The organism is Bradyrhizobium sp. TM233 (assembly GCF_036247965.1).
GTDB classification, from domain to species: Bacteria; Pseudomonadota; Alphaproteobacteria; order Rhizobiales; family Xanthobacteraceae; genus Bradyrhizobium; species Bradyrhizobium ottawaense.
Map to the genome: position 1 here is coordinate 53,168 of NZ_BTIG01000003.1, position 57,671 is coordinate 110,838.

At 64.0% G+C, this 57,671-nt stretch carries 46 protein-coding genes and 1 tRNA gene (2 of these 47 running past the window's edge); 26 read left to right on the forward strand and 21 right to left on the reverse strand.

The features are described from left to right. Nucleotides 1–390, forward strand: the 3' portion of a protein-coding gene (locus AABA86_RS07330) for an FAD-dependent oxidoreductase (protein WP_338306310.1). 855 nt of this gene lie to the left of the window's left edge; the window shows 390 of its 1,245 coding nt (coding positions 856–1,245); the start codon falls outside the window, past its left edge; its stop codon occupies nt 388–390. Here AABA86_RS07330 and AABA86_RS07335 read toward each other — a convergent pair. The 14 genes from AABA86_RS07335 to AABA86_RS07400 form a co-directional block, all read right to left on the reverse strand. Next, entirely contained in the window at nt 312–2,360 is a 2,049-nt protein-coding gene (locus AABA86_RS07335; protein ID WP_338306311.1) for an ABC transporter ATP-binding protein, read from the reverse strand. The genes AABA86_RS07330 and AABA86_RS07335 overlap by 79 nt on opposite strands. 132 nt (nt 2,361–2,492) lie before the next feature. Further along, the gene (locus AABA86_RS07340; protein WP_212249004.1) at nt 2,493–4,553 is read right to left on the reverse strand and encodes an FAD-dependent oxidoreductase; all 2,061 of its coding nucleotides are present in this window, start codon (nt 4,551–4,553) and stop codon (nt 2,493–2,495) included. A gap of 191 nt (nt 4,554–4,744) precedes the next feature. After that, entirely contained in the window at nt 4,745–8,941 is a 4,197-nt protein-coding gene (gene rpoC / locus AABA86_RS07345; protein WP_212249005.1) for a DNA-directed RNA polymerase subunit beta', read from the reverse strand. 128 nt (nt 8,942–9,069) lie between these two features. Then, entirely contained in the window at nt 9,070–13,188 is a 4,119-nt protein-coding gene (rpoB, locus tag AABA86_RS07350) for a DNA-directed RNA polymerase subunit beta (protein ID WP_212249006.1), read from the reverse strand. Between the two features lie 485 nt (nt 13,189–13,673). Then, nucleotides 13,674–14,051: a 50S ribosomal protein L7/L12 gene (gene rplL, locus AABA86_RS07355; RefSeq protein ID WP_091957455.1), complete on the reverse strand. Its 378-nt coding sequence runs from the start codon at nt 14,049–14,051 to the stop codon at nt 13,674–13,676. A gap of 54 nt (nt 14,052–14,105) precedes the next feature. After that, nucleotides 14,106–14,624: a 50S ribosomal protein L10 gene (gene rplJ / locus AABA86_RS07360; RefSeq protein ID WP_212249007.1), complete on the reverse strand. Its 519-nt coding sequence runs from the start codon at nt 14,622–14,624 to the stop codon at nt 14,106–14,108. Between the two features lie 582 nt (nt 14,625–15,206). Next, nucleotides 15,207–16,160 carry a 2-hydroxyacid dehydrogenase gene (locus AABA86_RS07365; protein WP_338306312.1) on the reverse strand — a complete coding sequence of 318 codons (954 nt, stop codon included), beginning with the start codon at nt 16,158–16,160 and terminating at the stop codon, nt 15,207–15,209. Between the two features lie 90 nt (nt 16,161–16,250). Then, a complete protein-coding gene (gene rplA / locus AABA86_RS07370; RefSeq protein ID WP_014494487.1) occupies nt 16,251–16,943 on the reverse strand; it encodes a 50S ribosomal protein L1 in 693 nt (230 codons plus the stop codon). Nucleotides 16,944–16,949: 6 nt separating this feature from the next. Continuing rightward, nucleotides 16,950–17,378, reverse strand: a complete 429-nt coding sequence (gene rplK, locus AABA86_RS07375) for a 50S ribosomal protein L11 (protein ID WP_006611824.1) — start codon at nt 17,376–17,378, stop codon at nt 16,950–16,952. Nucleotides 17,379–17,511: 133 nt separating this feature from the next. Next, a complete protein-coding gene (nusG, locus tag AABA86_RS07380) occupies nt 17,512–18,066 on the reverse strand; it encodes a transcription termination/antitermination protein NusG (RefSeq protein WP_008136441.1) in 555 nt (184 codons plus the stop codon). After that, complete coding sequence (secE, locus tag AABA86_RS07385; RefSeq protein WP_026202711.1) at nt 18,066–18,257, reverse strand: preprotein translocase subunit SecE; 192 nt, start codon at nt 18,255–18,257, stop codon at nt 18,066–18,068. The genes nusG and secE overlap by 1 nt, the downstream gene beginning before the upstream one ends. Before the next feature lie 365 nt (nt 18,258–18,622). Beyond that, a complete protein-coding gene (locus AABA86_RS07390) occupies nt 18,623–19,891 on the reverse strand; it encodes a class I SAM-dependent methyltransferase (RefSeq protein ID WP_338306313.1) in 1,269 nt (422 codons plus the stop codon). 85 nt (nt 19,892–19,976) lie between these two features. Further along, nucleotides 19,977–20,996, reverse strand: coding sequence for a lysylphosphatidylglycerol synthase transmembrane domain-containing protein (locus AABA86_RS07395; protein ID WP_212249010.1), 1,020 nt, complete (start codon nt 20,994–20,996; stop codon nt 19,977–19,979). A 12-nt stretch (nt 20,997–21,008) separates the two neighbouring features. Next, nucleotides 21,009–21,596 (reverse strand): SIS domain-containing protein, encoded by a 588-nt coding sequence (locus AABA86_RS07400; RefSeq protein WP_338306314.1) that lies wholly within the window; start codon nt 21,594–21,596, stop codon nt 21,009–21,011. Between the two features lie 165 nt (nt 21,597–21,761). Between AABA86_RS07400 and AABA86_RS07405 the strand changes: the two genes are divergently transcribed. From AABA86_RS07405 to AABA86_RS07495, 19 genes are all read left to right on the forward strand, one after another. Beyond that, nucleotides 21,762–22,778 carry an SDR family oxidoreductase gene (locus tag AABA86_RS07405; protein ID WP_338306315.1) on the forward strand — a complete coding sequence of 339 codons (1,017 nt, stop codon included), beginning with the start codon at nt 21,762–21,764 and terminating at the stop codon, nt 22,776–22,778. Nucleotides 22,779–22,860: 82 nt separating this feature from the next. After that, nucleotides 22,861–24,426: a PfkB family carbohydrate kinase gene (locus AABA86_RS07410; protein WP_212249013.1), complete on the forward strand. Its 1,566-nt coding sequence runs from the start codon at nt 22,861–22,863 to the stop codon at nt 24,424–24,426. Between the two features lie 27 nt (nt 24,427–24,453). After that, nucleotides 24,454–25,455: an NAD-dependent epimerase/dehydratase family protein gene (locus AABA86_RS07415; protein ID WP_038973056.1), complete on the forward strand. Its 1,002-nt coding sequence runs from the start codon at nt 24,454–24,456 to the stop codon at nt 25,453–25,455. A 5-nt stretch (nt 25,456–25,460) separates the two neighbouring features. Beyond that, nucleotides 25,461–26,072: a hypothetical protein gene (locus AABA86_RS07420; RefSeq protein WP_338306316.1), complete on the forward strand. Its 612-nt coding sequence runs from the start codon at nt 25,461–25,463 to the stop codon at nt 26,070–26,072. Further along, the gene (locus AABA86_RS07425) at nt 26,069–27,106 is read left to right on the forward strand and encodes an aminoglycoside phosphotransferase family protein (protein ID WP_338306317.1); all 1,038 of its coding nucleotides are present in this window, start codon (nt 26,069–26,071) and stop codon (nt 27,104–27,106) included. Before AABA86_RS07420 ends, AABA86_RS07425 begins: the two co-directional genes overlap by 4 nt. Further along, complete coding sequence (locus AABA86_RS07430; protein WP_338306318.1) at nt 27,081–27,929, forward strand: transketolase; 849 nt, start codon at nt 27,081–27,083, stop codon at nt 27,927–27,929. The genes AABA86_RS07425 and AABA86_RS07430 overlap by 26 nt, the downstream gene beginning before the upstream one ends. A 10-nt stretch (nt 27,930–27,939) precedes the next feature. Next, the gene (locus tag AABA86_RS07435) at nt 27,940–28,899 is read left to right on the forward strand and encodes a transketolase family protein (RefSeq protein WP_338306319.1); all 960 of its coding nucleotides are present in this window, start codon (nt 27,940–27,942) and stop codon (nt 28,897–28,899) included. An 8-nt stretch (nt 28,900–28,907) separates the two neighbouring features. Then, nucleotides 28,908–30,014: a DegT/DnrJ/EryC1/StrS family aminotransferase gene (locus AABA86_RS07440; protein WP_338306320.1), complete on the forward strand. Its 1,107-nt coding sequence runs from the start codon at nt 28,908–28,910 to the stop codon at nt 30,012–30,014. Then, entirely contained in the window at nt 30,004–31,122 is a 1,119-nt protein-coding gene (locus AABA86_RS07445; protein WP_338306321.1) for a DegT/DnrJ/EryC1/StrS family aminotransferase, read from the forward strand. The genes AABA86_RS07440 and AABA86_RS07445 overlap by 11 nt, the downstream gene beginning before the upstream one ends. Then, nucleotides 31,119–31,925 (forward strand): sporadic carbohydrate cluster 2OG-Fe(II) oxygenase, encoded by an 807-nt coding sequence (locus AABA86_RS07450; RefSeq protein WP_212249020.1) that lies wholly within the window; start codon nt 31,119–31,121, stop codon nt 31,923–31,925. Before AABA86_RS07445 ends, AABA86_RS07450 begins: the two co-directional genes overlap by 4 nt. Then, nucleotides 31,918–32,310, forward strand: coding sequence for an LIC12192 family sporadic carbohydrate cluster protein (locus AABA86_RS07455; RefSeq protein WP_338306322.1), 393 nt, complete (start codon nt 31,918–31,920; stop codon nt 32,308–32,310). Before AABA86_RS07450 ends, AABA86_RS07455 begins: the two co-directional genes overlap by 8 nt. A gap of 28 nt (nt 32,311–32,338) precedes the next feature. After that, nucleotides 32,339–33,004, forward strand: coding sequence for a class I SAM-dependent methyltransferase (locus tag AABA86_RS07460; RefSeq protein ID WP_338306323.1), 666 nt, complete (start codon nt 32,339–32,341; stop codon nt 33,002–33,004). Further along, a complete protein-coding gene (locus AABA86_RS07465; RefSeq protein ID WP_338306324.1) occupies nt 32,982–33,557 on the forward strand; it encodes a WbuC family cupin fold metalloprotein in 576 nt (191 codons plus the stop codon). Before AABA86_RS07460 ends, AABA86_RS07465 begins: the two co-directional genes overlap by 23 nt. After that, nucleotides 33,520–34,596 (forward strand): lysylphosphatidylglycerol synthase transmembrane domain-containing protein, encoded by a 1,077-nt coding sequence (locus AABA86_RS07470; protein WP_338306325.1) that lies wholly within the window; start codon nt 33,520–33,522, stop codon nt 34,594–34,596. The genes AABA86_RS07465 and AABA86_RS07470 overlap by 38 nt, the downstream gene beginning before the upstream one ends. Nucleotides 34,597–34,624: 28 nt before the next feature. Beyond that, nucleotides 34,625–36,913, forward strand: coding sequence for a hypothetical protein (locus AABA86_RS07475; protein WP_338306326.1), 2,289 nt, complete (start codon nt 34,625–34,627; stop codon nt 36,911–36,913). A 48-nt stretch (nt 36,914–36,961) separates the two neighbouring features. Continuing rightward, nucleotides 36,962–39,187: a hypothetical protein gene (locus tag AABA86_RS07480; RefSeq protein WP_338306327.1), complete on the forward strand. Its 2,226-nt coding sequence runs from the start codon at nt 36,962–36,964 to the stop codon at nt 39,185–39,187. A gap of 281 nt (nt 39,188–39,468) precedes the next feature. Further along, a complete protein-coding gene (locus AABA86_RS07485) occupies nt 39,469–40,686 on the forward strand; it encodes a class I SAM-dependent methyltransferase (RefSeq protein ID WP_338306328.1) in 1,218 nt (405 codons plus the stop codon). Beyond that, on the forward strand, nt 40,679–41,872 hold the full coding sequence (locus AABA86_RS07490; protein WP_338306329.1) for a class I SAM-dependent methyltransferase: 1,194 nt from the start codon (nt 40,679–40,681) through the stop codon (nt 41,870–41,872). The genes AABA86_RS07485 and AABA86_RS07490 overlap by 8 nt, the downstream gene beginning before the upstream one ends. Nucleotides 41,873–41,885: 13 nt before the next feature. After that, the gene (locus AABA86_RS07495) at nt 41,886–42,920 is read left to right on the forward strand and encodes a Gfo/Idh/MocA family protein (RefSeq protein WP_338306330.1); all 1,035 of its coding nucleotides are present in this window, start codon (nt 41,886–41,888) and stop codon (nt 42,918–42,920) included. Here the strand turns inward: AABA86_RS07495 and AABA86_RS07500 are convergent. Further along, a complete protein-coding gene (locus tag AABA86_RS07500) occupies nt 42,910–44,580 on the reverse strand; it encodes a hypothetical protein (protein WP_445083458.1) in 1,671 nt (556 codons plus the stop codon). The genes AABA86_RS07495 and AABA86_RS07500 overlap by 11 nt on opposite strands. A 155-nt stretch (nt 44,581–44,735) precedes the next feature. Here AABA86_RS07500 and AABA86_RS07505 point away from each other — a divergent pair, with 155 nt between their 5' ends. From AABA86_RS07505 to AABA86_RS07515, 3 genes are all read left to right on the forward strand, one after another. Further along, on the forward strand, nt 44,736–45,242 hold the full coding sequence (locus tag AABA86_RS07505; RefSeq protein WP_212249029.1) for a hypothetical protein: 507 nt from the start codon (nt 44,736–44,738) through the stop codon (nt 45,240–45,242). A gap of 9 nt (nt 45,243–45,251) precedes the next feature. Beyond that, complete coding sequence (locus AABA86_RS07510) at nt 45,252–45,758, forward strand: hypothetical protein (RefSeq protein ID WP_212249030.1); 507 nt, start codon at nt 45,252–45,254, stop codon at nt 45,756–45,758. Between the two features lie 143 nt (nt 45,759–45,901). After that, on the forward strand, nt 45,902–46,663 hold the full coding sequence (locus AABA86_RS07515; RefSeq protein ID WP_212249031.1) for a glycosyltransferase family 2 protein: 762 nt from the start codon (nt 45,902–45,904) through the stop codon (nt 46,661–46,663). 120 nt (nt 46,664–46,783) lie between these two features. On the opposite strand, the gene AABA86_RS07520 is transcribed toward AABA86_RS07515, so the two are convergent. Together AABA86_RS07520 and AABA86_RS07525 are read right to left on the reverse strand one after the other, a co-directional pair. Then, nucleotides 46,784–46,859 (reverse strand) — tRNA-Trp (locus AABA86_RS07520). A 95-nt stretch (nt 46,860–46,954) separates the two neighbouring features. Then, a complete protein-coding gene (locus AABA86_RS07525; RefSeq protein WP_212249032.1) occupies nt 46,955–47,581 on the reverse strand; it encodes a hypothetical protein in 627 nt (208 codons plus the stop codon). Between the two features lie 210 nt (nt 47,582–47,791). Between AABA86_RS07525 and AABA86_RS07530 the strand changes: the two genes are divergently transcribed. Continuing rightward, a complete protein-coding gene (locus tag AABA86_RS07530) occupies nt 47,792–49,015 on the forward strand; it encodes a serine hydrolase domain-containing protein (protein WP_338306332.1) in 1,224 nt (407 codons plus the stop codon). A gap of 3 nt (nt 49,016–49,018) precedes the next feature. Here the strand turns inward: AABA86_RS07530 and AABA86_RS07535 are convergent, their stop codons facing one another. The 3 genes from AABA86_RS07535 to AABA86_RS07545 form a co-directional block, all read right to left on the reverse strand. Beyond that, on the reverse strand, nt 49,019–50,983 hold the full coding sequence (locus tag AABA86_RS07535; RefSeq protein WP_212249034.1) for an AI-2E family transporter: 1,965 nt from the start codon (nt 50,981–50,983) through the stop codon (nt 49,019–49,021). Between the two features lie 126 nt (nt 50,984–51,109). Continuing rightward, nucleotides 51,110–51,877: an SDR family NAD(P)-dependent oxidoreductase gene (locus AABA86_RS07540; protein ID WP_212249035.1), complete on the reverse strand. Its 768-nt coding sequence runs from the start codon at nt 51,875–51,877 to the stop codon at nt 51,110–51,112. A gap of 81 nt (nt 51,878–51,958) precedes the next feature. After that, on the reverse strand, nt 51,959–52,657 hold the full coding sequence (locus AABA86_RS07545; protein WP_212249036.1) for a histidine phosphatase family protein: 699 nt from the start codon (nt 52,655–52,657) through the stop codon (nt 51,959–51,961). A 134-nt stretch (nt 52,658–52,791) separates the two neighbouring features. Between AABA86_RS07545 and AABA86_RS07550 the strand changes: the two genes are divergently transcribed. Then, nucleotides 52,792–53,577, forward strand: a complete 786-nt coding sequence (locus tag AABA86_RS07550) for an SDR family NAD(P)-dependent oxidoreductase (RefSeq protein ID WP_212249037.1) — start codon at nt 52,792–52,794, stop codon at nt 53,575–53,577. Between the two features lie 1,158 nt (nt 53,578–54,735). Here AABA86_RS07550 and AABA86_RS07555 read toward each other — a convergent pair. Beyond that, nucleotides 54,736–55,734, reverse strand: a complete 999-nt coding sequence (locus AABA86_RS07555) for an AraC family transcriptional regulator (protein WP_338306333.1) — start codon at nt 55,732–55,734, stop codon at nt 54,736–54,738. Between the two features lie 478 nt (nt 55,735–56,212). Between AABA86_RS07555 and AABA86_RS07560 the strand changes: the two genes are divergently transcribed. Continuing rightward, nucleotides 56,213–57,671, forward strand: the 5' portion of a protein-coding gene (locus AABA86_RS07560; protein ID WP_338306334.1) for a YadA family autotransporter adhesin. The gene runs 152 nt beyond the window's last position; only the first 1,459 of its 1,611 coding nucleotides appear in the window; it begins with the start codon at nt 56,213–56,215; the stop codon falls past the right edge of the window.

Consider the following 57,671-nt stretch of genomic DNA (forward strand, 5'->3'; position numbering starts at 1 on the left):
TCCTGCCCTGTCGCCGGCACCGGCTGCGACAAGGTCTTCACCGACGTCGAGCGGCTCTGCAACGTCCACATCCCGGAGTGGCTCGCTTGCGACGGGATGGGTGCGGCCAAGATTGCTGCCTTCTACGCAGATCCGGTCAAGCGGGCCTGCGACGAATGGTCGGCGGCGAAGGCGTTCGACTTCCGCTCAGTCTCGATCGGCACGAGCTCCTACTGGACGGCGCAGCGCTGGGCCCGCTTCATCGCCTGGTCGGTTCAGGGCCTGCTGCGGCCGCTTGGAGGCGCCTTCGAGCTGGAGCCGAACTTGCTCGGTCATTCCTCCTCGTCGTCCTCATCCTCATCATCCTCGAGGTCGTCTTCGTCCTCATCGTCCCTGCCGTCGTCGGCGTGAGCAGCCGCGCCGTGCGGCTGGTGGATCTGGTCGTTCCACAGCTTGCGATAGGTACCGTTCTTGGCGAGCAGCTGGGCATGCGAGCCTCGCTCGATCGCCCGGCCCCCTGAGATCACGATGATCTCGTCCATCTCCACCACCGAGGTCAGGCGGTGGGTCGACCAGATCATGGTGCGGCCCTTGGCGACCTTGAGCAGCGTGCGGTTGATCGCGGCTTCCGTGGTCTGGTCCAGCGCCGAGGTGGCTTCGTCCAGCAGCAGCACGGAAGGGTTGCGGATGACCGCGCGCGCGATCGCGATGCGCTGGCGCTGACCGCCCGACAGGGTGTCGCCGCGCTCACCGACCGGCGTGTCGTATCGCTGCGGCAGGCCCATGATATAGCGGTGGATCTCGGCCTTCTTGGCGGCCTCCTCCACCTCCTCGTCGGTCGCGCCCTCCTTGCCGAGCCGGATGTTCTCGCGGATCGACATGTTGAACAGCATGTTCTCCTGGAACACCACCGCCATGCTCCGGCGCAGCGAATCCAGCGTCACCTTGCGGACGTCGACGCCGTCGATGGTGACGCGGCCTTCGTCGGGCACATAGAGCCGCAGGATCAGGTTGAGCAACGTGCTCTTGCCGGAGCCGCTCGGGCCCACGATCGCGATGCGCTTGCCCGCATTGAGCTTGAGGCTGAGATTGTCCAGCACCGGGGTCTGACTGCCCTCATACTGGAAGGTGACGTGATCGAACGTGATGTCGTTGGTGATGCGCGGCAAATCGGGCGCGCCGGGGCGGTCGGCTGCGCGCGTCGGCTCGTCCAGCAGCTCCTGCATGTGCCGGATCGCCGCCGCCGAGGAGATCGACACCGGGATGAAATGCATCACATGGGCGATGTTGTAGGAGACCTCCCAGAACGCACTCTCGAAGGTGACGAAGGTGCCGATGGTGATCTGGCCCTTGGTGGCAAGATAAGCGCCGATCGCGAGCACCACGAGGTGCAGCATCAGCACCGAGATGGTGACCGTCCGCTCCACCATGGTCGACAGGAACGCGGCTGAGGCGATCTTGTCGCGCGCTGCGTGGTTGCGGAAGGTGAAGAAGCCGAACATCTTGCGCTGCAGGCTGAACGCCTTGATCACGGCCTGCGCCGCCACGTTCTCCTGCACCATGCCGAGCAGCGCGCTCTCGTTGAGCTTCTGCTCGTAATTGGCCTGCACCGCCTTGGGCGTCAGGATCCGGGGACCGATCAGCGTGATCGGGAACACGAGCAGCGCGACCGCCGCGAGCTGCCAGTTCAGGAACACCATCAGGATGATGCCGGCGATCAATTCCAGAAACGGCAGCGCGGCGCTGTTGGCAAACGTCTTGACCGAGCCTTCGAAGGCCGAGAGGTCGACGGAGAAGCGCGACAGGATCTCGCCGCGCTTGGTGCGGCCGAAATAGGCCGCCGGCAGGTCCTGGACGTGCTCGAACAGGCGCTTGCGGACGTCGGAGATGATGCAGGCCGCCAATCGCGCGTCCCAGCGCTCGTACCAGACCGCGACGATCGAGGTGAAGATGCCGGCGACGGCAAGCACGCCGAGGATCTTGTACAGCGCCTGGAAGTCCTCCTCCCCGAGCGCGTCGTCGATCAGGAACTTGAGGCTGAGCGGCATGATGACGTTGAACAGCGTCTCTACGAAGACGCCGAACGCCACGAATGACAGCATCCGTTTGTAATTGGCCAGGAATGGCTTGACGAACCCGACGATGGTCGCGAGCGCGCCGGCGGCTTCGCGCGCGGTAAAGACGACGAGGTCCTCGTCCTCATCGTCGTCGTCGAGCTCCAGCTCGTCGTCCGCCTCGTCTTCGGCATCCTCGTCGTCTTCGAGGTCCGGCTTGGCAGCCGAGGCGAGCTTGTCGTCGAGCTCGGCCGCCTGTTCGGCGGCGAGCTTCTGTTTGTCGGGCGAAAGAGGCTTGTCGTCGGGCGAGAAAGGCTTGGATGCCATGAAACCAACCGATGCTGACGGCCGGCATGACCGCAGAGAAAGCAGGACATAGCGGAAAGCCGCTATCGCACCGATTCTATGCGATCAGGATGAATTCGGCAAAAACAATTGGCGAATTCAATGCGACCGCGGCTAGTCCTCGTCCTCCTCCTCAACCTTGTCGAAGAAGGAATAGCGCAAGCTGTCGGCGTCGGCGTACCACTGCCCCGGCCCCTTGTTGGCGGCGAGCGTCGCCTCCCACAGCGCGTCGGTGCAATCCTTGCGGTGCATCGAGAGGTCGAAACCATTGCCGAAGAACAGTTCGGACCATTCCCACCAGGTGCCGAGTTTCTTGACTCCGCGCAGGAGGTCGTAGCGGTCGATCAGCGCCGGCGCCATGTCCGAGGTGATCGAGCCGAACACGAGTCCGGTCTTGACCACGCGGTTCAGCTCCTTGATGGCGCGGACCACCTGCTTCGGGGAAACGTGGCAAAGGCTGGTCTCGAACACGAAGTCGAACGCGCCGTCCTTGAACGGCATGTCGGTGATCGAGCCGAGCTTGTTGTACTTCTTCAGCGCCTTCGGCGTCCTGGCGTGGATGGTGCGGTTGTTCTCGATGCCGAAGGCATCGATGCCGCGCTCGCGCAGCGCGCCGACCAGTTCGCCGCTGGCCGAACCCGCGACGAGCAGCCTGGCGCCCTTCGCCTTGCCCCAGACGATGCCGAGCAGCCGGGTGAGGTAATCGGGATCGGTGAACTGGCGCCATGCTTCGTGATACGGGCCGAGGCCGCGATAATTCTCGAAATAGTCGCGGTCGATCTTGTCGGAGAGCGGCTTGTCGTCCTGCGCGCGCTCGCGGCGCAGGCGCATCATCTCGGTCAGGATGATGTCGGTCGCCGCATCCGAGGAGTCGAGCAGGCCGTTCAGCGTCGAGTCGAACAGATAGTCGCCGACCACCACGATGCCGGGATGCTCCTTCGGCTCGGGCCGGTGATTGGTCATGACGTCGCGCACCGGCAGGCCGCCCGGTATCGCGTTCACCGACGACAGCCAGCGATGGATCTTGCCTTCCATGAAATGCAAGCGCGCATCGCCGAACGAGGCCGGCAGCGATTTCAGCGCGGCATCGATCAGCTCCTGGTCCGACAGATTGGCGAAGGCCAGCGCGTCGGAGCCGGGAATCAGCCAGTTCAGCACGCCGTGCTTGCCGACGTCGTGGCGCGCGCCCTCGTTGTAGACGCAGCAGCCGCCGAAGGCCTCCGACATGAACCAGGCGCCGGGAATCTTCTCGCCCCAGAACGGCGTGTCGAACAGGATCGAGACGCGCAAATAGTGCGCGGGACGGTCGAAATAGGAGACGTGCTTGACCATCGACTTGCGCAGCTGCTCGCCTTCCCAGCCGACGGTGGCGAGCCACGAATGCGGCAGGCAGACCAGCACGAGATCGAAGTCGCGCGTCTCCGGTCCCTTGCCGTTCATCATCTTGAGCTGGTAGCGGCCGGTCGCTGCCTTGCCGACGGCGAGCACGCGGTGATTGAGCTGGATGTCGGCGTTGACCTCCGACTGCAGGCACTCGATCAGCTGCTCGTTGCCGTTCTGGATGGAATAGAGGCCGATATAGCCGTCGACATCCATCAGATAGTTCTTGAGCGCGTTGAGGCCGTTGGTGTTGTGGCTCTCGGTCGCGATGTCGGAGCGCGCCATCACCTTGAAGAAGCGCTTTGCGGTTTCGTCCTCGACCTCCTCGTCGAGCACCTGCTCGGCGGTCTTGTAGGCCCACGGGTTCTCGTTGTCGTGCGCGCCGACGCCCTCGTAATATTCGATCGGCGACATCGCTTCGGTGCAGCGCTTGCGGAACGCCTCGATCGCCGCGGCGGTCTTGGCGCCGTATTTGCGGCGCATGCCCGGCACGTCGTTGAGGAGCTCGCCGCCGAACTGCACCTGCTCGGCATCCATCGGAATCGTCTGCAGCCCGAAATGCTGGATCAGCTCGCGCAGCGGATCCGGCCCGGTCATCGAGTAGTCGTAGATCTCGGCAACGCCGGCCTCGTACATCGCGGGCGCGGAATCGAACTTGCGCGTGACGATCTTGCCGCCGAGCCGATCGGAGGCCTCGTAGATGGTGACGCGACAGAGATCGCCGAGCTTGCGCTTCAGATACCAAGCGCTCATCAGCCCGCCGGGGCCGCCACCTACAATTGCGAGATCAAGCATGTGAGTTCCGTGGTCTCCGGCCCGCCCCCTTCACGGGACCACCGGTCTAAACTCTCCTAGCAGAAGCGCTTTTGCGCCTGAAGGAAAGATGAACAAAGGTTGATCCCGCATCGCAACAGACAAGCAAAGCAACAAAAAGGCCGGCTTTCGCCGGCCTTTTCATTATCCTCGGTAGTCCTACGGATGAACGATCATTCCGCGGGCGGCAGCGCAGGAAGCTCCGCTTCCGGCGCGGGCGACACGACCGCCGCCTGCTTCTCGCGCTCGTCCAGGATCAGCTTGTCGCGCTTCATGGCGACTTCGCGAATCTTGGCCATGGAGGCGCCTGTGCCTGCCGGAATCAGCCGGCCGACGATGACGTTCTCCTTGAGGCCTTCGAGCGGATCGACCTTGCCGTTGACCGCCGCTTCCGTGAGGACGCGGGTGGTCTCCTGGAACGAGGCCGCCGAGAAGAAGGAGCGGGTCTGGAGGCTCGCCTTGGTGATGCCGAGCAGTACCGGCGTCCCCGTGGCGACCTTCTTGCCCTCTTCCTTGGCCTTCTCGTTCAGCGCGTCGAACTCGATCTTGTCGACCTGCTCGCCCGAGATCATGTCCGTGTCGCCCTGGTCGGTGACTTCCACCTTCTGGAGCATCTGACGGACAATCACCTCGATGTGCTTGTCGTTGATGAGCACGCCCTGGAGCCGGTAGACCTCCTGGATCTCGTTGACCAGATAGGCCGCGAGTTCCTCGATGCCCTTGACCGCCAGGATGTCGTGCGGCGCCGGGTTGCCTTCCACGATGAAGTCGCCCTTTTCGACGACGTCGCCGTCCTGAAGGTGGATGTGCTTGCCCTTCGGGATCAGGTACTCGCGCGCCTCGTCGGTCTTGTCCATCGGCTCGATCGAGATGCGACGCTTGTTCTTGTAGTCGCGCCCGAACCGGATGGTGCCCGCGATTTCGGCGATGATCGCCGCATCCTTCGGACGCCGGGCCTCGAACAGTTCCGCCACCCGCGGCAGACCGCCGGTGATGTCACGCGTCTTGGCGCTTTCGGTCGAGACACGGGCGAGGATGTCGCCCGGATTGACCTTGGCGCCGACGTCGACCGAGAGAATGGCGTCGACCGACAGCATGTAGCGGGCATCGCCGCCACGGGCGAGCTTGAGCACCTTGCCGTCCTTGCCCTTGACCACGATGGCCGGACGCAGGTCCGCGCCGCCGCGGGTCGAGCGCCAGTCGATGACCACGCGCTTGGCGATGCCGGTGGCTTCGTCGAGCGTTTCCGAGATCGACTGCCCCTCGACCAGATCCTCGAAGCCGATGGTGCCTTCGACCTCGGTGAGGAGCGGACGGGTGTAGGGATCCCACTCGACGATGCGCTGGCCGCGCTTGACCATGTCACCTTCGTCGACATGCAGGCGCGAGCCGTACTGAACGCGGTGCGTCGCACGCTCGGTGCCGTCGGCATCGACGATCGCCACCACCATGTTGCGCACCATCGCGACCAGGTGACCTTCGCTGTTGCGGGCGATGGCCTTGTTCCTGATCACGATCTTGCCGTCGAAATTGGCTTCGACGAACGACTGCTCGTTGAGCTGCGCCGCACCACCGATGTGGAAGGTGCGCATCGTGAGCTGGGTGCCCGGCTCGCCGATCGACTGCGCCGCGATGACGCCGACCGCTTCGCCGTGGTTGACCGGCGTGCCGCGGGCGAGGTCGCGGCCGTAGCACTTGCCGCAGATGCCGTTGACGAGTTCGCAGGTCAGTGCCGAGCGGATCTTCACCTCCTGCACACCACCCTGCTGGATGGCGTCCAGATGGCTTTCTTCCATCAGCGTATCGCGCTTGATGATCACCTTGCCCGAGCTGTCACGGATGTCTTCGCAGGCCGTGCGTCCGAGGATGCGCGAACCGAGCGAAGCAACCACGGTGCCGGCATCGACGATGGCGCGCATCTTGATGCCGAGCTTGGTGCCGCAGTCGGACTGCGTGATGATGCAGTCCTGCGCGACGTCGACGAGACGACGGGTCAGGTAGCCCGAGTTCGCGGTCTTCAACGCGGTGTCCGCGAGACCCTTGCGGGCGCCGTGGGTCGAGTTGAAGTACTCGAGAACCGAGAGGCCTTCCTTGAAGTTCGAGATGATCGGCGTCTCGATGATCTCACCCGACGGCTTGGCCATCAGGCCGCGCATGCCGGCGAGCTGGCGCATCTGGGCCGGCGAACCGCGGGCACCGGAGTGAGCCATCATGTAGATCGAGTTGATGTCGGCATCCGCCCCGCTCGCCGTCTTCTTGGTCGAGGAGATCTCCTTCATCATCGCCTTGGCGATTTCTTCCGTGGCCTTCGACCAGGCGTCGACGACCTTGTTGTACTTCTCGCCGTGGGTGATCAGACCGTCATTGTACTGCTGCTCGAAATCCTTCGCCAGCGTACGGGTGGTGTCGACGATCTTCCACTTGGAGTGCGGCACGACCATGTCGTCCTTGCCGAACGAGATGCCGGCCTTGAACGCATTGTAGAAGCCGAGCGCCATGATGCGGTCGCAGAAGATCACCGTCTCCTTCTGGCCGCAGTGGCGGTAGACCTGGTCGATGACGCCCGAGATCTCGCGCTTGGTCATCAGCTTGTTGATGATCTCGTAGGTGATGCGCGGGTTCTTCGGCAGCAGATTGCCGAGCATGACGCGGCCGGCGGTGGTCTCGATCCAGCGCGTCGAAACCTTGCCGGTCTCATCCATGCCCTGCCACCGGTACTTGATCTTGGTGTGGAGGTGGATGACCTTCGCATGCAGCGCGTGCTCGAGCTCGGCCATCTCGCCGAAGATCTTGCCCTCGCCGGGCAGGCCTTCGCGCATGATCGAGACGTAGTAGAGACCGAGCACGATGTCCTGCGACGGCACGATGATCGGCTGTCCGTTCGCCGGATGCAGGATGTTGTTGGTCGACATCATGAGGACGCGCGCTTCCAGCTGCGCCTCGAGCGACAGCGGGACGTGCACGGCCATCTGGTCGCCGTCGAAGTCGGCGTTGAACGCGGAGCAGACCAGCGGGTGAAGCTGGATCGCCTTGCCCTCGATCAGCACGGGCTCGAACGCCTGGATGCCGAGACGATGCAGCGTCGGTGCGCGGTTGAGCAGCACCGGATGCTCGCGGATGACCTCATCCAGGATGTCCCAGACCTCGGGCCGCTCCTTCTCGACCAGCTTCTTAGCCTGCTTCACCGTGGTGGACAGGCCCTTGGCGTCGAGCCGCGAATAGATGAACGGCTTGAACAGCTCGAGCGCCATCTTCTTCGGCAGGCCGCACTGATGCAGGCGCAGCTCGGGACCGACCACGATCACCGAACGGCCCGAATAGTCGACGCGCTTGCCGAGCAGGTTCTGACGGAAGCGACCCTGCTTGCCCTTGAGCATGTCGGCGAGCGACTTCAGCGGGCGCTTGTTGGCGCCCGTGATGACGCGACCGCGGCGGCCGTTGTCGAACAGCGCATCGACCGCTTCCTGAAGCATGCGCTTCTCGTTGCGGATGATGATGTCGGGCGCGCGCAGCTCCATCAGCCGCTTCAAGCGGTTGTTGCGGTTGATGACGCGGCGGTAGAGGTCGTTGAGGTCCGAGGTCGCGAAGCGGCCGCCGTCCAGCGGCACCAGCGGACGCAGGTCCGGCGGAATCACCGGGACCACGGTCATGATCATCCATTCCGGCTTGTTGCCGGAGTGGCGGAACGCTTCCACGATCTTCAGGCGCTTGGCGAGCTTCTTGTGCTTGATGTCGGAGTCGGTCTCCTGCATCTCGAGGCGCAAGGTGGCTTCGAGCTTCTCGAGGTCCATGCCCTTGAGCAGTTCGCGGATCGCTTCCGCGCCGATCATGGCGGTGAAGCTGTCCTGGCCGTACTCGTCCTGCGCCTTCAGATACTCGTCTTCCGACAGCAGCTGGCGGTCCTTCAGCGCGGTGAGGCCCGGCTCGAGCACGACGTAATATTCGAAGTAGAGGATCCGCTCGAGATCCTTCAGCGTCATGTCCAGCAGGAGGCCGATGCGCGAGGGCAGCGACTTCAGGAACCAGATGTGGGCGACGGGGGCTGCGAGCTCGATATGGCCCATGCGCTCGCGCCGGACGCGCGACAGCGTGACCTCGACCGAGCACTTCTCGCAGATGATGCCCTTGTACTTCATGCGCTTGTACTTGCCGCACAAGCACTCGTAATCCTTGATCGGCCCGAAGATGCGGGCGCAGAACAGGCCGTCGCGCTCGGGCTTGAAGGTGCGGTAGTTGATGGTCTCCGGCTTCTTGATCTCGCCGTAGGACCAGGACAGAATCTTCTCTGGAGACGCGATCGAGATCCGGATCTGGTCGAAGACCTGAGCCGGCGTCGTCGGGTTGAAGAGATTCATAATTTCTTGGTTCATCGTCTTCTCCTCGCGTGCCGGTCGCCTCCGGCCGCAAATTCGAAAATCACTTAGCAGGGCGCCCTGCCCTCAAGGCATCGGGAGGGGCGCCAATGCCCGGCCGCGAAGGCCGGGCATGACAGGTCGTGTTACTCGGCCGCTTCCGACGTCGGCGCCGGTCCAACCTTGGAGTTGTGCAGGTCGACGTTGAGGCCGAGCGAGCGCATTTCCTTGACCAGCACGTTGAACGATTCCGGAATACCGGCCTCGAACGTGTCGTCGCCGCGCACGATCGCCTCGTACACCTTGGTACGGCCGGCGACGTCGTCCGACTTCACCGTCAGCATCTCCTGGAGCGTGTACGCCGCGCCGTAAGCCTCGAGCGCCCACACCTCCATTTCGCCGAAGCGCTGGCCGCCGAACTGCGCCTTGCCGCCCAGCGGCTGCTGGGTGACGAGCGAGTACGGACCGATCGAACGCGCGTGGATCTTGTCGTCCACGAGATGGTGCAGCTTGAGCATGTAGATGTAGCCCACCGTCACCTTGCGATCGAAGGCATCGCCGGTACGGCCGTCATAGACGGTCGACTGACCCGAAGCGTCCAGACCGGCAAGCTTCAGCATCTCCTCGATGTCGGCTTCCTTGGCGCCGTCGAAGACCGGCGTCGCGATCGGCACGCCGCGGCTGAGATTATGGCCAAGCTCGATCAACTCGTTGTCGTTGAGCGTCTTGATCGTCTCGTCCTCGCCGTAGACCTTCTTCAAGGTCTCCTTCAATGGCTTGATGTCCTGCTTCGACAGGTACGCATCGACGGTCTGGCCGATACGTTTGCCGAGGCCGGCGCAGGCCCAGCCGAGATGGGTCTCGAGGATCTGTCCGACGTTCATGCGCGAAGGCACGCCGAGCGGGTTGAGCACGATGTCGGCGTGCGTACCGTCTTCGAGGAACGGCATGTCCTCGATCGGCACGATCTTCGACACCACGCCCTTGTTGCCGTGGCGGCCGGCCATCTTGTCACCGGGCTGGATCTTGCGCTTCACCGCGACGAAGACCTTGACCATCTTCATCACGCCGGGCGGCAATTCGTCACCGCGCTGAAGCTTCTCGACCTTGTCGAGGAAGCGCTGTTCCAGCCCCTTCTTCGACTCGTCGTACTGCTTCCGCATGGCCTCGATCTCGGCCATCAGCTTGTCGTTCGGCGAGGCGAACAGCCACCACTGCGACTTCGGGTACTCCTCGAGCACCGCACGGGTGATCTTGGTGTCCTTCTTGAAGCCCTTCGGGCCGGCAATGCCCTGCCGCCCTTCGAGCAGCTCGGCAAGACGGTTGTAGACGTTGCGGTCCAGGATCGCCTGCTCGTCGTCGCGGTCCTTGGCCAGACGCTCGATCTCTTCCCGCTCGATCGCCAGCGCACGCTCGTCCTTGTCGACGCCGTGACGGTTGAACACGCGCACTTCCACGATCGTGCCCTGCACGCCCGGAGGAACGCGCAGCGAGGTATCGCGAACGTCGGAAGCCTTCTCGCCGAAGATGGCGCGCAGCAGCTTCTCTTCCGGCGTCATCGGGCTCTCGCCCTTCGGCGTGATCTTGCCGACCAGGATGTCGCCGGCGCGGACTTCCGCACCGATGTAGACGATACCGGCTTCGTCGAGGTTCTTCAGCGCTTCTTCCGAGACGTTCGGAATGTCGCGGGTGATTTCCTCAGGCCCGAGCTTGGTGTCGCGGGCCATCACCTCGAACTCCTCGATGTGGATCGAGGTGAAGACGTCTTCCTTCACGATCCGCTCGGAGAGCAGGATCGAGTCTTCGAAGTTGTAGCCGTTCCAAGGCATGAACGCGACGAGCACGTTCCGGCCGAGCGCGAGCTCGCCCAGATCGGTCGACGGACCGTCGGCGATGATGTCGCCCTTCTTGACGATGTCGCCGACCTTCACCAGCGGACGCTGGTTGATGCAGGTCGACTGGTTCGAGCGCTGGTACTTCATCAGACGGTAGATATCGACGCCCGACTTGGTCGGATCGAGATCTTCCGTGGCGCGGATGACGACGCGGGTAGCGTCGATCTGGTCGATCACGCCCGAACGGCGCGCCGCGATCGCGGCACCCGAGTCACGCGCAACCACGCCCTCCATGCCGGTGCCGACGAACGGCGCCTCGGCGCGAACCAGCGGCACCGCCTGGCGCTGCATGTTCGAGCCCATCAGCGCGCGGTTGGCGTCGTCGTTCTCGAGGAACGGGATCAGCGCCGCGGCCACCGAAACCAGCTGCTTCGGCGACACGTCCATGTAGTCGACCTTGTCGGGCGTCACCGGCAAGACTTCGCCGGCATGACGGCAGACCACGAGGTCTTCGGTGAAGCGGCCCTTCGGGTCGAGCGGCACGTTGGCCTGCGCGACCGTGTAGCGGCCCTCTTCCATCGCCGAGAGGTACACCACCTCGTCGGTGACGCGGCCGTCCTTGACCTTGCGATACGGCGTCTCGACGAAGCCGTACTTGTTCACGCGCGCGAAGGTCGCGAGCGAGTTGATCAGGCCGATGTTCGGACCTTCCGGCGTCTCGATCGGGCAGATGCGGCCGTAATGCGTCGGATGCACGTCGCGCACCTCGAAGCCGGCACGCTCGCGGGTCAGACCGCCCGGTCCAAGCGCCGAGAGACGACGCTTGTGGGTGATCTCGCTGAGCGGGTTGGTCTGGTCCATGAACTGCGAGAGCTGCGAGGAGCCGAAGAACTCGCGCACGGCGGCAGCCGCCGGCTTGGCGTTGATCAGGTCCTGCGGCATGACCGTGTCGATGTCGACCGAGGACATGCGCTCCTTGATCGCGCGCTCCATGCGCAGCAGGCCGATGCGGTACTGGTTCTCCATGAGCTCGCCGACCGAGCGCACACGGCGGTTGCCGAGATGGTCGATGTCGTCGATCTCGCCCTTGCCGTCGCGCAGGTCCACCAGCGTCTTGATGACGGAGAGGATGTCTTCCTTGCGCAGCGTACGCTGGGTGTCGGGCGCATCGAGGTCGAGGCGCATGTTCATCTTGACGCGGCCGACCGCGGAGAGGTCGTAGCGTTCGGCGTCGAAGAACAGCGACTGGAACATGGCCTGCGCCGAATCCAGCGTCGGCGGCTCGCCCGGACGCATCACGCGGTAGATGTCGAACAGCGCGTCCTCGCGCGTCATGTTCTTGTCGGCCGAGAGCGTGTTGCGAATGTAGGGGCCGATATTGACGTGGTCGATGTCGAGGAGCGGCAGTTCCTTGTAGCCGTGCTCGTTGAGCACCTTCATCGACTTGTCGGTGATTTCCTCGCCGGCTTCGGCGTGGATCTCGCCCGTCTTCGGGTTGACGAGGTCCTCGGCGATGTAATTGCCGACCAGCTCCTCATCGGCCAGGCGCAGAGCCTTCAGCCCCTTCTCCTGAAGCTGACGGGCAGCACGAACGGTGAGCTTCTTACCGGCCTCGAGCACGACCTTGCCGGTATCGGCGTCGATCAGGTCGTTGACGGTCGAATAGCCGCGGAAACGGTTGGCGTCGAACGGAACGCGCCAGCCTTCCTTGGTCCGCTTGTAGAGGATCTTCTTGTAGAAGGTGGACAGGATCGCCTCGCCGTCGAGGCCGAGGGCGAACATCAGCGACGTCACCGGAATCTTGCGGCGACGGTCGATACGCGCATAGACGATGTCCTTGGCGTCGAACTCAATGTCGAGCCAGGAGCCGCGATAAGGGATCACGCGGGCGGCGAACAGCAGCTTGCCCGAGGAATGGGTCTTGCCCTTGTCGTGATCGAAGAACACGCCGGGCGAGCGGTGCATCTGCGAGACGATGACGCGCTCGGTGCCGTTGACGATGAAGGTGCCGTTCATCGTCATGAGCGGGATATCGCCCATGTAGACGTCCTGCTCCTTGATGTCCTTCACCGACTTCGCGCCGGTTTCCTCGTCGATATCGAACACGATGAGGCGCAGCGTCACCTTGAGGGGAGCCGCGAAGGTCATGCCGCGCTGGCGGCACTCGTCGACATCGTATTTCGGCTGCTCGAACTCGTAGCGGACGAATTCCAGCATCGAGGTGCCCGAGAAATCGGAGATCGGAAACACCGAGCGGAACACCGCCTGCAGACCTTCGTCGAGACGGCCACCCTGGGGTTCATCGACCATCAGGAACTGGTCATAGGACGCCTTCTGAACCTCGATGAGGTTCGGCATCTCGGCAACTTCCTTGATGTGTCCGAAGAACTTGCGAACGCGTTTGCGACCGGTGAATGTCTGCTGCGCCATCGTGGCCTCTCATTTCGTCGCCCGCTCTGGGCGCGCCGTCCGGAACGCGGCTGCCGCCGCTCCCCGGGTTGAATTTTTTCGAACCCGCCTTGGGGGCCGGAAGCTCAGTCTCAGGCCGTCATGTCCTGAATCTGTTCTTCAGACCTTCAAAACGCAAAACGACGCGCGGGGCGCATAGGCACGCCCGCCCGTCACAACGATCGTCTTCACGGACTGCAAAAGCCCGAAATAGCCTGCTCTCCCAACGGCTTACAGGGAAATCCGGCATCCCTGCCCACCGCGCTTTCGTGCTGCCGAACCGATATGGGGCGACAATAGTGGAGATTCGAGGGGTAAACCCTCAAATCCACACACTTTTTCGTGTTCGGCCTGCGTCGGGACGTTCCGTCGCACGCCTTTTGCATCTGACCCACCCCTTCGAGGAGTGGATCGAGATCCCGGGCGAGGCGGATGCCCGCCCGGGATCTCGCGCCAGTAAGCGCTGCTTACTTGAGTTCGACCTTCGCGCCAGCCTTCTCGAGCTGGGCCTTGATCTTCTCGGCTTCGTCCTTGTTCACGCCTTCCTTGACAGGCTTCGGCGCGCCCTCGACGAGATCCTTTGCTTCCTTCAGGCCCAGGCCGGTGATGGCGCGGACTTCCTTGATGACTTCGATCTTCTTGTCGCCGGCGCTGGCGAGAACGACCGTGAATTCGGTCTTCTCTTCCGCCGGAGCGGCGGCAGCGCCACCACCGGCCGGGCCGGCCACGGCGACGGCCGCGGCAGCCGAAACGCCCCACTTCTCTTCGAGGAGCTTCGCCAGTTCGGCAGCTTCGAGCACGGTGAGGCTCGAGAGGTCGTCAACGATCTTCTGCAAGTCAGCCATTGTTCAGTTTCCTTACGTGTAAGTCTGGTTCGGGTTTGAGTTTTGCGAAGGGCGTCAGGCCGCTTCGCCCTTTGAGGCATGAGCCTGGATGACGCGCGCGAGCTTGCCCGCGGGCGCGTTGGCGAGCTGAGCGATCTTGGTCGCCGGGGCCACGATGAGGCCGACGATCTTGGCGCGCAGTTCATCAAGCGACGGCAGCGAGGCAAGCGCCTTCACGCTGTCGACATTCAGGACGGTCTTTCCCATCGAGCCGCCAATGATGACGAACTTTTCGTTCGCCTTGGCGAATTCGACGGCGACCTTTGGCGCCGCTACCGGATCGTTCGAAGTGGCGATCACGGTCGGTCCCTTCAGCATGGGGCCGATGGCAACGACGTCAGTGCCTTCAAGAGCAATTTTGGCGAGACGGTTCTTCGAGACCTTCACCGAGGCGCCAGCCTGCTTCATCTGCATCCGCAGCTTCTGCATCTGGGCAACGGTCAGGCCGGAATATTGGGCAACGATCGCGACGCTCGTGGTCTTGAAGACCCCATTGAGCTGTTCGACCGCGTCCTTTTTTGCCGCTCGTTCCACAGCAAGCTCTTTCCGGTTGGCGGTCATCGCGAGAAGCGGGACCGCCGGGTTGCACCCATCGCCCCACCCAAAACCTGAACCTCAGGGCCAAAACCCCCAGGACACGCGCCGGGCGAGACGACAATTCAAAGCCTGCCCTCCGGGAGCCCGTCAGGGCCCACGGCGTGTCGAGGTCCGAACCAAACCCATTTCGCAACCACCTTAAGGTGGAAGGCGAAGTGAAATCCGGTCTTCACCCGTCTATGCAGGCCATGCGATTAAGCCGTTGAGAAATCGAAATTTCCCGCGGGCGCCTGCAGTCTTGGACAGGACAGGGTCGGCCGGCGAACCGTCCAACCCCTGCCCGCATTCCACCAACCGACGGGTTTTCCTTCCTTTTCGGGCAAATCCTTGCGGACGTCCTGAAAAGGAATGATCTCCTGTCGCGTCGGGTTTTCGGAATGCGTGCACGAACGCGCCAGCCGAGGCCGGCACGTCCGGAAGCGGTTCTTTAACCGCTCGGAGCCTGCTTGCCAAGAGCAAAATTCACACCAGTTCCAATCCGTTGCCGGCGGGGCTTGATCCGGGCCGATAGCGACCGATTCAGGCCGATTTGACCCCGTAAGGCAGCGGCTTGCCCTCAAAGAACGCCGTCAGGTTCGCCAGCACGCAGTTCTGCATGGCGACGTGCGATTCGAGGGTGTGGCCGCCGATATGAGGGGCGAACACCACGTTCGGCAGCGCGGTCAGGGCGTCGGGCGCGTGCGGTTCCTTCTCGAAGACGTCGAGGCCGGCGCCGGCGATGGTCTTGTCGGTCAGCGCCGCCACGAGCGCCTTCTCGTCGATCACGGAGCCGCGGGAGATGTTGACGACGTAGCCGTCCGCCCCGAGCCGCCCCAGGATGTCTGCATTGACGACGTGCTGGGTCTCGGCCCCTGCCCGGACCGCGATCATCAGCACGCTGCACCAGTCAGCCAGTGCCTCCAGCGTCGGGAAATATTGATGGGGCAGATCGTACTTGCTGCGGCTGAAATAGCCGATCTCGCTCTCGAAGGCGGCGCAGCGGCCTGCGATCTTGCGGCCGATCTCGCCCATGCCGTAGACGCCGATACGGCGGCCGGGCATGCCCGCCTGGGGGCGCATCATCGGCGATTGCTTCGACGCCGCCCAGTCACCGCTGCGGACATATTGGTCGGCGACCAGGATCCGCCGGGTCGTCGCCAGCATCAGGGTCATCGCGATGTCGGCGACCGAGGCCGCGTTGGCGCCCGGGCTGTGGCCGACCGCGATGTTGCGGCTGGCTGCCGCTTTCAGGTCGACGCCGTCATAGCCGGTGCCGTAGCAGACGATGGCGCCGAGCTTCGGGAACAGGTCCATCGCCTCGGCACCGAGCGGCGAGCCGCCGGCGGTCAGCAGCGCACGGATCCCGCCGAGCTCGTCGGCCGGAAACATCTCGCGCGCAGGCTTGCCGCCGGTGTCGAGCAATTCGAACCGTTCGGCGAAACGCGCCATCATGGTCTTGGGAAAGCGCGAATAGATCAGGACCTTGTCAGCCATTGTTCTTGTTTCCGGTGAGCCCTGCCACAAACGACGAGGGGCGGAATCGGTTGCCCAATTCCGCCCCTCGCCTCATGTCACTTCCAAACCTTAGCCGAGGATGGTGCCCGGCTCGACCTTCACGCCGGGGCCCATCGTCGAGGACACCGCAACGCGCTGGATGTAGGTGCCCTTGGAACCGGCCGGCTTCGCCTTCGAGACAGCATCGGCCAGAGCCTTGATGTTCTCGACCAGCTTCTCCTCGGAGAACGAGGCCTTGCCGACGCCGGCCTGCAGGATGCCGGCCTTCTCGACGCGGAACTCGACCGAGCCGCCCTTGGCACCCTTCACCGCACCGGTGACGTCCATGGTCACGGTGCCGATCTTCGGGTTCGGCATCAGGCCGCGCGGGCCGAGCACCTTACCGAGACGGCCGACCAGCGGCATCATGTCGGGGGTGGCGATGCAGCGGTCGAAATCGATCGAGCCGTTCTGCACCTTCTCGACCAGGTCCTCGGCGCCGACGACGTCGGCACCTGCAGCCTTGGCCTCATCGGCCTTGGCACCGCGGGCGAACACGCCGACGCGGAGCGTACGGCCAGTGCCATTCGGCAGGGTCACGACGCCACGGACCATCTGGTCGGCGTGACGCGGATCGACGCCGAGATTGATCGCGACCTCGATGGTCTCGTCGAACTTCGCCTTCGCGCGTTCCTTGACCATCTTGATGGCGTCCGCGAGCGGGTAAAGCTTTTCGCGGTCAACACCTTCGCGGGCTTTGTTCAAACGCTTTCCGATTGCCATGACCGCTTACCCCGCCACTTCCAGGCCCATCGAACGGGCAGAGCCCTCGACCATCTTCATGGCCGACTCGATGGAATCGCAATTGAGATCCTTCATCTTCTTCTCGGCGATCTCGCGCACCTGCGCCTTGGTCACCTTGCCGGCCTTGTCACGGCCCGGCGCCTTCGAGCCGGACTGGATCTTGGCAGCCTGCTTGAGGAAGAACGACATCGGGGGCGTCTTCATCTCGAACGTGAACGAACGATCGGCGTAGATCGTGATCACGACGGGAATCGGGGTGTTCTTCTCTTCCTTCTGGGTCTGGGCGTTGAACGCCTTGCAGAACTCCATGATGTTGAGACCGCGCTGACCGAGCGCGGGACCGATCGGGGGCGAAGGATTCGCCGCACCGGCCGGGACCTGAAGCTTCAGGTATCCGGTCACTTTCTTTGCCATGTATCACTCCTGTTGTGCCGGCCAGGCCGGCGGTTTCAGGTTCGTGGTCTGGGTCGGATGCGGCTGGCAACCGCCCTCTCCCTCCCACGGCCTCTCTTTGCGCGAAGCCTCGCCGGCTTCCCGCGTTACCCGGTCAGACCTTCTCGACCTGACCGAATTCCAATTCGACCGGCGTGGCACGGCCGAAGATCGACACCGCGACCTTCACGCGCGAGCGCGCCTCGTCGATTTCCTCGACCACACCCGAGAACGAGGCGAACGGGCCATCGGCCACGCGCACGTTCTCGCCGATCTCGAACGACACCGACGCCTTCGGCCGTTCCACGCCTTCCTGCACCTGGTGCAGGATGCGCATGGCTTCGGATTCCGAGATCGGCATCGGCTTGTTTTCAGCGCCGAGGAAGCCCGTGACCTTCGGCGTGTTCTTGATCAGGTGAAACGCTTCGTCGGTCAGCTTCATCTTCACCAGCACGTAGCCGGGGAAGAATTTGCGCTCGGCGTCGATCTTGCGGCCGCGGCGCACTTCCGTGACCTTCTCGGTCGGAACCAGCACCAGCTCGAACAGCTCCTCGAGCCCGCGCTGCTTGGCCTGCTCGCGGATCGATTCGGCGACCTTCTTCTCGAAGTTCGAGTAGGCGTGGACGATGTACCAGCGCTTGTCGGACAGTTGAGCGGTTGCGGTTGCCATCAGTGAATGCCCAGAAGGTAAGTGATGAGGACACGGATGATCTGGTCGGCGGCGAAGAAGAAGATCGAGGCCACGGCGACCATGACGAACACCATGATGGTGGTGATCGTGGTCTCGCGGCGGGTCGGCCAGGTGACCTTGGCGGTCTCCGAGCGCACTTCCTGCAAGAACTTGAACGGGCTGACTGCCATCGTTTTGATGTCCAACGTCCGTCGACAGACGCGAATGAATTTCAGGGATCCGAACAGCCGCCGTTGGCCCAGCCCTCTGTCTCGAAGGATGAGCCGGAAACCGGGCTCGATTGTTCGGGGATTTCAAAGCCGCGCCGGAGATCCGCGTCTAACGGGCCGGCAGCGAGTGCGGGGTATCTACTGCGGATGAGACCAAACGTCAAGATAGAGAGGGCCCGACTGGACCAGCCGACCTTCCTGGGCGCTAGGGCAGAGCCCAGGCGGATCAAAGGCTTATCCACCGACCGTTCGAGCCGCGATCGCAGCGTCCGACCGGTTCCTTCCGGACGCTCCTCTGGAGCGCCCGCCTCGGCGCCGTTGCGCGGTCAGTCGGCCCGATCGACCATGGAAATGCCCGGCAGCGGCACCACGAACTTTCCGCCGTCGGCGAAGTAGCGGGCGTGCTTGGCCCGGATCGGGTCGACGTAGCGCCAGGCGAAGACGACGACGAACGCGGGCTTGCGCTCATAAAGGGCGGCAGGCGGCAGGATCGGGATGTCGTAACCCGGGCCGGCCATCACGTTCCCCTTCTTGGGATCGTCGTCCACCAGGAAGTCGATCTTGTTCTCCAGGCCGAACTGCGGCAGCAGCGTCGTGGTGCCGACCGAGACGCCGTAGCCGGCAACGAGCTGCCCGCGCGCATGGGCGGCATCAGCCATCGCGACCAGCTCGTCGCGGATCGCAGCGATCCTCTTCACATAGGGCCCATAATAGGCCGGCTGATCCACACCAAGCCGCTCTTCCTCGGCGACGAAGCGCGCGACCTCGGCCGACGGTTTCTTGGCACCACCGGCGCGCTGCACGGTCACGCGGATCGAGCCACCCTTGGTCCAGATGTGTTGGACGTCGATCAGCTCCATGCCGAGCCGGGCAAAGAAACGGATCAGCGGCTTGATGTTAAAATACGACAGATGCTCGTGATAGACGGTGTCGAGCAGGTTCTTCTCGGTGACGTCGACGCCGTATTGCGTTTCGAAGACGAACAACCCGTCCGGCGCGAGCACGTCGCGAACCCCGATCACCAGCGGATCGAGATTGTCGACATTGGCGATCATGTTGTTGGCGATCACGACGCTCGCCGCGCCGTGGCTCTGCAGGATGCGGTGACCAATGGCATCGGTGAAGAAATCGCCGATGGTCTCGATCCCCGCTTCCGTCGCGCGCTTCGCGATGTCCACAGCGGGATCGACACCCAGCACCCGCATGCCGCGCTCCTTGAAGAAGCCGAGCAGCGATCCGTCGTTGCTGCCGAGCTCGACGACCAGCGAGCCCGGCGCGATGCCGAAGCGGCTGACGACGTCGTTGGCATAGCCCGCGAAGTGCTCCCGCAGGCCGAGCGAGAGCGAGGTGGTGTAGACGTAGTTGCGGTACTGGATCTCGGGATTACCGACATGGAGGATCTGGAGGTGGCCGCAATCCCTGCACAGATGCAGCGCCATCGGCACCGCGGCCCGGAACACGGGATCGTCGACGCTGGCGTCCGGGACCTGGAAGTTCGGCGTGCCGATCGGCATGCCTGCCATCGGGACGACCAGCTCCTGCTTGTCCGAATGACAGAGGCGGCAGGTGCGGCGGACGTAGAACAGGTTTTTCATCGTGGAACCGAAAAATGAGATACGCGATCGGGTGAGGCAATCCCACCCCGTGAAGACCAGACCGGCAGCAACGGGCTCAAGCGGGTCATGGGTGGCTCGAGACTTCCTTGCCCAGCCCGTCGTAGCTGGGGGCTTCCTCCGCCGCCTTGGCGGCCTTGTCCGCTGAATACGATCCGCGCTCCGGACTTGCCAGCCAGATCGCGCCGCCGACCAGCCCGATGATCACGCTGATGGCGCCCAGCAGAAGCGACACCGACAGCGCTTCCTCGGAAGGAACATTCGCCAGACCGAGGCAGGCGACCATCGCCCCCTCGCGAACGCCCCAGCCGCTGATCGAGATCGGGACCGCCGTCAACAGCACCACGGGCGGAATCAGGATGCCGGCGTCCACCACCGAAAGCTGTGCTCCGACACCGCGCGCCAGGGCGAAGCAGGCCGCTGCAGTCACGAGATGGATGAGCAGCGCCGACCCGAACAGCAAAGCGCGGCGCTCGGACTGCAGGAGGAGAAACCGGACCAGCGCTCCGAACCGGACGAAGCTTGCGATCGCTGGATGGGCGATGAGGCGCTTGGGCAGACGATCGAGCGTCAACAGCACCACAGTGCCGGCGACGCCGGCCAGCGTCAGCCCGCCGATGGCCAGAATCGCGGCGTGATCGGACACACGCGACAACAGGAACGGCAATCCGGCCACCATCAGCGCGATCAGCCCGATCAACGCCGTAAAGCGGTCGGCCGCAACGCCCTTGACCGCTTCCGGCCACTGCACGCCGCGCTGGCGCAGCAGCCACATCCGCACCGCGTCGCCGCCGACCGACGACGGCAGCACCTGATTGAACCAGAGGCTGATCATGAGAATCCGCCAACCCGCGAGCCAGTCCAGCGACACGCCGAGCGCCCGCATGATCAGCTCCCACCGGCCGTTGAGCACGAAGGTCTGGAAGAAGATCAACGCCAGCGCGAGGACGAACAGCAAGGGATCGACCGAGACGAGATGGCTGCGCAACCGCTGCAGATCGAGACCGCGCGCGATGTAGACCAGCACCGCGATCGACAGCAGCAGCTTTACCGAAAACAGGGCCGCCTGTTTGAACCGCGACTGCATCGGATGCCCGCCTCAGGATGCCGGATATTCCGCGCGACCGATCACGAGGTCGATCGCGGCCATCATCCAGAACTGGTGCGTGGTCTCGACAATGTTGTAGCTGCGGCTATCGACGAAGAAATTGACGTCGCCGAGATTGCGCAGCGGATTGTCCGCATTCATCCCCGACAGCGTGATCACGTCGAGCTTCATCGACCGCGCCTGTGCAACCGCATTGAGGATGTTCTTCGAGCGGCCCGACGAACTGATCGCGACGAGGCAGTCGCCGGCGCGGGCGCTCAGCCGCACGGCGTGCGCGATCCAGTCCTCGAATCCGTAATCGTTGGCAAGGCACGACATCATGCTCGCGTCGCTGAAGCAGAGCGCAGGCACCGATGCGTTCTTCGCCAGATCGATCGCCAGATGCGAGGCGATGCCGGCCGAGCCGCCATTGCCGATGAAGATGACGCGGCCGCCCTGGTTGCGCGCGCGCAGCCAGATGGCGCGGGTCGCGGAGATTGCGGCGAAAACGCCGTCGTCGACCGCCGTCGCGCGATGGAGGCGTCCCACGTAATCGTCGAGAAAAGCCTTGTGATCGGGATCGACGGACACGGCGGGCATGGGCTGGCGGCTCGATTGCAACATGACCGGGTGATACCGGCTATTACCAAGGATTGCAAAGGTATAATACTTGCAAAGTCGGCGAGCGGCTGGTAGTCGGCTTTCGGGTTTCACTCAACATTGGCGGGCCTGTTTCGCTGGGCATTCGCGTCACGGATGTTCCTCATGAAATGCATCGTTACTGGCGGCGCCGGTTTCATTGGAAGTCACCTCGTCGACCGTCTGCTCGACGACGGTCACGAGGTCATCGCGCTCGATAATTTCGTCATCGGGCGCCCCGAGAATCTGGCGGCACGCGCCGGTTCGAGCCAGTTGAAAGTCGTGCGGGCCGACGTCATCGACCTCGAGTCGATCAAGCCGTATTTCCACGGTATCGACTGGGTCTTCCATCTCGCGGCGCTGGCCGACATCGTTCCCTCGATCGAGTCCCCGATCCCCTATCATCGCGCCAATGTCGACGGCACGGTCAATGTTCTCGAAGCGGCGCGGCACGCCGGCGTCAAGCGCTTCGTCTACGCCGCGTCGTCGTCCTGCTACGGCATTCCCGACGTCTATCCGACGCCCGAGAGCGCCGAGATCCGGCCGATGTATCCCTACGCGCTTACCAAGAATCTCGGCGAACAGTGCGTCATGCACTGGTGTCAGGTCTACAAGCTGCCCGCGGTCGCGCTGCGCCTGTTCAACGTGTATGGGCCGCGCCATCGTACCACCGGCACCTACGGTGCCGTGTTCGGCGTGTTCATGGCGCAGAAGCTCGCCGGCAAGCCTTTCACGGTGGTCGGCGACGGCGAGCAGACGCGCGACTTCACCTTCGTCAGCGACGTCGCGGACGCCTTCGTCACCGCCGCGCGCTCCGATGTCTCGCACGAGATGTTCAACGTCGGCTCGGACAACACCTACAGCGTCAACCGGCTGGTCGAGCTTCTCGGCGGCGACAAGGTCCACATTCCCAAGCGTCCGGGCGAGCCCGATTGCACCTACGCCGACATCACCAAGATCAAGCGGGTCCTGAACTGGACGCCGAAGGTGAAATTCGAGGACGGCGTCGCGACGATGCTGAAGTCGATGGATCAGTACAAGGACGCGCCCTTGTGGACGGTCGACAAGATCGCCGACGCCACCAAGGACTGGTTCAAATATCTCGGTGACGACGACGGCTCGCCGCAGAAGGCAAGCTCTTGAACAGGCTCGCCGGATATCGTCGCTGCGAGTCGATCAATTCAGGCCGGCCATCTGAGACCTGCCGGCGCTTTGGGTAATCCACATGGGTAATGCTGCGACAGACAAGCCGACCGGCCATCCGGCACCGCACGACAAGATCAAGACGATCGAGGAGCTGGGCGAGATTGCGCGCGCCGCGCAGGCAAAGGGCCTCACCGTCGCGCTCTGCCACGGCGTGTTCGATCTGGTGCATCTCGGCCACGTCCGGCACATCCTGGCGGCGCGCAACGAGGCCGATGTGGTCATCGTGACCATTACCGCCGACCGTTTCGTCAACAAGGGCCCGGGACGGCCGATCTTTCCGGAGAACATGCGCGCCGAGATGCTGGCCGCGCTCGGCACGGTCGACTGGGTCGGCATCAACCGGACCTCCAGCGCCGAGCCGGTCCTCGATGCCGTGCGCCCCGACACCTACGTGAAGGGCTCGGACTACGAGAATCCCGAGGATGACGTCACCGGCAAGATCGCGACCGAGCGCGAGGCCGTCGAACGTCACGGCGGACGAATCGTCTTCACGCGCGACGTCACCTTCAGCTCGTCGTCGCTGCTGAACCGCTACTTCGACATCTACGATCCCCCCCTGCGCGACTACCTCCAGAAGGTGCGCGAAGGCGGCGGCGCCGAACGCCTGCTGAAGCTGATCGACAAGATCCAGGACATGCACGTCGTGCTGGTCGGCGATACGATCATCGACGAATACCAGTACGTCACGGCGCTCGGGAAGGCTTCAAAGGAGAACATCGTCGCCACCCTGCTCAAGAATGGCGAGCAGTTTGCCGGCGGCGTCATTGCCGCGGCCAATCACGTGGCGAGCTTCTGCAAGTCGGTGGAGATCGTCACGACGCTGGGTGGCAACGACTACCCCGAGGAGTTCATTCGCGCGCATGTCCGCCCGAATGTCACGCTGACGCCGATCCGCATTCAGGGCCGACCGACGACCCGTAAACTGCGGTACGTCGAGATGGGCTATCTGCACAAGCTCTTCGAAGTCTACACGATGGACGACACGCCGCTCGACGAGGCCGAGCGCAAGGAGATCGACCGAATCACCGCCGAGCGCGTTCGTGGCGGGGACGTGGTGATCGTCACCGATTTCGGTCACGGCATGATCGCGTCCAGCACCATCGACACGCTGATCGAGAACTCCAAGTTCCTGGCGGTCAACGCCCAGAGCAACAGCGGAAACCACGGCTACAATCTGATCACGAAATATCCGCGGGCCGACTACGTCTGCATCGACGCGCCGGAAGCGCGGCTGGCCGCGACCGACAAGTTCAGCGACATCGCGTCGGTGATCGAGAATCGCCTGCACGGCAAGATCGATTGCGACAACATGATCATCACGCACGGCTCCTTCGGCTGCTACCCCTTCTCGTCGAAGACCGGCGTCGCGCGCGTACCCGCTTTCACCAAGACCGTCGTCGACACGGTCGGCGCCGGCGACGCCTTCCTGACGATCACGGCGCCGCTGGTGGCGGCCGGCGGCAATATCGAGGACGTCGCCTTCATCGGCAACGCGGCGGGCGCGATCAAGGTCGGCATCGTCGGTCACCGCAACTCGGTCGAGAAGGCGCCGCTGGTCAAATTCGTCACCGCGTTGTTGAAGTGACGCGAACCGGAAATCTGGAGAACGACAGTGATTGATCAGAAATGGAACGTGATGGTCACCGGTGGCGCCGGCTATGTCGGCAGCGTGCTGGTTCCCCAGTTGCTGGCAGCGGGCCACAAGGTCACGGTGCTCGACCTGTTCATGTACGGCGAATCCGTCTTCGACGCGGTTCGCAACAATCCGAACCTTCGCCTGATCAAGGGCGACATCCGCGATGAGGCCGCGATCAACGAGGCCCTGCGCGGCAACAATGCGGTGATCCACCTCGCCTGCATCTCCAACGACCCCTCGTTCGAGCTCGATCCGGGCCTCGGCAAGTCCATCAACTACGACTGCTTCCGTCCGATGGTGCGCGCCGCCAAGAAGGCCGGCATCAAGCGCTTCATCTATGCCTCCTCGTCGAGCGTCTATGGCATCAAGGACGAGGCCGAGGTGACCGAGGAACTGTCCTGCGAGCCGCTCACGGATTACTCCAAGTTCAAGGCGATGTGCGAGACCGACCTCGCCGAAGAGGCCGCGTCCGGCTTCGTCACCTGCACGGTTCGTCCCGCCACCGTCTGCGGCTACGCTCCGCGGCAGCGGCTCGACGTCGTCGTCAACATCCTGACCAACCTCGCGGTCAACACCGGCCGCATCCGCGTGTTCGGCGGAACGCAGAAGCGGCCCAATCTGCACATCGAGGACATGTCGGCGGCTTATCTGTTCCTGCTGCAGCAGGATGACGCGAAGATCGACGGCAAGACCTACAACATCGGCTACGAGAACCACTCGCTGATGAAGATCGCCGACATCGTCAAATCGGTGGTCGGAAACAACGTCGAGGTCGCCGTCGAGCCGACCGACGATCTGCGCTCCTACCACGTCTCGTCGGAGAAGATCCGCCGCGAGCTCGGATTCGCGCCGACGCACACGATCGAACAGGCCGTGTCCGGCCTCGTGGACGCCTTCAGGTCCGGCCGCCTGCCGAACTCGCTCAACGATCCCCGGTATTTCAACATCAAGATGATGCAGAACATCAGCCTGAAGTGAGCGGCGTGCGGATCGGCATCGATTTCGACAACACGATCATCTGCTACGACAAGGTCTTTGCCGCCGCGGCGCGTCAGCGCGAGCTGGTGCCGGAGGGCTGGGAGGGGCTGAAGAACGATGTGCGGGATTACTTGCGATCCCGCACGGGTGGCGAGCTCGCCTGGCAAGGCCTGCAAGGCTTCGTCTACGGCAAGGGCATTGGCGGCGCCGAGATCTATCCGGGCGTTCGCGAATTCCTCGTGGCGTGCAGACAGGCCGGCGCCAAGGTGTACATCGTCAGCCACAAGACCCGATTCGGTCATCAGGACCCCGACCATACTGACCTGCGCGAGGCCGCACGCGGCTGGCTGCGTGGCGCCGGCCTCATCGACGCTGCGGAAGCGGCGGTGGCCACCGGCGATGTTTATTTCGAGGACACGATGGCCGCCAAGGTCGACAGGCTCGCGAGCCTGGAGCTGGACATCTTCATCGACGATCTCGTCGAGGTCTTCGAGCAGCCGCATTTCCCGAAGGGCACGCGATCAATCCTGTTCACGCGTTCGCAGTCAACGCACCCCGAACATTGCAAGCCGATCGCGACATGGGCCGGCATCCGCGACGAGGTGTTTGCGGCATGAGCGAGCCCGACATCAGCGCAGCGGATGCGATGGCGATCGGCAGCCGCCTCGCCGGGGCCCGGGTCGCGGCCGCCCAGCCGGCGCGGTCCGGCGGCAACAACAGGGTGTTTCGGCTGGAGATGGCGGAGGGTCCGCCCCTCGCCCTCAAGCATTATCCGTCCGACGGGCGCGATCGGCTCGGACAGGAATATGACGCGCTCACGTTTCTGTCGCGCCACGGGATTACATCGACGCCGCGGCCGATCGCAAAGGACGCCGATGCGTTCTGCGCGCTGTATCAATGGTTCGACGGTGACGCGGCGGTGCTCCGTCCCCGGGACGACGATGCCGACCAGCTGGCCGATTTCCTGATCGAATTGCAGAAGCTGCGCGACGCCGAAGGTGCGCAGACCTTGCGCAATGCGTCAGCCAGCATCTTTTCACCCGAGGAAGCCATCGCCCAGTACGAGCAGCGCCTCGACGGGTTGACGCGCGAGTCGCAGGATCACCCCGAGCTGCGTACGTTCATCGACGGCAGCTTGGTTCCCAGCACGGCCGTCGCCATCCGAAGGCTCCGCCAACGCTATGCGGAACTGGGGCGGGATCCCGCAGCGGACCTTCTGCCCGCGCATCGCGCATTGAGCCCGTCCGATTTCGGACTGCACAACGCGCTGCGCGGCGAAGACGGCCGCCTGCGCTTCATCGACTTCGAATATTTCGGCTGGGACGATCCGGTCAAACTGCTGTCCGATACCGCGATCCACCCCGGCAGCGATCTGCCCGCAACAAGCGCGAATCGCCTCATCGAACGCCTCACGCAAGCCTTTGCGGCTAGGGATGACGCGTTTGCGATCCGCCGTGACGTACTGTATCCTGTGTTCGGGGCGATCTGGTGCCTGATTGTCCTGAATGCCTATTTGCCCGAAAGCCGCTCCCGGCGCGCCTTGGCTGCGCAAGGTGGCGATCTGACGGTCCGCCTTGCCGGTCAGCTCGACAAAGCGCGCCGGCTTCATCAAACGATTTGCCAACGTGATCCAGATCTCACCCCACGCTGAAGCCGCCCTCACCTGCACGCTGGACGAGCGCAGTCTCTATTTGCGCCGCCTGGTCCTCGGTTCTGTTCGCTCCGCAGGACGCGGCCATGTCGGTCCAGCCCTGTCGCTGATCGAGATGGTCCGCGTGCTCTACGACGACATCCTGCGGATCGATCCGCAGAACCCGCGCGATCCCAATCGCGACCGCGCCATCCTCAGCAAGGGGCACGGGTGTCTCGCGCTCTACGCGCTTCTCGCCGATCGCGGCTTCTTCCCGCTGTCGGAGCTGGACGGCTTTTGCGGCTCCGACAGTATTTTGGGCGGACATCCCGAATACGGCATGGTGCCGGGGGTCGAGGCCTCGACCGGCGCGCTCGGGCATGGCCTGTCGATCGGCGTCGGCCTTGCGCTCGCCGCCCGCATGCGCGAGCGCAGCTACCGGACCTTCGTGCTGCTCGGCGACGGCGAGATCAACGAGGGATCGGTGTGGGAGGCCGCCATGGGCGCGGCCAAGCACGGGCTCGATAACCTCGTCGCGATGATCGACTACAACAAGCTTCAGAGCTACGGGCCCACCGACTACGTGCTGCCGCTGGAGCCGCTCGCGGACAAATGGCGCAGCTTCGGCTTTGCCGTGCAGGAGCTCAACGGCCACGACGTCGGCGCCCTGCGCACCGTCCTGAAGCAGGTCCCTGTCGTTCCGGGCAAGCCCACCGCGGTGATCTGCCATACCGTCAAGGGCAAGGGTCTGCCGCCCGCAGAATCCAACGCCGACTGGCATCACAAGAACAAGCTGTCCGACAGCGAGCTAGACGCCATCCGCGTCGCCGTCGGCGATTTTTGATCGGCTCCCCATGCGCAACACCGCGATGAACATGGTCCACAAGCTCGCCGCGCGCGACGAGCGTGTGCTTTACATCGGCTCCGATCCCGGCGCCGGCACGCTGCGTGCGATGAGCAAGGAGTTTCCCAAGCGCCATCTGATCGAGGGCATTTCGGAAGCGCACATCATCGGCATGTCGGCCGGTCTCGCGATGGAAGGCTTCGTGCCTTACGTCAATACCATCGCGACCTTCCTCACCCGCCGCTGCTACGAGCAGGTGGCCGTCGATCTCTGTCTGCACAATCTGCCGGTGCGGCTGATCGCCAATGGCGGCGGGCTGGTCTACGCACCGCTCGGTCCGACCCACCAGGCGATCGAGGACATCGCCATCATGCGGGCGCTGCCGAACATGACGGTGGTCTGCCCCTGCGACGCCGACGAGGCCGCGCGCATGATGGACAAGACGCTCGACTGGACCGGACCGATCTACATCCGGCTCGGCAAGGGCGGTGACGCCATCGTCTCGAAGGCCGAGCACGGCTTCGAGATCGGCAAGGCCATCCTGATGCGCACCCCGGGCGACGTCCTCATGGTGACCACCGGCATCATGCTGCAGCGGGCGCTGGCCGCAGCCGACCTGCTGGCCGCGCAAGGCATTCGCGCCGGCATCCTGCACATGCATACGGTGAAGCCGCTCGACACCGAAGCGCTGCTGCAGGCAATCCGCGGCATCAAGCTCCTGGCAACGCTGGAGGAGCACGTGCCCTCCGGAGGTCTCGGCAGTGCGGTTGCGGAGACGCTGATCGACAAGCTCGGCTCCGGCCTGCCCGCGATGCTGCGTCTGTCGCTGCCGGACCGCTTCATGCACAATTACGGCTCGCAGGACTCGCTGCTGAAAAAGCACGGCCTCGCGCCCAACGCCATCGCGACCTCGATCGAGCACGCGCTCGCGGCGTCGCGCACCTCCGCTCCTCAACTCCATTCCACCTGACGGGTCACATGTACGACGTTCGATATTCCTACCTGCTCGAGCAATTCTCCGACCCCGCCCCGATCCTGGCCGAGATCGGCCGGCTGGTTGCGACCGGAGACTTCACCCTTGGCAAGCCCGTCGCCGAATTCGAAAAGCGCTTTGCCGAACTGATCGGCGTGCGTCACGCCATCGGCGTCGGATCCGGCACCGACGCGCTCAAGCTGCCGCTCAAGGCGCTCGGCATCGGTCATGGCGACGAGGTCATCACCGCCGCCAACACCTTCATCGCCACCGTCGGCGCGATCGCGGAAACCGGCGCCACCCCGGTGCTGGTCGACTGCGACGATTCCTTCTGCATGAACGTCGACCAGGTCGAAGCCGCCATCACCAAGAAGACCAAGGCGATCATGCCGGTTCAGCTGACCGGCGAGGTCACCGACATGGGCAAGTTGATGGCGATCGCGCAGCGCCACAATCTCCCCGTCGTCGAGGACGCCTGCCAGGGCATCCTGTCGGAGTTCGCCGGCAAGCGCTCCGGCACCCACGGCATCGCGGCCGGCTTCTCCCTGCATCCGCTCAAGAACCTCAACGTCTGGGGCGATGCCGGCGTCGTCGTCACCAATGACGACGGCGTGAACGAGAAGCTCCGCCTGATCCGCAACCACGGCATGAAGAACCGCGACGAGATCGCGATCCTCGGCTGCAATTCGCGGCTCGATTCCTTGCAGGCCGTCGTCGGCAACTGGCTGATCGGCCAGACCAGCGAGATCACGCGGCGCCGGATCGAGAATGCCGCCTATTACGACGCGGGCCTTGCCGGCCTGCCCGGCCTGCGCGTCCCGCCGCGCCGGCCCAACGTGAAGCACGTCTACCATCTCTACATGGTGTTCGCCGAACGCCGCGACGAGCTCTACCAATACTGCCTGGACAACGGCATCGAGGCCAAGATCCACTATCCCATCCCGCTGTATCAGCAGGAAGGCCTCAAGCATCTCGGCTACGCGCCCGGCACCTTCCCGGTCACCGACCGCCACGCCAAGGAAGTCATCAGCTTCCCCGTCGACCAGCATCTGACGCGCGCACAGCAGGACCGCGTCATCGAGACCGTCAGGAAGTTCTGCCATGGACGCTGACACCGGCCGCCGGCGCATCGGTTACGTCAATCTTCCCGCCCAGTTCGAGGAAGAGCGCACCGAGATCATGCAGGCGGTGGAAGGCGTATTCCAGCGCGGCGATTTCATCGGCGGGGCGGCGGTTGGAAAGCTCGAGGAGGAATTGTCCGCCTATCTCGGCTCGCCCCATGTCGTAACGCTGAATTCCGGCACCGACGCGCTGATCCTTTCCTTGCGGGCGCTCGACATCGGTCCCGGCGACGAGGTGATCACCCCGCCGAATTCGTTCGTGGCCTCGACCGCCGCGATCATCGCGGTCGGCGCCACGCCTGTCTTTGCGGACGTGCTGCCGGACCAGAACATCGATCCGGCCGCGGTCGAGGCCGCCGTCACGCCGCGCACCAAGGCGATCATGCCGGTGCATCTGACCGGGCGCATGGCCGACATGACCCCGCTGATGGCGATCGCGGACAAGCATGCGCTCGCCGTGATCGAGGACAGCGCCCAAGCGGTCGGCTCGACCTATGACGGCCGGATGAGCGGCACCATCGGCACGTTCGGCTGCTTCTCGGCCCATCCGCTGAAGAATCTCAATGCCGCAGGCGATGCCGGTTTCCTCGTCACCGCCGACGCCGATCTCGCCGCAAGAATCCGCCGGCTGCGCAATCACGGCCTGATCAACCGCAGCGACGTCCAGGAATGGGGCATCGTATCACGGCTCGACACGCTGCAGGCCGAGGTGCTGCGCATTCGCCTGCGTCACCTGCCCTCGGTGATCGAGCGGCGGCGGCGCAACGCCGCGCAATACCGCGCCGAGCTCGCCGGACTCCCTCTGTTCATTCCGCCCTGCCGCAACATCGAGTTCAACACCTTCCACACCTTCGTGGTGCAGACCGACCGCCGCAACGACTTCCAGAAATATCTGGCCGACAAGGGCATCGAGACCGCGATCCACTATCCGGTCCCGATCCATCTGCAGCCGGCGGCGGCGCATCTGGGGCAAGGCCGCGGCGCGTTCCCGCTGACCGAGCGGCAGGCGGATCAGATCCTCACGCTTCCGATCAACCAGTTCCTGTCGGCCGCCGATATCAGCTATATCTGCGCGACCGCCCGGGAGTATTTTGCATGACGGATACGGACTTCCTTCAGGCCGACGAGCAGGCGCTGGCGCAGCGCTTCATCGACAACGGCTTCGTCACCACGCCGGCCGACGATCGCGCCGGGCTCGACCGGATCCAGCGGCGCGCCGCCGAGCTGGCGGCCGATTATCTCAAACTGCCGCACAGCAACGATCCCTATGCGATGCTCGACAGCATCCACACCCGGGTGAGCGTGGACGATCTCAACGGCCTGCGGCTGCACGTCTTCAACGGCCTCAATGCCGAGGCGTGGTTTCGGCCGACTTATTTCCGTCTGGCGCGCTCGACGATCGAGACCATCGTAGGCAACGAGCTCTGCATGCAGCGCCGCGTCAATCTCAGCATCCAGATGCCCGGCGACGATTCCTCGCTGCTCGCCACCCATTCCGACGTCTGGTCGGGCGACTCGCCGTTCGAGGTCGTGGTGTGGGTCCCGCTGGTGGACGTCCACCACACCAAGGCGATGTACCTGCTGCCACCGTCGCTGAACGGCGACATGCAGGACCGGATGGCAAGCTTGCGCAGCGCCGAGGAGCTGTACAAGACGATCCAGCCGCACGCGACCTTCATCGAGATTCCCTACGGTCACGTGATGCTGTTCAACCAGACCCTGATGCACGGGAATCGCGTCAACGAGGAGCCCGGCACGCGCTGGAGCATGAACTGCCGGTTCAAGAGCATCATGTCGCCCTACGCGGACAAGCGCTTCGGCGAGTTCTTCGAACCGATCCTGCTGCGTCCCGCGACACGGGTCGGCATGCAGTACAAGCTGCCGGGAGGCTTCCATGGCTGAGCGAGCCGGCCATCGCGGCTATATCGGCGCCCGGCCGCTGAACGGCAGCCGCACCCCGCAGCACGTCCAGAACATCGTGATCCGCGACTACGCGCGGCGCAAGAACCTGCAATTTCTGCTCAGCGCCGTCGAGCACATCATGCCCGGCAGCTACATGGTGCTCGAGGACATCCTGGACGAGTTGCCCCGCCTGAATGGCATGATCCTCTACAGCATCTTCATGCTGCCGCCCGACGAGGCACGGCGGCGACAGATCTACGACCGCGTGCTGCGCGAAGGCTGCGACCTCCACGCCGCCGTCGAGGACATCACGCTGTCGTCGCAGAAAGACATCCAGGCCGTCGAGGACATTCTGCTGGTCAATAAATACGCGACCATCCTGTGACGATGCCGCGGACCACCGGTTGGGCCCCATGAGCGAGATCAACCTGCTCCAACCGATGCACGCGTCGACCAGGCGGAACTACGTTCAGCGCGTGGTCGAGCACGACAAGGCGGAATCCGCCACCGTGGCGCGCCAGTGGGGTCTCGACTACTGGGACGGCGACCGGCGCTACGGCTATGGCGGCTATCGTTACGACGGACGCTGGCGCCCGCTCGCCCAGACCCTGATCGATCGCTACGGCATCAAGCCGGGAATGAGCGTGCTCGATGTCGGCTGCGGCAAGGGCTATTTGCTCTACGAGTTCACCCAGCTCGTCCCCGACCTCAGGATCGCCGGCATCGACATCTCCGACTACGGCATCGCCAACGCCAAGGAGGAGGTGCGGCCACAGCTGAAGGTCGGCAGCGCCGTCGAGCTCCCCTACCCCGATCACAGCTTCGACCTCGTGGTATCGCTCGGCGTGCTGCACAACCTTCCGCTCGAGGACGTGTTCCGGGCGGTGCCGGAGATCGAGCGCGTCGGACGCGGCGCCGGGAAATATCTGATGGTGGAATCCTTCCGCAACGAGCGCGAGAAGGCCAACCTTCTTTACTGGCAGCTCACTTGCCTGAGCTTCCACGGCCCGGAAACCTGGGCGTGGATCTACGACAAATGCGGGTACCGGGGCGACCATGGGTTCATCTTCTTCGAATGAAGCCGGCCCGCGCCGGCCGACGTCGCTGCGCGCGCAGAATCCGGAAGTGTACTATTCGGACGATGCCATCGTCACGGCGGACGACGCCACGATCGCGGAGCTGAAACGCATCGCCGCCGGCAATCCGCGTCTGCGCAGCCGGCTGTGCACGCATCCCGATCCCGCGTCCGGCCTGCACGAGATGCTGATCGTGCATCATCGCGAGGCCTATGTCCGGCCGCACAAGCATTTTGGCAAACCTGAATCGTTTCACCTGATCGAAGGCACCGCGCAGGTCGTGATCTTCGAGGACGACGGACGTATCCGCGACGTGCTCGAGATGGCGCCGTACGGCCAAGGCGCCCTCTGCTACTACCGGATGCCCGAAAAGGTCTTCCACTCGATCCTGATCACCTCGGAATGGCTGGTGTTCCACGAAACCACCGCCGGCCCGTTCGATCCCTCACGTACCGCATTTCCCGACTGGGCCCCCGATGGCGGCGACGCTGCCGAGGTCCACGACTACGTCACACGGATTGGCGCGCTCGCCGCGGAGCATCTGGCGCGACGGTAGATTTCGACCAGACTCGCTGCTCGACGATCCCGCCGTGAATGATCGAGGACGAAACCAGACGATGAAGCCGCCTGCAAAAGCACTGGTTACCCTGGTCAAGTTCGCGGTGTCGATCGGGATTCTGGTATTGCTCTTGCGCAGCCAGGACTTGTCGTCCCTGAAAGCCGATCTTCTCGCCGTCAACTTGAACATGCTGGCGCTTGCCGTGTTGCTGCTGTTCGCCCAGACCTTCATTCTCTGCCACCGCTGGATCCTGATCCTCCGCGCCATGAGCGTGCCCCTGAGATGGCTGGCCGGCTGGCGCATTCTGATCATCAGCACCTTCTTCAATCAGGTGCTGCCCGCGGGCGGTGACGCGGTCCGGATCTGGATGCTGCGGCGGAACGGTGTGCAATGGTCGCAAACGATCGGCAGCATCGTGGCCGATCGCTTCCTGGCGCTGCTGGCGCTCGGCCTCATCGTCCTGGCGGGAATGCCGTTCCTGCTGCCTCGTGTCCGCGACAACTCACTCCTATTCGCAATCGTGACCGTTCTGGCGGCTGCATGCCTCGGCGCAATCGCCCTGGCGACGCTGGACCGGTGGCCGCCGCGCCTGATCGCGGCCGTGCCGGCCAGGATCGTGCAATTCGCGATGCTGGTCAGGGCTCCGTTGCTGGCCGAAGGGCGGGCAATGTTGATCGTATCAGCCATTGTCGTCCACCTGATCACCGTCGCGACCTGCTATGTCCTTGCGATTGGACTGGAGGCGCCCCTCACCGCACTTGACGCCTTCGTGCTGGTCCCGCTCGTCATCCTGTCTTCCGCGGTCCCCATCTCGATCGGAGGCTGGGGCGTGCGCGAAGGCGCGATGGTCGCTGCGCTTGGCCTCGCCGGGATCGCATCCGACAAGGCGCTCGCGATATCGGTCCTGCTGGGTCTTGGCGGCCTGATCGTCGGGCTGTTCGGCGGGCTAGTATGGCTGATCGCGCCCGAGCGCACCGGCTTCAGCCCGGAGGAGGCGCGGGCCATCGCCGAACGAACCGATGCAGCGCCGGTCTAGCATGGGCAACGCCGGACAAGACCAGGCGATGACATCTGCCGAGGTGCGTTTTCGTACCATCGTCGAGACATGGTCGTGGCGCGCGCTCATTTTCGCGCCGGCCGCTCTTTCCATCTGGTGCCTGAACCGCGACGGCACTTATCGAACGCTGCTATTTGACGGTGGCTGGACAACGCGATTTTACGTCCTCGCCTGGATCGTGCTGACGCCGTATCTCGGCTGGTTCATCATGGCGACCGGCCGCCTGACGTTCTCGCTCATCAGGCACGAACCCACTCAGCGCGTCGACGAGTTCTTTGTCGGCGCGGCCACACTCATCTTGACGGGATTTGGGCTAGGCGCTCTTTCCATCCTGTACCCACAAATCGTTCTCGGATTTGCGATCGCGGTTCTGCTGTGGGACAGCCGCAGCTTTCGGAAGCCGCAGAAACCCGCGGTGACTTTGCCGCTGATCGCAACATCGCTGCTGGGTCTTTGGCTTCTGGCGACGGTGTTCCTCGACCGCGCCATCATACCCGATGTCATTTCGACCGACGTTCAACAGCTCTACGCCCCGTATCTGGCGGAGGTCGCGAGAAATCACAGCATCTGGCTTGCGGCCGACAACCCCATCTTCTCCGACTTCGAGATCGGTCACGGAAACGGGCTGCACCTGTTGCTGGCGACGTTCCTGCCGCCCCACGTCGCCCAGATCGTTTCGTTTCTCTATTTCGTCGGGATCGGCGCTGTCATTTTCGAACTCGCCCGCCTCGTTCTTCCATTCCAGGCTTTCGGACGCCGGTGCGAAGACGCTGCGATCCCGATCGCACTCGGCCTGGCAATTCTCGGGCTTGCTTGGCCGAGGACGATGCCGACCGTTACACCCGGCCTCCACATCATGGAGTTTGGAAAGTACCACCTTCAGACAGCGGCATTCTTCGTCTATTTCCTGCTGGTCGTCATCCGCTCTTCCCGAAGTCGAGACAGGCTCGCCGCCGGAATTTGCGCCTTTGCCGTCGCGGCTTCCTATCCGCTCTACGCCGCGTTCGTCTTCTTGATTTCGGCGTTGGGAGTGCTCACCAAGGCGCTTCAGCGCGATCTGTCCGGCGTCATGACCGGCGTGCTGCTCGGGGTCGGAGCGATCGCCGGGTGCATACTGGCCTTCTCCGTCAATTATCTCTACCTCGGAATCCCGGCCACCAACCCGTATTCGCTGTTCCGGGGCGCCGCATCGGTCGAGCGTTTCTCACAATTCGGAAGCCTCGATATTCTCGACTATTTCGTGCTGGCGCAGTCGCTGGAGGTCAGCGACTTCCTCAGCAAGGCGGGGTTGTTCGCCTTCTTCAAGCAGGTCAGGTCCGTTCTCCTCGTTGCTATTGCTCTCGCGGCGGCAACTTGCACCGTTGCTTACATCGACTCGAAGCTGTTTCCGGAGCGCTCCGGCGCCTCGAAGTCGCGAATGTCGTTCAATGCTGCGGGGCTCTTGATCATCATCGCCTACGCAGCCAGCGTCCGGCTTCTGGATATGACGCTGAACATTCCGAGCCTGATCAGGCTATCCGTTCATGTCACCGCGCTATTCCCGCTCGTGACCGTGGCCATCGCCTGTTGGGTGCTGGTCGTCGTGCGGCGGTTGGCCTCAACCTGGTCCCCCGGGCGCTACGCGCCTCATGTGGCCCTTCTGGCGCTCCTGATCACCTGCGCCTGGACAACCCTTTCCTATCCCTGGCAGAGCTTCAGGGACGACGGGACCGTCGCTTTTGTGACCGGGCGCCCCCTTCGCCAGTTGCCCCGTGTCAGCCTGGACTGGCAGCGCTGTGACGAACTGCAGCAATCGACGGGGGCTGAGCGCATTCTGCCTCTCAACGGCTATCGCGCGTTGGTGCCATGCTATTTCTCGCCGCTCCTCACGCGAGGCAAGGTCATTCATACCTATCAGAGCGATGTCGCGCGCGATTTCAAGAAGGTCGCGCTGGGGACTGCCGATACGGCGGAAGCCACGCTTCGCGCGTTGGGGGTGAATCTCTTCTACGTCCAGAGGGAGAATTGCGATTTTTGGCTGAATGGGTTCTCAGACCTCTTCCAGAAAGAAGAACTGGCGAGACGCTTTGCGGTTCGCGCCGAGACTCCGCATTACTGGCTATTGACGTGGCGGGCTGGCGATCTGCCATTGACTCCGGAAACGGCAGCGGCAATCTCGACGCTGAGGACGAGATCGAAGGATATTTATCGAATGGCTTATGGTGTCGAGCCCTTTGAGGTGGTGAGGCGCCAGTTGCCACCAGACGGCAGGCCAAGAGACCTCGCGATTCTCGATCAGTTGTCCAAATGCCGCTGAGGGTTGCTGATTTGACGGCGGAAAGCGATCCTCCGCGGAGAGATCTACATGCACTCCGGTAAACGCTGGTCTTGGGGAGGCTGGCGAGCAAGCGCGCGTGCCGGCTTGATGACGGCTCCATTCCTCATCGCGGCGTTGGGCCTGCTGGTCAAGGTTCCTCCCGAGGTCCAGCTTTTCAGCGGTGGCCCCTTGGTCGCCTGGAACAGCTTGTGTCTCGCTGTCCTCGCTCCCTACGTGGCTATTGCGTTTGTCGGAATGGGGGCCCTGCTCGTTCACCGGCTCGACCAAGGCAACGACCTCGACGCCGCCGATTTGCTCGTGCTGCAGTTCTTCGGCGGCGCTGCTCTGTGCGTCTTGATCGGCGTCTGCCTCGGTGCGGCGGGATTGCTCTTCCCGTGGATCACCATCCCGTTCTTGACGGGCATCATCGCCTGGCACCTTGCACGTCCATCCCGCGGCCGTTGGTCACCGTCTACCGCAGCGGAGTGGCTGCTCGTTGGACTAATCGGTTTGTCGGCCGTCGTGGTTCTGCTCGTGAAGGGCGTCGTGCTCGACGCGACCCGCGGCGACATCCCGCAACTTTATCTTCCGCTGCTCGCCGACCTGCAGAACCGCCACACCTTCTGGCTCGACCCCGAACAGCCGAAGCTGTTCTGGTTCTTGCTCGGCCGCGGCCACGGGGCCGACATGCTGCTCGTGAGCTTTGGTGGCCCGACGGCTCATCAAATCCTCTCGGTTGTCTACTTGCTGTCCATCGCGGCGCTGGTCCATCGCATGGCGGTGCGGCTGACAACGGGCTGGATATTGCCGGGATGCGCGGCCCTGATCGCAATGTGGTCGAGCTTCATCGGATTGGAGACCGGGCGCTTTCACTATGAGACCGGCGCCTTCCTCCTGTTCGTCTGTTGGGCGGGGCCGCTCTATGCCACCACCAAGGCCCGCGTGATCTTCCGGGCCCTGGTGCCGGCCGTGATGTCCATCGCGATCATGGTCCCCCAGGCGGCGATCATCGCCACGGCTTTCTTGATGGCGGGAGCAGGCGCCGGCTGGTTCGCTCATGGCCCGCGCGGAATCGTGCGGCCGCTCGGAGTGGCCGCAATCGGACTTTGCACCGCGGCTCTCAGCCTTCTGGTCAACCAGATCTATCTCGGCATCGCCGAGGTCAATCCGATCGGCGTGTTCATGCCGCTCATCAACGTGGAGCGCTTTCGCCAAATCTCGAGCCTGGAGCTCATGGTCTACGTAAACAACGCGCAGGGCATCAAGTATGCAGGATTTTCGATGCGCGACATCGTGGCCGCTGTCGGTCGCCTGCGGGAGGTGCTCTGGAGCCTGTTCTTTGGCACGAACTTCTGGACGTATCCGGCTTTCATTGTCGCATGCGCAGCCTTGCTCAGAGTGCGGCGCCCCCGAGGAAATGGCCCATTCGTCGTAGGTCTCGCTCTCTGCCTGCTCGCTGTCATCAGCCTGATCACGCTCACTTCACATGGAAGTCTGGAGCGCATGCTGGCCTTCCGATCGGTCGCAACTCCGCTCATTGCCATTTCAATCATCGTGCCGCTCGCCGATCTCTTTCGGCGGCGTCACTTGCAACTCCGCATCGTCTCCGTGCCTTCTGCGCTGGTGACGATCGGTTTGGCGGCTCTTGTCGCGACTGTGGTTGCGAGGTCGCAGGGCGAGATAACGCGCGTGCGCATGCAGGGCGCCTTGGCGTTTGTCACCGGTCGCATCGGCCTGGTCGGCACCTCCCCGTCCTTTGACGACCTCGATCCACGCCGCTGTCGGGAGGTTTCAAGTCACGTCCCAGCGGACTGGCACATCCTCCCCGTCAATTCCGCTTTGCGTTTTCTGCCGACCTGCGCCGAATCCCCTCTCCTGCCATCTGGCCGGGTCGTGGATACCTTGCATCCGGTGTTTCTGCCCGATTATGGAGACGTCCTGCTTGGGCCCGCCCCAATCAGCATTGCCGCCCTACGCCGCCACAATGTGAATGCCTTTTACATAGAGAGCGACCGGCTGGATTTCTGGGCGCATGGGCAAAGCCCGCTTTTTGATTCCGACAGCATGCCGCGCGATCTCGACGTCCTCCACGTCGGAGCCGATTACATCTTGCTGACGTGGAAGGGCCTGGGAGCGCCGATCAGCGACGAACAGGTTGCAGCGATCACCGCGCTGCGGAACCGCAGCCGCGTGACCGGTCCAGGCAAAGACTATTGGGATGGTATCGCGGCGCTTGCGGCGTGGCGATCCCGGCATGACTCTACCGAAAAGTGAGCAGCCGTGCGCTTCCGCCCGCGCCGCGGCGCGGCAGGCGCCAAGACTCTTCGCGCGAAGCCGGACCCACACTGAATAGTCACCGCAAAATCCTGCCGAATCGGCTGGCTTTCTCGCGAGTCCGACGATCGGATAAGATGCCGGCGGACAGCGTGGGGGATCTCAACTTATCAATTGAGGTGCGCGCTGTGGCCCTATATAGCCGTACAATGGCTGCCAGCCGCGGGCCGTAATGGCTCGGAATGCCGATTCCAGACCTGCTCCTGCAAAGAGTTAAAGCCGTGACCGACCATTGCCGCCTTTGCCATTCGACCAACCTGCGTCCGGTCATCGACCTCGGACTGATGCCGATTGCGCATCGGCTTCGGCACAGCCGAAACGAGCAGGATGAACGATATCCGTTCGAGGTGATGGCCTGCGGCGATTGCGGCCTGCCCCAGATCGTCAAGCCGATCGATCCCGAGATTCTGTACCGGCAGTTCAACTACAATTTCAGCAGCTGGAAGCCGGAACCGCATCAGGTCGACGAGCTCGACACGATCGCGAAATTCTCCAAGCATCAGTCCGTGTTCGAGATCGGATGCAACGACGGCCTGTTCATGGACAAGCTGCGCGAGCGCGGCACCAAGATCATGGTCGGCGTCGAGCCCAATCCGGTGTCGGGCAAGATCGCCCGCGAGCGCGGCATCAAGGTCTATGCCGACATGCTCAGCCCGGCGATGGCCCACGATGCTGTCGCTCAGTCCGGCAAATTTGACCTCGTCGTCTCGCGCCAGGTGCTTGAGCACATCGTCGACTTCGAGAACTTCTTCGACTGCGTCAAGATCGCGCTCAGCGACGACGGCCTGCTGTTCATCGACGTGCCTGATTTCGCCCCCGGATCGACGGAGGGAGACCTCTCCGTCCTGTGGGAGGAGCACGTCAGCTATTTCACCGAACCGACCCTGCTCGCGCTGCTGGCGCGCCACGGCTTCGAGGCGGTGTCCGTGAAGAAATACAATTTCAGCGGCGGAAGCCTCGCGATCGCAGCCCGCCGTGCCAAGGGCGCCGTGACGGCGCCGCCCGCGCCGTCCGGCGTTGGCGAGAAATTCGGTCAGCGTGCGAGAGAGTATGGCGCGCGTCTCCGCCCGATTCTCGAAAAAGCCCGCGCCAACGGCGCCGAGATCGCCATCTACGGTGCCGGCTGCCGCGCCTGCACCTTCACCAACGCCCACGAGCTTGCGAATCTCGTCGACCTCTCGGTCGACGACCAGAAGGAGCGCCAGGGGCTGTTCCTGCCCGGCACCGGCATTCCGATCCGTTCCCCCGAGGATCTCGCGGCCAAGTCGGGTCCGCTCGTCTGTCTTCTCGCCGTGAACGAGGAGAACGAGGCCAAGGTCAGCAGCCGGCTGCGCGAGAGCGTGAAGCGTCCGCTCGAGATCGTTGCGATCTTCGCGCCGAACGACATCTGGAGCGAACTCGATCGTCTCGAGGTGGCGCTAAGGTCGCGGCATGGCTGAGGACAAGCTCTTCAACTATTACGAACGTCAGGATGTTCTGCCGACGTTCGGGAATTTCAAGTCGTCCGCCGAGCTCGAAGCCTACGCCAGCCAGCGGCGCGAGCTGTTTTCGGACAAGCTGGTGCTGCCGCCGCGGCTGTTCCGCGATGCCGATGTGCTCGAATTCGGTCCCGATTCCGGCGAGAACGCCTTGGTGTTTGCCGGTTGGGGCGCGAACATGACACTCGCCGAGCCGAACCGGCTCGCGCACCCGAAGATCGAAGCCTACTTCGCGCATTTCAGCCTGACCGAACGTCTTCGCGAGCTCGCGTTGGCCGATGTCGAGGGCTTCCGCAGCGATCGCCGCTTCGACATCATCGATGCCGAGGGCTTCATCTACACCGTGCAGCCGAGCGAAAAATGGCTCGGCATCTTCCATCGGCTGCTCAACCCGGACGGTTATGCCGTCGTGTCCTATTACGAGCGCTATGGCGGCTTCTTCGAGCTCGCGCTCAAGGCGATCCATGCGGCCGGCAAGGCGTTGAGCGGTCGCGCCGCGCTCGATACGGCCAAGATGCTGTTCGAGGCGAAGTGGAACAGCATTCCGCATACCCGCAGCTTCGAATCCTGGCTGATGGACGTGCTCGAAAATCCGTTCGTCCGGCATCGCTACTTCCTCGACGCGGCCACCTTGTGCACGGCGGCGCATGACCAGGGGTTCGACATCCATTCGGCATGGCCCGCCTATCGCGACAGCCTGGACATCTACTGGCACAAGAAAGTCCTGTCCGGTGATGAGAAGCTGCATCGCGCCAGACGCCATCTCGACCGCAGCCGCCTGAGCTTCCTTGGCGGACGAAAGCTTTATCTGGTCGGCAAGGCCGATGCCGTGCAGGCGATCTCGGCATCGATCGAGGCGCTGGTGCTCGACGTCGACGGGATGATCGATGATCCCTTCGGCGAGAGCCTGCCGCGCGTGGTCGCGGGCCTCGCGTCGCTGCGCGAGACGATCCGGACCACGGACGTTCTCGCCGACGATGCCGCCGACATCGACGCCATCATCGCGACGCTCGACAGTTTCCATCGCATCTTTGCCGCGATCGGTCAGCGGGACGCGGCCGCGGTCGCCGCCCTCACCCAGTCGGATCCGGCCTTCATCAACACGTGGGGACAACCGGCGCATTTCCTCGTGATCCGGAAGCGCTAAGGGATCGTAGCCAGTGAAGCCAGGCATTGGCATCATCGGAACGGGCATGGTCGGCCAGATGTGCCACCTCGCCAATTTCGCTGCCAATTCCGCCTGCCGCGTCGTCGCAATCGCTGATCTCCGGCCGGACTTGGCTGCCGCGGCAGCGCAGAGGTTCGGCATTCCTCAGGTTTACGGCACGCACCGGGAGCTGCTTGCGGACGGCGCGGTGTCCGCCGTCGTCGTCGTGACCAAGCGTCGCGCCACCGGACCGATCGTCCTGGACGCGTTGAACAGCGGCCGGCACGTGCTCTCGGAAAAGCCGATGGCCTACACCACCGCTCAGGCCACATTGCTGGTCGAAGTCGCGCGGCAGCAAAACCTCGTCTACAGCATCGGCTACATGAAGCGTCACGATGCCGGCGTGGCGCGGGCGCTGCAGGTGCTGACGCGCCTGCGCGAAGACCAGTCGCTCGGACGCATCGTCCGGGCAAAAGGCTGGTGCTTCGGCGGCGACACCGGCCGGTCGCACGACAATTTCGTGATGACCGGCGAAGCGCGACCGGACGGGATCGAACTCTGGCAGGATGGTCCCGACTGGATGCCGCGCGCGATGCGTCCCGGCTACGATAATTTTCTGAACGTCTTCAGCCATATCATCAATCTGGCGCGCTACCTGCTCGGATCGTCGCCGACGGTGGCCGAAAGCGCGATCGAGGCTTCGGGAGCCGGGCGCATCACGCTCGACTTCGACGGCATCGCCTGCACGCTGGATCTCGTGAACGGCTCCGAGGGCAGCTGGCGCGAGGGGCTGACGATCGATTTCGAGCGCGGCGCGGTGACCCTGGAATTGCCTCCGCCCTTTGCCGAGCAAGAGGCGCAGGTCATTGTCGATCACGATGGTCGAAGCACACGGTTCGCGGGCGACAAGAGCTGGGCATTCCGGCGCCAAGCCGACGCCTTCGTGTCCGATATCGCCGCACGAGCCGTACCCTTGGCCGCCGGCGCGGATTCGATCACCGACATCGCGCTTGCGGAGACCGTCTGGAAACAGCGCTCTAGCGGCTAGGCGCGACATCCTTGCTTGCGCCCTCGAGCGGCAGAATGCCCGCGATGGGCCCAAGCTTGATCGTCACCTGCGCGAGTTGAGCCAGAAACTCTGCAACATCGCAGCGCGCCAGCAACCGGCACGCGTAATACTTCCGCACCAAGGTCTGGTTCGGTGCCGCTCCAGGGCCCGGCTGGAACGAGATCGTCGCCTGCGGCCCCGTCGGATCGAAATGATGAAATGCGCTTCCCGGCGCCGTGCGCGCCTCGTCCATTCCCCGCAGGATGTCGGGCCGCTCGGCACGCAGTGCAAATCCGAAGAAGGGCTGATTGCCCCAGGCAAGGCGGAGCATGCCGGTGACCTCGGCGAGGCCGAACGGCACGTGCCGTGACGGGTAGTCGAAAAAGCCGTCATCGAGCGCATAAACCGTCGCCGCTGGCTGGGCCCGGCCGGCAAGGTTGCGCGTCAGGGCCTCCTGCTTCAGCGTCCTCGCCTGCATGAAGACGTAGTCACTCCACAACATGCCGATCGACATGATCAGGCCCGATCCGAACATGACCGCAAAGGCGACACTGGGACTGCTCCAACGTTGGGCCAGCCGCTTGAACGCGAGAAACGCCAGCGCCGACGGCACGCCGAACATCAGCAGATGACGGCTCTCGTAGAAATGCGTGGAGGACGGCCGCAGGCCGGCGATCAGATAGGGCGACGACAATGCGAGGAACATGACCATGGCGAGCACGAGCGGCAAGGCGATCGCGGTCCCGGACGCTGCCGGCTTCGTGCCCGAGCGCAGCAGCAGCACGACGATGCCGACGAGCACCGCGGCCAAAATGAACAGCGCCGGGACCGCGATCGCCGCGCGCAACGCGTGGGCCAGGACGTCCCTGTAGCCGGTGATGAAGAATGCCAACCATCCCTTCGCCAACTCGCCGAGCGTCGGGAAATGGGCATCATAGTGCTGCGCATATACGCCGATCCGCTTGAACCAGATATTGAGCGTGCCCCAGTAGATCAGAGGAAGCAGCATCAATTCCGGATAGAACAGGACACAGCGCCAGGCTGCGAGCCATGTGCGGCGGACCAAGCCGTCCGTCGCCTTCCCGCCCTGCCATATCGCAACGAAGAGACCCAGCATCACGAAGGCATAGAGCACGATCGTCGAGTTGAGCGCGAAGCTCAGCAGGAACACGAGCGCACAGGCCACGCGAAGCAGCGCACGCCGCAGGCCGCGTGCGCTGAAGGCCAGCGTCAACAGCCATGCGCCGGTGAACAGCAATCCGAAGCTGAAGACGTAGACCGCGTTCGCCTTGCCCGCCCACAGCTGATAGCCGGGATATGTCCAGACGATCAGGGCGAAACCGACCGCCTCGGCGCGGTCGAGCAGGCCGAGACGCGTTGCGGTGAGCGCGAGCGATGTTGCGCCAAAGACGATCCCGGCGAACGCCAGCGAGACCATCACGACAACCGGGGCGCCCGTCCAGTTCGCGAACGTGTCGTAACTGTAGAAGATCGGATGACCGGCGCCGTTCAGCAGGAAATCGATGTCGATGAAATAGTCCGGACGCGGCTTCAGCACCAGCCAGTCGTCCATGAAGAGACCGTTGTTGAGGAACATCGGCGCATGCGCAGCCAACAACACGACGAGGAGGACGACTATCGCACGCAGCAATGGGGACATCTCGGACGGAGGAACGGCATCGCCGGCAAGGATTCGCACGCCCACGTGACGTCCGCAAGAGCGGCCATGGCGGGCTCCCTTGACCGGAAAAATGCGACCTCCTATAGACTTTCGCTCTGGCTGGGGCCTGAGAGGCGTCCGGGGCGATTTTCCGAATGAACATGCTACCGGGCCCGGCGCAAGCCGCTGCGATTGGTCTCAGTGTCGCGCTGCCGCTGCTGTTGCTGTGCTATGCGCGCATCGCCGCCACCGGCGGATCCGGCCGCCGCTTCCGGCTCGGCTGCGTCAGCATCTTGGCCCTCTACGTGATCGCCTGCATCGCGCTTCCCGGTCAACGCCATCTCGACGACGTGCTTGGCGGTCTGTTCCTGCTCGCGACCGCGATGATGTTTTTCTACATCCTGTTCAGCCTGCTCGCCTGGGGCTTTACGCTGACGCTGCTCACGGCACTCGTTAAGGCCGGGCGTCCCCTCACCTGGGAGCAATGGGCCGTAGCCTACATGCAGGGCGGAGATCTCGGCACCTTCACGCATAACCGCCTGAAACTCCTGGTCGGCGCGGGGATGTTGACCATTGCAGACGGCAGGCTGGCTCCGACGGCCAAGGGCGTGGCGGTCGCGCGTCTCGTCAAACTCGTTCGTCTGTCAACGGGCCTTGGGTAAGAGGCCGCGATGTCCTTCGTTATCGGATTCCTCGCCGCCGTCACCTTCGCCGTGCTGTCGCCTGCCTTGCAGCTCATGGCCCGCGCTCGCGGATGGCCGGTTGGAGCCGTGACCCTGCTCGCGATCGCCGCGATCCTCACCCATGGTCTCGGCGTGATGCTCGGAATCCTCGTCGTCCCGGAATTCCAGTATTGGGACGCCGTGTCGATTTTCGGTTTTTGCGTCATGGGTTACGTCTTCGCTTTTGGCGCAGTGTACAAATCGGTGTCCCTGGACATTCTGCTCGGCGTCGTCGACCGGCCCGAGCGGAGGGCTCCGCTTTCGGAGATCGTCGAACGGCAGGTTCCAGATCTGTTCCAGGGACGAATTAGGAACCTGGTCGACGGCGGCCTGGTCGAACCGGTGGATTCCGGCTTCGCGGCGACGGCGGCGGGCCGGAATATGGCAGGCCGCGTCGGGCAGCTACGCCGCGCCTTCGGTATTGGCGATACCAGTCTCTATGATTTTTCCGAATAGTTGCCGGGAACACACACATCGCCGGTTTCATGACGGTTGTGCAGGGCATATCTGCGGGCTCCTTATTGTTCGCCTGGCCCAGATGACCTAGAGTTGCACCGGGGTTCCACCAGTAAAGAGTGGCCGGCAACGGGCGGCATAAGATGACACCTTCCAGGGCGGCAAAACGGCTTACGATCGTCATCCCTGCACTGAACGAGCAGGACAAGATCGCCGACACCATTGACGGCGTGCTGCCGCTCGCCCGCGAGCTGCTCGACGATTTCGAGATCTTCCTGATCGACGACGGCAGCACCGACGCCACCGGCGCGATCATGGACGAGTTCGCGGCCGGCGAGCCGCGCATCGTCGTGCAACATAACGCCGAGCCGCGAGGTGTCGGTGCCGGCTTCGAATACGCGCTGTCGCGCGCGAAATTCGATGCCATCACGCTCATTCCCGGCGACCACGCCTTCCAGAACGAGGGTATTGCCCGGATGTTCAAGGCGGCGGGCGCCGCCGACCTCGTCATCACCTATCGCGACAACCAGTCGGACCGCTCGGTCAACCGCTCGCTGCAGTCGCATTCGCTGCGGTTCATCCTGAACTGCCTGTTCGGCTTCTGGCTGTCCGACTATCACAGCATGATCGTCTACCCCGTGAAATGGCTGCGCCAGATCGCGGTCAAGGCCGACGGCTACGGCTATCAGATCTGCGCGTTGATCTCCCTGCTCCAGCTCGGCCTCACCTATGTGCAGGTGCCCGTGAGCCTGAACGCGGAGCTGAAGGGCTCCTCCCGTGCGCTGCGGCTGCGCACCTATCTCGAGCTCGGCGGCACCATCGTCTCGCTGCTGCGCCGCGTTCCCATCCGGCACGTCGACCTCAGCCAGGTTCCTACCGACGCGGAACGGGCCCCGGCGCGCTAGACGACGCCTCGCCGGGCTTGGGCTTGGGAAATCGAGCGGATGGGCAGGGGCGCGGCGATTCGCCCGCGGGACGCCCTCGTCCCTATCCTGCCAGCACCTGACTTAAGTGATTGATTTGACTGGCAGGAGTGGCAGGGCTCGAACCTGCGACCCCCGGTTTTGGAGACCGGTGCTCTACCAATTGAGCTACACTCCTACGGACCCTGCGTCGCCCCAGGATCAGGGCCGCTTTCAAGCACAGAGAGCGGCCGGATTGCAAGAGCGAAGCGAGTGCCATGCGCGTACTTCGCGCTAGGCCCCCCCATCTTTCAGCAGCCAGTTGCGGTAGATCTCCCCGTAGCGCACGCTCACCTTGTCCACCGGGGTTTGCGTCGCGTTGTTGTCGATAGCAGCCTGCACCGCCGCCCCAACGATCCCCTGCCCGGTATAGAGCGCTGCGTTCAGCTCGGGATAGGCGACGATCAGCGCACCGGTTCGGGCATCGACGAGATTGGCGTCCGCGATCATGCCGCGATGGCCGCCGATCACGACACGCTGAATGGCCGACGGGAACAGCAAGCTCTTCACACGGATGTCGAGCCGCACCGGCCGCGTGCCCGCCAGCCGAGCGACCAAGACCTGCTCGACGCCGGCCTTGATCCGCGGCGCCAGCAGGCCCTGAACGAAAGCCTTGACCTCCGGAGCGTCGGCCATTGTTGCCGCCTGTTCCAGGCTGACCGCCTTCGAGTCCGCATAGGCGCGGAGACCGTCCTCCCACTGTATGCGTGCGTCGCGTGCAAAACTGACCGCAACGCCGGTCAGCTTCATGCCGGCTATGTCGCTCTGCGACAGCGAATTATTGGCGGCGGTTACGCAGCCCGCAAGCGCAAGCATTCCGCCCAGCGCGACAATCCGCGCCAGTCCCAGCAGCAATCTCAACAACGCCCCCTGTCCCCGTAACCCAATCTCAGCCCGGCCCAAAAATAGGGTGTTCCGCCCGCTGCTGTCTACCCCGAATTGTATTGCCGTGCATAAGACCCGATGCCGAGCGTCCGCTGCAGATGTCACCGCGCCGAATGCATCTGTTCTTCACGGGGCTTCTGAGCCACACTTTTCCGGTTGACCAAAAACAAGAGTCCGGGAGCCTCCATGAACGCCCAAGCCGCCACGAAAGCCGCCTCGACGCCGCTGACCCCGCCCTTGCCTGAGGCCCGCCCGGAGACGCTCGGGCTGTCGCGGCCGCGCCTCCAGGCCATGTCAGACGCCTTCAAGCGCGAGATCGACAAGGGAACCGTTCCCGGGGTCACCGTGCTGGTGGCGAGGCGCGGCCAGGTCGGCTGGTTCGAGGCGCTCGGCAGGCAGAGCCCGGCGGACGCCGCGCCGATGGCGCGGGATTCGATCTTCCGGATCTTCTCGATGACCAAGCCGATCGTCTCGGTCGCCATCATGGCTCTGGTCGAGGACGGCCACCTCCTGCTCAGCGACGCCGTCGCGAAATTCATCCCGGAATTTGCCAGCCAGCAGGTCGGCATCGTCAAGGACGGCAAGCTCGAGCTGGTGCCGCCGACGCGGCCGATGACCGTGCAGGACCTGCTGCGCCACACCTCGGGCCTGACCTACGAGCACCAGGGCGACGGCCCCGTGCACAAGCTCTACCAGGAGTCCCGCGTCCGCAGCCGCAAGATCACCAATGCCGAGCACGCGAGCCTGGTGGCGAGCTTCCCGCTGGTCTGCCAGCCCGGCGCGGAATTCAACTACAGCCGCTCCACCGACATCCTCGGCCGCATCATCGAGGTCGTCAGCGGCAAGTCGCTCGGCACGTTCCTTGGCGAGCGCGTGCTCGCGCCGCTGCAGATGGCCGAGACCGGCTTCTCGACCTCGGAAGCCAATGCGGGCAGGCTTGCCGAACCGTTCGCCGCCGATCCCTGGACCGGCGACAAGGTCGCGCTGTTCAACATGCACGAAGCACCGGTGATGGAGTCCGGCGGCGGCGGCCTGGTCTCGACCACGATGGACTATGCCCGCTTCTGCCTGATGCTGCGCAACGGCGGCGCGCTCGACGGCAACAGGATCATCGGCCGCAAGACGTTGGAGCTGATGGCGTCCGATCACCTCGGGCCGCAGGTTCAGACCAACGGCACGCTGCTCTCGCCCGGCCATGGTTTCGGTCTCGGCTTCGCCGTGCGCCGCGAGGCCGGCATCGCACCCTTCCCCGGCAGCGTCGGCAACTATTTCTGGAGCGGTATCGCCGGCACGTTCTTCTGGATCGATCCGAAGGAGGATCTGTTCGCGGTGTTCATGAGCCAGGGCCCGGGCCAGCGCGACTACACGCGGACCCTGGTACGGGATCTGGTTTACGCGGCGGTGGAGTAGCATTCAGGCGCGCGCCAACAGGGCAGGCTCCGCAACAGACGCGGAGTCCGCTTGGCCTTGCGCCATGGAGACGACAATCTGCGCCGCTTCGCGCAACGAAGTGGCGAACAGATCGGCCTTGGCGGACTGCCCCAGTTCGTCGATGTTTGCGACACCCTCCGCCCAGCATCCAACCATGATGGATGCCTGCGGCAGCTTGCGGCGAAGCCGTCGCACCGCATAGCGCAGATGGGCGGGGCTGGTGATGCCGACATAGCTCAAGCAGACCAGCTTCACGCCTGTCGTATCGAGGCGGAAGATGTTGGCGGTCGACAGCGCGTCCGGCCCTTCGACACGGCTGCCCACCCCGTGCGCGCGGCACAATTGTGCCAGCATGATCGCGGCGGTCTCGTCCAGCACGGTTCGGCCTCCGATGCAGAGCACAGCGCTTTCGCCGCGGAACTGCTCTGCAAGAGCCGTCTTATCGAGGATGGGAATATCGGGCTGGTCTTTGGCAGGCGCGACACCTTCGACGGCATCGGCCGCTTCGGCATCCTCGGTCCGCTCAATTCCGACCGGGCGAACGTCGTCGAGGTCCGAGAGATCGTCGACGAACTCAACCACGGTATCGCGGATGCGCGCGAGCCGGACCTGATCGAGCGCCGCGCGGTCGAAATCGGACTGGGCGAGCTGCATGCCCTTGAGCGCGACCTCGTCGTAATAGGCGGCGAGCGACCTCTCCTTGAGGAATTCCTCGGCCTTCTCGGCAGCTTCCGTGGGATCGCCGGCCAGCATGCGCTGATAAAAGATCTCCGGGGGCGACAGCGCCGGGCGATCGCCGAACATGACGTCCAGGAAGGACAGCCTTTCGACGTGGCGCCCCAGCACGACCAGGCAGACGGTGAGAGGCGTGGCAAGGATGAGCCCGATCGGTCCCCACAGCGCCGTCCAGAAGGTCGCGGAGACGACGACGGCGACGGGCGAGAGGCCCGTGGTGCGACCGTACAACAGCGGTTCGACGACCTGCCCGACCAGCGGTTCAATGACGAAGAAAAGCGCCGCGGTCCAGGCCAGCATCCACCAGCCCGGGTCGACCGCCACCGCGAGCGCGAGCGGAAACGCCGCCGCTATTATCGAGCCGATATAGGGGACGAACCGCAGCACGGCAGCGAGGATGCCCCATAGCGCCGCGCTGGGAATCCCGATCAGCCACAGGCCGGTGCCGATCAGCACGCCGAAGCCCGTGTTGAGCATGAGTTGATTGAGGAAAAGCCGGCTCAAGCGAGCCGCGGCGTCGTCGAGCGCCGCAGTCGTGCGTTGCAGATCGTGGGAGCCCGCCAGCCGGATCAGGCGATTTCGCAGATCCTCGCGCTGAATCAGGATGAAGATCACGAAGATGACGATGATCCCTGTCGTTGCCAGGGGCGATACCAGGGGGGCGATCAGGGAGCGCAGGCTCTCCAGTGCGCCGGGATCAGGCTGCAAGACCTCGACCGGGACCGGCTTGACGCCGGGGTGGGCCGGAGTGCCCGAGGTCAGCGGATTGGCGGGCGCAGCCGATTTGGGCTTGTCGAGCTCCTTGCCGAGGTCCTGAAGCATCTCGGCGGCCCGCTCGAGCGTGGAGCTGCCCCCCGCCACGCCGCGCACCGACTGGATCTTGGACAGGATCGTGGCCTGGTACTTCGGCAGATCGCCCGCCAGGCCGTTGAGCTGGGTCGCGATCACACTGCCCAAGGCGAAAATGATCGCGAAAGCGAAGAGCACGACACCGACCACCGCCAGCGCACGCGGCACATGAAGGCGCTGCATCAGCGTGACGGGACCTGCGAGCACGAAGCTCAGCAGGATCGCAAGTGCGACGGGGACGAAAATCTCCCGCCCGAGATAAAGGGCCGCGATGATGATGATGCTCAGGACCGCCGCGCCCACCGTAAACACCATTGCGGAGACGTCGTCGGGAGATTGCGGCTTGATCACCGTGGGGATCATTTGTCTCGCTTTTCGCCCTCGCCAGCCATACGGGCCGGCGATGGATGCGCGGGCTAACGAGCCGGAAAGTGGTTGGTTCCTCGCCGCAGCGGCTCTGCCAACCACATCCTCGCACCTGCGTGCGCGTCAGCTGATCGTCGCGCCGCCGTCGATCACCATGGTCTGGCCGGTCATGAAGTCGCCGGCCTTCGAACCCAGGAATACGGCCGCGCCGGCGATTTCGTCGGGGATGCCGATGCGCAGCAGCGGCGAGCGCGCGGTCGAGGCCTTCAGGTTCTCCGGATTGTCCCACAGCGCCTTGGCGAAATCGGTCTTGATCAGGCCGGGCGCGATGCAGTTCACGCGGATGTTGTCCTTGCCGTATTCGCAGGCGAGGTTGCGCGCGAGCTGCATGTCGGCAGCCTTGGAGATCGCATAGGCGCCGAGGATGGTCGAGCCCTTGAGGCCGCCGATCGAGGAGACGATGATGATGGAGCCGTCCTTGCGCTCGATCATCTGCGGCACCACCATCGAGATCAGCCAGTTGTTGGCGACGATGTTGTTGTCGAGAATCTTCCTGAACTGATCGTCGGAGATGCCGGCGAGCGGGCCGTAATACGGGTTCGAGGCGGCGTTGCAGACCAGCACGTCGATCTTGTCGAAGGCGCGGTTGCTCTCGTCGACGAGGTTTTGCAGATTCTCCTTCGATGAGATGTTGGCGGCGACAGCAACCGCGGTGCCCTTGCCGTACCTGTCGTTGATGCCCTTGGCCACCTGCTCGCAGACGTCGGCCTTGCGCGAGGAGATCACGACCTTGGCGCCGTGCTCAGCCATGCGCTCGGCGATCGCGAGCCCGATGCCACGCGTCGAGCCGGTGACGACGGCGACTTTTCCCTTCATGTCGAACAAGGTCATGCTTCTCTCCCAGATTGATCTTGGTATTCACGTCGAGATTCCGGGCCTGGTCCTACGGACCATCCCGGAATGACGCCTTGCTCAGGCGAGCTTCTTCACTTCCGGTCCCGCCGGCTGATGCATCGCCGCGTGCGCAGCATCCGCGATCCACGGCTGCTGGTTCACCATCGGCAGCCGCCAGACCTTGCGCTCGGGAGTTGCGAAATAATCCAGTCGCGTCACCGAGCAATTGTCGATGTCGAACGACAATCCCCGCTCCGGCTGGCCGTCGAGCGCGAGCCCCAGCGCCGCCTTGATGGTGCCGCCATGGGCGACCGCGATGATGTCCTGGCCGGCCGCCTCGGCGTTGATCCGCTCGATGGTGCGGCGCGTACGGTTGTAGAGATCCATGAAGCTCTCGCCGCCGGGCGCGGGCTCGTTGATGTCGGCAAACCAGCTCGTGCCCACGGGGCGGCTGGCGATGAACTGGGCGCGGTTCATGCCCTGCCAGCGGCCGAGATTTTGCTCGGCGAGGTCCGCTTCCCATGTCATCGATTCAGGCCTTGGGAAGCCGGCCGCCCAGATCGCTTCCGCGGTCTGGTGCGTGCGCATCAGATTGCTCGAATACCAGACCGCCGTGCGTGGCAGCACCTTGGCAACAGCGTTGAACACGTAGGTATCGCTGGTGTCGCAGGCGATGTCGCTTTGTCCGTAGATGTTGCCGCCGTCGTTGCGCACCGGCGCGTGACGGACCCACCACCACCGTGTCATGACCACATTGGGCTTGTCTGCGCCTGCCATCGAAACCCTTCCATCCCGTTTGATGTCGCTGTACGTCAGGTGTGAACGTGTCTCAAGACACTTTACCGTTTGAAATCTTGTTTGAAATTCCGTCGCGCGGCAAGCGTCGCGCGAGGCACCACAGGGAGAAACGCATGGGCCGCCTGCAAGGCAAATCCGTCATCATCACCGGCGCCGGCAGCGGCATCGGTCGCGCCGCCGCGCTGCTGTTCACCCGGGAAGGCGCCAAGCTGATCGCGGTCGATCGCACCGAGGCGGTGAAGGAGACCGTCGAGGAGGTGAAGAAGGCCGGCGGCATCGCGGAAGCCATGATCGCCGACGCGGGCTCCGAGACCGACGTCATCGCCGTGATCGACAAGGCGGTGAAGACCCACGGCCGGCTCGACGTGATCTGGGCCAATGCCGGCGTCAGCGGCGGGCTCGTCCCGCTCGGCGAGCAAACCGTGGAGCATTGGCAGGAGGTGCTGCGCGTCAATCTGATCGGGCCGTTCCTCGCGGTGAAGCATGCGATGCCGCACATGGTGAAGCAGCAGTCCGGCGCGATCGTGCTGACCGCGTCCGTCGCAGGCCTCAAGGCCGGTGCCAGCGGGCATCCCTATGCCGCGAGCAAGGCCGGCGTGATCAGCCTGGTGCAGACCACGGCGTATTCGCTCACCGGCACCGGCGTGCGCATCAACGCGGTGTGCCCGGGCCTGATCGAGACCGGCATGACAAAACCGATCTTCGACCGCGCCAAGGAGCGCGGCACCCAGGACAAGATCGGCCAGCTCAATCCGCTCAAGCGCCCCGGCCAGCCGCACGAGCTCGCGGCGATGGGGTTGTTCCTGGCCAGCGACGAGGCGTCGTATGTGAACGGCCAGGCGTTCCCGGTCGACGGCGGCCTGACCGCGTCGATGCCGTATACGGGCAAGCCGGTTTAACAAGGCGGTCTCGTGTCCCGGACGCGCTGCAGCGTTCTTACGCTGCTGCGCAGAGCCGGGACCCAGGAAGCCACAGCATTTGCTGATGCATGGGCCCCGGCTCTGCAGCGCACCACTTCGTGCTGCGCTGCGTCCGGGGCACGAGACCTCGTGCGAAAGTCAAACCAGCCAGAATCTCTCCGTACTGTATCCGTCCCGTCATCCTGAGGCGCGAGGCGTGCGATGCGAATGCATCGCATGCGGAGCCTCGAAGGATGAACGGCCGAGATATAGCCGGGCTGTCGCCCTTCGAGGCTCTCCACGCGACGCGTTGCATCGCGTGGTCCGCACCTCAGGGTGACGGTCTTGGATAGAGTTCGTAGGATGGGTAGAGCGCAGCGAAACCCATCAACGCTTCCCCCGTGTTGAAACATGATGGGTTTCGCGAGTGCTCTACCCATCCTACGCCTCCCAGACGCACCTTCGCATCCTCGCGGCGCATTTCGCCCGAGCTTTGCTTCGTCGCTTCACCCTCAATTGAAAGAGGGCGCAGGGAAGACCGGGCGCCGGCTGGCACCCGAGGTCCACTGTGCGAATCCTGCGTAACAAGAAGCTGCACAGCGGCATACAGGTGTAGCCAGGACATCCCGGCCTTCCCTGCGCAGTGGGCTTACGGCTTATGTCGTGATCTCCCCGGGGAGCGTTGCACTATTGCCCCCGTCGCCTTGCGGATGGCTGACGGATGCGTCCGGTTGGACGACACCCATCACCACAAGACTTGGCGCACAGACCCCGGGCGCCAGGACCACACGATTTTGCCGTACGCGGATCACACCGGTCGTGTGCGCGACGGTTCTGCTCACGGCTCTCCGCCCTGCAAAACCCATCGCGCCGATGTCATCAGCGTCCACCGCCGCCCGGCCCGCGTTCGTGACGATCGCGATACGCCCCTCTTCCTTGGGCCGAGTTGCGCGACACATACGAGATTTCCGAAGTTCGGTAAAGTGGAATATTTTCGGCCGGGCGCGTTGACCGATATCTTGCGTGTTTTGCCCGTCAGGCAGCGCAAGGTCTTGTAGCCCGGATGAGCGAAGCGACATCCGGGATTCACAGCACGAGCTGTCCCGGGTATCGCTTCGCTCACCCGGGCTACGGGTCCAAGGTTTCGCCCCAGCGAATTCACTCCGGCGGAATGGTCCCGGCCTGCTCGCGCAGCGATTTCGGCGTGATGTCGTAGGCGGCGCGAAACGCGCGGTAGAAGCTCGAGACGTCGAGGAAGCCGCAGCGAAACGCGATGTCGGCGATCGACAGATCGACATTGACTGGATCGAGCAGATGGACGCGGGCCCGCCGCAACCGTGCCGTCATCACGATCTGCGAGAAGCTTTCGCCGGCCTTCGCCAGCATGTGCTGCACGGTCCGGGACGGCATGCCGAGCCGCCGCGCCACCCGCTCGAGGCTGACCTCGGGATCGAACGCCTGCTTGCTGATGGTCTGCCGGACCAAGGCGAGCCGGGCGCGGTAGACCGCCTCCTCGCCGTCGGCTCCCCGCACGCCGTCCCTGGCGCCGAGCCAGCGGCCGGTGAGCTTGATCAGGTGCCGCGTCGCTTCCGCCGCGCTGCCTTCGTCGAGCCCCGCCCCATTCGCGATCAGCAGGCGCGCATAGCCGGTAAGGAGCTGATAGTCCGCACCGGTGCAGTCGAGCGGGCGACAGGCCAGGTCGACCGGGGACAGGCCCCACTCCCTGAAGATCGCGTTCGGCAATTTCAGGCTGATGCAATGGCCGTTGTTCGGGGCAATGGCCTCCGTGCTCGCGTCGAGCACGAGAAGCCCCGCCTGTCCCGGCTGGACGTCAATCTCGCGCCCGAACTGGCGGCCGATGTGAGCGGTCGCGCCGATGTTGAAGCTCAGATAGACATGGTCCTCGTCGTCGCGGTTGATGTGCTTCTTGGTCCGCGCGCCGATAAAGGAGGAGCTGAACATCTCTCCGAGCGCGACGGTCTCGTTCATGACGAATTTGTGCGTCCCGACGATGCGCGCATCGCCGTCCGCGAACCCCATGTCCATGCCGGTGACGATCTGCTCGAAGCACTCGGCCCACACGCGGGCCCGAACCGCGGGATCGGCAATGCCGTCGAGCACCGTCGTATCGAAAACCAGGCTCTGAAAGACCGACATCCCCCCGCCTCACAGTTGCAATCAAAAAAATAACCCGGAAGAGGAATGACGCATCTTCCAGCAATGATTTGCAATAGACGCAATGTGGTTGCGTGCCAAGCGGTAGAGCCTGCGCGGCAGCTCCCATAAAGTGGGCCGCTGCAAATCAATGCATTTTGGAGGCGCCGGCCCGATGCGGGGAAAAATCGCGTCACGACCCGCCGCCGGGCGCGACGATGCCTCTCCGGCGGGTACAGGCACGAGCAATATGATGTTGGACTGGGCGAGACTGCCAGTGGGTCATGCAGAGGCGAATGCCAGGTCCCGCGCGCCGGCGCGCCCGCGATCGGGAGCGACGCGCAAGACGCGCGTCGTTGCGGCCATTGCACTGTCGGCCCTTTGTCTTCTGGTTGGCGGGCGCCCTGTCGCGGCGCAATTCGTCTGCCAAAGCACCGACGGAACGGGGCAAGGCGGCTTCTCTGGCGGAGGCACCGGCAACATGGCGTGCGGCCACAATGCCAACGCCAACTCCGTCCTGGATGCCGCAAACATCGCGCTCGGCAACTCAGCAAACGCCAGCGGCGGCATTACTGCCGGACTTCAGATCATTCACAACATCGCAATCGGCGGCGCCGATTCGAACGGCGTCGCGGCCGGCGCAAACGCAAGCGGCAACGGCAGCAACAACCTTGCGGTGGGATCGGCCAGCAGCGCGAGTGGCATCGTTTCGGCAAACGTAGCCCTTGGCTTCGGTGCCCAAGCAACGGACGTCGGCGCCGGCTTCGGCCAAAACGTTGCGATCGGCGGAAGCAGCTTCATGGCCGGGGCTCCCAACGCGTCGGGATCAATCGCATCCAACATCGCGATCGGAAGCGGCGCATCCGCGACCGGCACCGGGAGCTTCACCGGCTCGGGTTTCGGGACCAACACCAATACCGCCATCGGCTTCAATGCCGCAGCCAACGGCAACCACAGCCAAAACAATGCAGTGGGATCAGGCGCCAACGCGAACGGCAACGTAAGCGCCAATGTCGCGTTCGGCAGCAATGCCAATGCAAGCGGCGACGGCGTATCCAACACGGCGGTAGGCAACGGGTCGGTCGCAACCGGTGCGAACTCCTCGGCGTTCGGCAGCGGCGTCCAGGCCCTCGGCAGTCAAGGCGCGGCGTTCGGCCAGAGTACGGTCGCCAATGGCAACAACAGCACTGCCGTGGGATCCAACAACAGCGTGACCGGCAACAACAGCGGCGCGTTCGGTACCGGACAGACCGTCAACGGCAACGGCACCTTCGCGATCGGCGATCCCAACACCGTCAATGGCAACGGCTCTTTCGTGCTCGGGGACAACAACATTGTGAACGGGTCCAATACGGCAGGCCGCGGCGACAACATCCAGCTTGTCGGCTCGAACAATGCCATCGCAGCCACCTCCAGCGCAGCGGGCTCTTCCGTGTTCGGCAGCGGCAACGCCGTGAATGCGACCAATGCGATCGTCATGGGCAATAACAGCTCGGTCTCCGGCGCCGCCGCCGTCGCGATCGGCAACGGCACGGCCGTCGCCGGAGCGAACGCGATTGCCATGGGGACGGGCGCCAGCGCGAATTTCGACAATTCCGTCGCGATCGGCAGCGGCGCGACCACGACGCGCGCCAACCAGGTCGTGGTCGGCACCGCCGGCAGCACCTACACGATGAGCGGCATCAGCTCCGCGGCGAGCAAGGCGGCGCAATCGGGGCCGACCCAGCTCGTGACGTCCGATGCCGCGGGCAACCTTGCGACGACGACGCTGGCGAGCCTCGGGCTCGCGTCGGCAGCGGACATCAACGGGGTCAACGCTCAATTGGCGACGCTGAGCAATCGCGTCGACAATCTGACCCGGGAATCGCGGGGCGGCGTCGCGCTCGCACTCGCGGCCTCCGGCCTGCAATTCGATCCCCGCCCCGGCAAGGTCTCGATCG

Coding starts and splice junctions, on each gene's coding strand:
- AABA86_RS07335 (WP_338306311.1), bottom strand. CDS start 2,360: ATGGCATCCAAGCCTTTCTCGCCCGACGACAAGCCTCTTTCGCCCGAC.
- AABA86_RS07340 (WP_212249004.1), bottom strand. CDS start 4,553: ATGCTTGATCTCGCAATTGTAGGTGGCGGCCCCGGCGGGCTGATGAGC.
- rpoC (WP_212249005.1), bottom strand. CDS start 8,941: ATGAACCAAGAAATTATGAATCTCTTCAACCCGACGACGCCGGCTCAG.
- rpoB (WP_212249006.1), bottom strand. CDS start 13,188: ATGGCGCAGCAGACATTCACCGGTCGCAAACGCGTTCGCAAGTTCTTC.
- rplL (WP_091957455.1), bottom strand. CDS start 14,051: ATGGCTGACTTGCAGAAGATCGTTGACGACCTCTCGAGCCTCACCGTG.
- AABA86_RS07365 (WP_338306312.1), bottom strand. CDS start 16,160: ATGGCTGACAAGGTCCTGATCTATTCGCGCTTTCCCAAGACCATGATG.
- rplA (WP_014494487.1), bottom strand. CDS start 16,943: ATGGCAATCGGAAAGCGTTTGAACAAAGCCCGCGAAGGTGTTGACCGC.
- rplK (WP_006611824.1), bottom strand. CDS start 17,378: ATGGCAAAGAAAGTGACCGGATACCTGAAGCTTCAGGTCCCGGCCGGT.
- nusG (WP_008136441.1), bottom strand. CDS start 18,066: ATGGCAACCGCAACCGCTCAACTGTCCGACAAGCGCTGGTACATCGTC.
- secE (WP_026202711.1), bottom strand. CDS start 18,257: ATGGCAGTCAGCCCGTTCAAGTTCTTGCAGGAAGTGCGCTCGGAGACC.
- AABA86_RS07390 (WP_338306313.1), bottom strand. CDS start 19,891: ATGAAAAACCTGTTCTACGTCCGCCGCACCTGCCGCCTCTGTCATTCG.
- AABA86_RS07395 (WP_212249010.1), bottom strand. CDS start 20,996: ATGCAGTCGCGGTTCAAACAGGCGGCCCTGTTTTCGGTAAAGCTGCTG.
- AABA86_RS07400 (WP_338306314.1), bottom strand. CDS start 21,596: ATGCCCGCCGTGTCCGTCGATCCCGATCACAAGGCTTTTCTCGACGAT.
- AABA86_RS07405 (WP_338306315.1), top strand. CDS start 21,762: ATGAAATGCATCGTTACTGGCGGCGCCGGTTTCATTGGAAGTCACCTC.
- AABA86_RS07410 (WP_212249013.1), top strand. CDS start 22,861: ATGGGTAATGCTGCGACAGACAAGCCGACCGGCCATCCGGCACCGCAC.
- AABA86_RS07425 (WP_338306317.1), top strand. CDS start 26,069: ATGAGCGAGCCCGACATCAGCGCAGCGGATGCGATGGCGATCGGCAGC.
- AABA86_RS07435 (WP_338306319.1), top strand. CDS start 27,940: ATGCGCAACACCGCGATGAACATGGTCCACAAGCTCGCCGCGCGCGAC.
- AABA86_RS07440 (WP_338306320.1), top strand. CDS start 28,908: ATGTACGACGTTCGATATTCCTACCTGCTCGAGCAATTCTCCGACCCC.
- AABA86_RS07445 (WP_338306321.1), top strand. CDS start 30,004: ATGGACGCTGACACCGGCCGCCGGCGCATCGGTTACGTCAATCTTCCC.
- AABA86_RS07450 (WP_212249020.1), top strand. CDS start 31,119: ATGACGGATACGGACTTCCTTCAGGCCGACGAGCAGGCGCTGGCGCAG.
- AABA86_RS07455 (WP_338306322.1), top strand. CDS start 31,918: ATGGCTGAGCGAGCCGGCCATCGCGGCTATATCGGCGCCCGGCCGCTG.
- AABA86_RS07460 (WP_338306323.1), top strand. CDS start 32,339: ATGAGCGAGATCAACCTGCTCCAACCGATGCACGCGTCGACCAGGCGG.
- AABA86_RS07465 (WP_338306324.1), top strand. CDS start 32,982: ATGGGTTCATCTTCTTCGAATGAAGCCGGCCCGCGCCGGCCGACGTCG.
- AABA86_RS07475 (WP_338306326.1), top strand. CDS start 34,625: ATGACATCTGCCGAGGTGCGTTTTCGTACCATCGTCGAGACATGGTCG.
- AABA86_RS07480 (WP_338306327.1), top strand. CDS start 36,962: ATGCACTCCGGTAAACGCTGGTCTTGGGGAGGCTGGCGAGCAAGCGCG.
- AABA86_RS07490 (WP_338306329.1), top strand. CDS start 40,679: ATGGCTGAGGACAAGCTCTTCAACTATTACGAACGTCAGGATGTTCTG.
- AABA86_RS07500 (WP_445083458.1), bottom strand. CDS start 44,580: ATGTCCCCATTGCTGCGTGCGATAGTCGTCCTCCTCGTCGTGTTGTTG.
- AABA86_RS07505 (WP_212249029.1), top strand. CDS start 44,736: ATGAACATGCTACCGGGCCCGGCGCAAGCCGCTGCGATTGGTCTCAGT.
- AABA86_RS07510 (WP_212249030.1), top strand. CDS start 45,252: ATGTCCTTCGTTATCGGATTCCTCGCCGCCGTCACCTTCGCCGTGCTG.
- AABA86_RS07515 (WP_212249031.1), top strand. CDS start 45,902: ATGACACCTTCCAGGGCGGCAAAACGGCTTACGATCGTCATCCCTGCA.
- AABA86_RS07530 (WP_338306332.1), top strand. CDS start 47,792: ATGAACGCCCAAGCCGCCACGAAAGCCGCCTCGACGCCGCTGACCCCG.
- AABA86_RS07535 (WP_212249034.1), bottom strand. CDS start 50,983: ATGATCCCCACGGTGATCAAGCCGCAATCTCCCGACGACGTCTCCGCA.
- AABA86_RS07540 (WP_212249035.1), bottom strand. CDS start 51,877: ATGACCTTGTTCGACATGAAGGGAAAAGTCGCCGTCGTCACCGGCTCG.
- AABA86_RS07545 (WP_212249036.1), bottom strand. CDS start 52,657: ATGGCAGGCGCAGACAAGCCCAATGTGGTCATGACACGGTGGTGGTGG.
- AABA86_RS07550 (WP_212249037.1), top strand. CDS start 52,792: ATGGGCCGCCTGCAAGGCAAATCCGTCATCATCACCGGCGCCGGCAGC.
- AABA86_RS07555 (WP_338306333.1), bottom strand. CDS start 55,734: ATGTCGGTCTTTCAGAGCCTGGTTTTCGATACGACGGTGCTCGACGGC.